Annotated in this window: 52 protein-coding genes and 1 pseudogene (1 of these 53 cut by a window edge); 27 read left to right on the forward strand and 26 right to left on the reverse strand. The window is 72.1% G+C overall.

Annotated features, from left to right (window positions below; all coding sequences use genetic code 11):
- The coding region (locus E6G06_08935; protein TML91707.1) for a proteasome ATPase at window positions 1-562 on the reverse strand (562 nt) is incomplete at its 3' end.
- Between the two features lie 222 nt (window positions 563-784).
- Here E6G06_08935 and E6G06_08940 point away from each other — a divergent pair.
- The gene (locus E6G06_08940) at window positions 785-1,021 is read left to right on the forward strand and encodes a ferredoxin (GenBank protein ID TML91575.1); all 237 of its coding nucleotides are present in this window, start codon (window positions 785-787) and stop codon (window positions 1,019-1,021) included.
- Between the two features lie 28 nt (window positions 1,022-1,049).
- Here the strand turns inward: E6G06_08940 and E6G06_08945 are convergent, their stop codons facing one another.
- From E6G06_08945 to E6G06_09000, 12 genes are read right to left on the reverse strand one after another with little or no spacing between them, the layout of a single operon-like run.
- On the reverse strand, window positions 1,050-2,312 hold the full coding sequence (locus E6G06_08945) for a MarP family serine protease (GenBank protein TML91576.1): 1,263 nt from the start codon (window positions 2,310-2,312) through the stop codon (window positions 1,050-1,052).
- Window positions 2,213-2,989 (reverse strand): tRNA (adenine-N1)-methyltransferase, encoded by a 777-nt coding sequence (locus E6G06_08950; protein ID TML91577.1) that lies wholly within the window; start codon window positions 2,987-2,989, stop codon window positions 2,213-2,215. The genes E6G06_08945 and E6G06_08950 overlap by 100 nt, the downstream gene beginning before the upstream one ends.
- Before the next feature lie 33 nt (window positions 2,990-3,022).
- Window positions 3,023-3,934: an adenine nucleotide alpha hydrolase family protein gene (locus tag E6G06_08955; GenBank protein ID TML91578.1), complete on the reverse strand. Its 912-nt coding sequence runs from the start codon at window positions 3,932-3,934 to the stop codon at window positions 3,023-3,025.
- On the reverse strand, window positions 3,931-4,131 hold the full coding sequence (locus E6G06_08960; protein TML91579.1) for a MoaD/ThiS family protein: 201 nt from the start codon (window positions 4,129-4,131) through the stop codon (window positions 3,931-3,933). Before E6G06_08960 ends, E6G06_08955 begins: the two co-directional genes overlap by 4 nt.
- Before the next feature lie 20 nt (window positions 4,132-4,151).
- Entirely contained in the window at window positions 4,152-4,385 is a 234-nt protein-coding gene (locus E6G06_08965) for a hypothetical protein (GenBank protein ID TML91580.1), read from the reverse strand.
- Window positions 4,382-4,600, reverse strand: a complete 219-nt coding sequence (locus tag E6G06_08970; GenBank protein TML91581.1) for a hypothetical protein — start codon at window positions 4,598-4,600, stop codon at window positions 4,382-4,384. Before E6G06_08970 ends, E6G06_08965 begins: the two co-directional genes overlap by 4 nt.
- Window positions 4,597-4,935 carry a hypothetical protein gene (locus E6G06_08975; protein TML91582.1) on the reverse strand — a complete coding sequence of 113 codons (339 nt, stop codon included), beginning with the start codon at window positions 4,933-4,935 and terminating at the stop codon, window positions 4,597-4,599. The genes E6G06_08970 and E6G06_08975 overlap by 4 nt, the downstream gene beginning before the upstream one ends.
- Before the next feature lie 42 nt (window positions 4,936-4,977).
- A complete protein-coding gene (locus E6G06_08980; protein TML91708.1) occupies window positions 4,978-5,580 on the reverse strand; it encodes a peptidase S16 in 603 nt (200 codons plus the stop codon).
- Window positions 5,581-5,594: 14 nt separating this feature from the next.
- The gene (gene dacB / locus E6G06_08985) at window positions 5,595-7,058 is read right to left on the reverse strand and encodes a D-alanyl-D-alanine carboxypeptidase/D-alanyl-D-alanine-endopeptidase (GenBank protein TML91583.1); all 1,464 of its coding nucleotides are present in this window, start codon (window positions 7,056-7,058) and stop codon (window positions 5,595-5,597) included.
- Window positions 7,055-7,468, reverse strand: coding sequence for a PaaI family thioesterase (locus E6G06_08990; GenBank protein TML91584.1), 414 nt, complete (start codon window positions 7,466-7,468; stop codon window positions 7,055-7,057). Before E6G06_08990 ends, dacB begins: the two co-directional genes overlap by 4 nt.
- Window positions 7,469-7,473: 5 nt before the next feature.
- Window positions 7,474-9,045 (reverse strand): acyl-CoA synthetase, encoded by a 1,572-nt coding sequence (locus tag E6G06_08995; GenBank protein TML91585.1) that lies wholly within the window; start codon window positions 9,043-9,045, stop codon window positions 7,474-7,476.
- 11 nt (window positions 9,046-9,056) lie between these two features.
- Window positions 9,057-9,881, reverse strand: coding sequence for a TetR/AcrR family transcriptional regulator (locus tag E6G06_09000; protein ID TML91586.1), 825 nt, complete (start codon window positions 9,879-9,881; stop codon window positions 9,057-9,059).
- Between E6G06_09000 and E6G06_09005 the strand changes: the two genes are divergently transcribed.
- The 3 genes from E6G06_09005 to E6G06_09015 are packed head-to-tail and all read left to right on the forward strand — an operon-like array spanning window position 9,736 to window position 12,809.
- The gene (locus E6G06_09005; GenBank protein ID TML91587.1) at window positions 9,736-10,518 is read left to right on the forward strand and encodes a hypothetical protein; all 783 of its coding nucleotides are present in this window, start codon (window positions 9,736-9,738) and stop codon (window positions 10,516-10,518) included. The two genes, E6G06_09000 and E6G06_09005, sit on opposite strands and share 146 nt — an antisense overlap.
- A gap of 4 nt (window positions 10,519-10,522) precedes the next feature.
- Complete coding sequence (locus E6G06_09010; protein TML91588.1) at window positions 10,523-11,611, forward strand: N-acetylglucosamine-6-phosphate deacetylase; 1,089 nt, start codon at window positions 10,523-10,525, stop codon at window positions 11,609-11,611.
- A gap of 46 nt (window positions 11,612-11,657) precedes the next feature.
- The gene (locus E6G06_09015; protein TML91589.1) at window positions 11,658-12,809 is read left to right on the forward strand and encodes a hypothetical protein; all 1,152 of its coding nucleotides are present in this window, start codon (window positions 11,658-11,660) and stop codon (window positions 12,807-12,809) included.
- A gap of 3 nt (window positions 12,810-12,812) precedes the next feature.
- On the opposite strand, the gene E6G06_09020 is transcribed toward E6G06_09015, so the two are convergent.
- Complete coding sequence (locus E6G06_09020) at window positions 12,813-14,504, reverse strand: hypothetical protein (protein ID TML91590.1); 1,692 nt, start codon at window positions 14,502-14,504, stop codon at window positions 12,813-12,815.
- Between the two features lie 196 nt (window positions 14,505-14,700).
- Here E6G06_09020 and E6G06_09025 point away from each other — a divergent pair, with 196 nt between their 5' ends.
- The 7 genes from E6G06_09025 to pgl all read left to right on the forward strand — a co-directional run bounded on the left by E6G06_09025 (window position 14,701) and on the right by pgl (window position 22,864).
- Window positions 14,701-15,027: a hypothetical protein gene (locus E6G06_09025; protein TML91591.1), complete on the forward strand. Its 327-nt coding sequence runs from the start codon at window positions 14,701-14,703 to the stop codon at window positions 15,025-15,027.
- A complete protein-coding gene (locus E6G06_09030) occupies window positions 15,024-16,448 on the forward strand; it encodes a GMC family oxidoreductase (protein ID TML91592.1) in 1,425 nt (474 codons plus the stop codon). The genes E6G06_09025 and E6G06_09030 overlap by 4 nt, the downstream gene beginning before the upstream one ends.
- Window positions 16,449-16,524: 76 nt before the next feature.
- Complete coding sequence (gene tkt / locus E6G06_09035; GenBank protein ID TML91593.1) at window positions 16,525-18,516, forward strand: transketolase; 1,992 nt, start codon at window positions 16,525-16,527, stop codon at window positions 18,514-18,516.
- Window positions 18,516-19,634 (forward strand): transaldolase, encoded by a 1,119-nt coding sequence (gene tal / locus E6G06_09040; protein TML91594.1) that lies wholly within the window; start codon window positions 18,516-18,518, stop codon window positions 19,632-19,634. Before tkt ends, tal begins: the two co-directional genes overlap by 1 nt.
- The gene (gene zwf, locus E6G06_09045) at window positions 19,631-21,160 is read left to right on the forward strand and encodes a glucose-6-phosphate dehydrogenase (GenBank protein TML91595.1); all 1,530 of its coding nucleotides are present in this window, start codon (window positions 19,631-19,633) and stop codon (window positions 21,158-21,160) included. Before tal ends, zwf begins: the two co-directional genes overlap by 4 nt.
- Window positions 21,052-22,182 (forward strand): hypothetical protein, encoded by a 1,131-nt coding sequence (locus E6G06_09050; protein ID TML91596.1) that lies wholly within the window; start codon window positions 21,052-21,054, stop codon window positions 22,180-22,182. The genes zwf and E6G06_09050 overlap by 109 nt, the downstream gene beginning before the upstream one ends.
- 13 nt (window positions 22,183-22,195) lie before the next feature.
- A complete protein-coding gene (gene pgl, locus E6G06_09055; protein ID TML91597.1) occupies window positions 22,196-22,864 on the forward strand; it encodes a 6-phosphogluconolactonase in 669 nt (222 codons plus the stop codon).
- 44 nt (window positions 22,865-22,908) lie between these two features.
- Here the strand turns inward: pgl and E6G06_09060 are convergent, their stop codons facing one another.
- On the reverse strand, window positions 22,909-23,334 hold the full coding sequence (locus E6G06_09060; protein ID TML91598.1) for a hypothetical protein: 426 nt from the start codon (window positions 23,332-23,334) through the stop codon (window positions 22,909-22,911).
- A gap of 412 nt (window positions 23,335-23,746) precedes the next feature.
- Here E6G06_09060 and cofH point away from each other — a divergent pair, with 412 nt between their 5' ends.
- From cofH to E6G06_09075, 3 genes are all read left to right on the forward strand, one after another.
- On the forward strand, window positions 23,747-26,005 hold the full coding sequence (gene cofH, locus E6G06_09065; GenBank protein TML91599.1) for a 7,8-didemethyl-8-hydroxy-5-deazariboflavin synthase subunit CofH: 2,259 nt from the start codon (window positions 23,747-23,749) through the stop codon (window positions 26,003-26,005).
- A gap of 44 nt (window positions 26,006-26,049) precedes the next feature.
- Complete coding sequence (locus E6G06_09070; protein TML91600.1) at window positions 26,050-26,760, forward strand: DUF2236 domain-containing protein; 711 nt, start codon at window positions 26,050-26,052, stop codon at window positions 26,758-26,760.
- A 234-nt stretch (window positions 26,761-26,994) separates the two neighbouring features.
- The gene (locus E6G06_09075; GenBank protein ID TML91601.1) at window positions 26,995-28,038 is read left to right on the forward strand and encodes a TIGR00730 family Rossman fold protein; all 1,044 of its coding nucleotides are present in this window, start codon (window positions 26,995-26,997) and stop codon (window positions 28,036-28,038) included.
- A gap of 93 nt (window positions 28,039-28,131) precedes the next feature.
- Here E6G06_09075 and E6G06_09080 read toward each other — a convergent pair whose 3' ends face one another.
- Genes E6G06_09080 through E6G06_09095 form a run of 4 tightly spaced genes read right to left on the reverse strand, consistent with a single transcriptional unit; the run spans window position 28,132 to window position 31,793 of the window.
- A complete protein-coding gene (locus E6G06_09080; protein ID TML91602.1) occupies window positions 28,132-28,335 on the reverse strand; it encodes a hypothetical protein in 204 nt (67 codons plus the stop codon).
- Entirely contained in the window at window positions 28,325-29,497 is a 1,173-nt protein-coding gene (locus tag E6G06_09085) for a (Fe-S)-binding protein (GenBank protein TML91603.1), read from the reverse strand. Before E6G06_09085 ends, E6G06_09080 begins: the two co-directional genes overlap by 11 nt.
- Window positions 29,498-29,505: 8 nt before the next feature.
- On the reverse strand, window positions 29,506-30,372 hold the full coding sequence (locus tag E6G06_09090; protein ID TML91604.1) for an FAD-binding protein: 867 nt from the start codon (window positions 30,370-30,372) through the stop codon (window positions 29,506-29,508).
- Window positions 30,363-31,793 carry an FAD-binding protein gene (locus tag E6G06_09095; protein TML91605.1) on the reverse strand — a complete coding sequence of 477 codons (1,431 nt, stop codon included), beginning with the start codon at window positions 31,791-31,793 and terminating at the stop codon, window positions 30,363-30,365. The genes E6G06_09090 and E6G06_09095 overlap by 10 nt, the downstream gene beginning before the upstream one ends.
- Here E6G06_09095 and E6G06_09100 point away from each other — a divergent pair.
- Genes E6G06_09100 through E6G06_09120 form a run of 5 tightly spaced genes read left to right on the forward strand, consistent with a single transcriptional unit; the run spans window position 31,742 to window position 36,443 of the window.
- Entirely contained in the window at window positions 31,742-32,908 is a 1,167-nt protein-coding gene (locus E6G06_09100; protein ID TML91606.1) for a M20 family dipeptidase, read from the forward strand. The two genes, E6G06_09095 and E6G06_09100, sit on opposite strands and share 52 nt — an antisense overlap.
- A gap of 10 nt (window positions 32,909-32,918) precedes the next feature.
- On the forward strand, window positions 32,919-33,674 hold the full coding sequence (locus tag E6G06_09105) for a hypothetical protein (protein ID TML91607.1): 756 nt from the start codon (window positions 32,919-32,921) through the stop codon (window positions 33,672-33,674).
- A complete protein-coding gene (locus tag E6G06_09110; protein TML91608.1) occupies window positions 33,616-34,536 on the forward strand; it encodes a maleylpyruvate isomerase family mycothiol-dependent enzyme in 921 nt (306 codons plus the stop codon). The genes E6G06_09105 and E6G06_09110 overlap by 59 nt, the downstream gene beginning before the upstream one ends.
- 11 nt (window positions 34,537-34,547) lie before the next feature.
- Window positions 34,548-35,483 carry a hypothetical protein gene (locus E6G06_09115; GenBank protein TML91609.1) on the forward strand — a complete coding sequence of 312 codons (936 nt, stop codon included), beginning with the start codon at window positions 34,548-34,550 and terminating at the stop codon, window positions 35,481-35,483.
- 15 nt (window positions 35,484-35,498) lie between these two features.
- A complete protein-coding gene (locus tag E6G06_09120; protein ID TML91610.1) occupies window positions 35,499-36,443 on the forward strand; it encodes a hypothetical protein in 945 nt (314 codons plus the stop codon).
- Window positions 36,444-36,450: 7 nt separating this feature from the next.
- On the opposite strand, the gene E6G06_09125 is transcribed toward E6G06_09120, so the two are convergent.
- Window positions 36,451-37,275: a hypothetical protein gene (locus E6G06_09125; protein ID TML91611.1), complete on the reverse strand. Its 825-nt coding sequence runs from the start codon at window positions 37,273-37,275 to the stop codon at window positions 36,451-36,453.
- A gap of 121 nt (window positions 37,276-37,396) precedes the next feature.
- Window positions 37,397-37,585 carry a hypothetical protein gene (locus tag E6G06_09130; GenBank protein ID TML91612.1) on the reverse strand — a complete coding sequence of 63 codons (189 nt, stop codon included), beginning with the start codon at window positions 37,583-37,585 and terminating at the stop codon, window positions 37,397-37,399.
- A gap of 201 nt (window positions 37,586-37,786) precedes the next feature.
- Between E6G06_09130 and E6G06_09135 the strand changes: the two genes are divergently transcribed.
- The 3 genes from E6G06_09135 (at window position 37,787) to E6G06_09145 (ending at window position 40,784) form a co-directional block, all read left to right on the forward strand.
- Window positions 37,787-38,014 (forward strand): hypothetical protein, encoded by a 228-nt coding sequence (locus E6G06_09135; GenBank protein ID TML91613.1) that lies wholly within the window; start codon window positions 37,787-37,789, stop codon window positions 38,012-38,014.
- A 242-nt stretch (window positions 38,015-38,256) separates the two neighbouring features.
- Entirely contained in the window at window positions 38,257-39,804 is a 1,548-nt protein-coding gene (locus tag E6G06_09140) for a DUF3459 domain-containing protein (GenBank protein TML91709.1), read from the forward strand.
- Window positions 39,801-40,784 (forward strand): hypothetical protein, encoded by a 984-nt coding sequence (locus E6G06_09145; GenBank protein TML91614.1) that lies wholly within the window; start codon window positions 39,801-39,803, stop codon window positions 40,782-40,784. Before E6G06_09140 ends, E6G06_09145 begins: the two co-directional genes overlap by 4 nt.
- Before the next feature lie 40 nt (window positions 40,785-40,824).
- Here E6G06_09145 and E6G06_09150 read toward each other — a convergent pair whose 3' ends face one another.
- The 5 genes from E6G06_09150 to E6G06_09170 form a co-directional block, all read right to left on the reverse strand.
- Window positions 40,825-42,183: a hypothetical protein gene (locus E6G06_09150; GenBank protein ID TML91615.1), complete on the reverse strand. Its 1,359-nt coding sequence runs from the start codon at window positions 42,181-42,183 to the stop codon at window positions 40,825-40,827.
- Window positions 42,120-42,902 carry an endonuclease gene (locus E6G06_09155; protein ID TML91616.1) on the reverse strand — a complete coding sequence of 261 codons (783 nt, stop codon included), beginning with the start codon at window positions 42,900-42,902 and terminating at the stop codon, window positions 42,120-42,122. Before E6G06_09155 ends, E6G06_09150 begins: the two co-directional genes overlap by 64 nt.
- Before the next feature lie 19 nt (window positions 42,903-42,921).
- Window positions 42,922-43,464 carry a flavin reductase gene (locus tag E6G06_09160; protein ID TML91617.1) on the reverse strand — a complete coding sequence of 181 codons (543 nt, stop codon included), beginning with the start codon at window positions 43,462-43,464 and terminating at the stop codon, window positions 42,922-42,924.
- A gap of 49 nt (window positions 43,465-43,513) precedes the next feature.
- Window positions 43,514-43,699, reverse strand: coding sequence for a hypothetical protein (locus tag E6G06_09165; protein TML91618.1), 186 nt, complete (start codon window positions 43,697-43,699; stop codon window positions 43,514-43,516).
- A 201-nt stretch (window positions 43,700-43,900) separates the two neighbouring features.
- Window positions 43,901-44,182: a 4a-hydroxytetrahydrobiopterin dehydratase gene (locus tag E6G06_09170; GenBank protein TML91619.1), complete on the reverse strand. Its 282-nt coding sequence runs from the start codon at window positions 44,180-44,182 to the stop codon at window positions 43,901-43,903.
- A gap of 119 nt (window positions 44,183-44,301) precedes the next feature.
- On the opposite strand from E6G06_09170, the gene E6G06_09175 reads away from it, so the two are divergent.
- From E6G06_09175 to E6G06_09195, 5 genes and pseudogenes are all read left to right on the forward strand, one after another.
- Window positions 44,302-44,760, forward strand: a complete 459-nt coding sequence (locus E6G06_09175) for a MarR family transcriptional regulator (protein ID TML91620.1) — start codon at window positions 44,302-44,304, stop codon at window positions 44,758-44,760.
- The gene (locus tag E6G06_09180) at window positions 44,757-46,040 is read left to right on the forward strand and encodes an MFS transporter (GenBank protein TML91621.1); all 1,284 of its coding nucleotides are present in this window, start codon (window positions 44,757-44,759) and stop codon (window positions 46,038-46,040) included. The genes E6G06_09175 and E6G06_09180 overlap by 4 nt, the downstream gene beginning before the upstream one ends.
- Window positions 46,041-46,050: 10 nt before the next feature.
- The gene (locus E6G06_09185) at window positions 46,051-47,325 is read left to right on the forward strand and encodes a class I SAM-dependent methyltransferase (protein ID TML91622.1); all 1,275 of its coding nucleotides are present in this window, start codon (window positions 46,051-46,053) and stop codon (window positions 47,323-47,325) included.
- 61 nt (window positions 47,326-47,386) lie between these two features.
- Window positions 47,387-48,118, forward strand: coding sequence for a cytochrome c oxidase subunit II (gene coxB, locus E6G06_09190; GenBank protein ID TML91623.1), 732 nt, complete (start codon window positions 47,387-47,389; stop codon window positions 48,116-48,118).
- A gap of 113 nt (window positions 48,119-48,231) precedes the next feature.
- Window positions 48,232-48,239: pseudogene (locus tag E6G06_09195) on the forward strand (cytochrome ubiquinol oxidase subunit I) (it continues 1,512 nt past the right edge of the window).

The raw sequence follows: 48,239 nt of genomic DNA on the forward strand, positions 1-48,239 counted from the left end.
CGCCGGCCCGCAACTTCTGACCCAGCAGCTCGTCGGCCAGCTCGACCACGCGCTCCTCGTCGGCCCGGCCGACGATGAGAGCACGCGCGCCGTCGTCGAGCATCTCCTTGAGGGTGACGACCTCGCCCGACACCTCGGTACTCCGCGCCAGCACGACGTTGAGCGACTCGTTGAGCACGACCTCCTGCCCCCGGCGCAGGTCTTCGGTGTCGAGCTCCGGGTGCAGCGCGACGCGCATCTTCCGGCCGCCGGAGAAGACGTCGACCGTGCCGTCGTCGTTGCGGGCCAGGAACGTGCCGTAGGCGGACGGTGGCTGGGTGAGCTTCTCGACCTCCTCGCGCAGCTCCGAGATGTGCTCGCGCGCCTCGCGGAGGGTGTACGAGAGCTTCTCGTTCTGCGAGACGGCCTGGGCCAGCTGTCCCTTGGTCTCGAGCAGCCGCTCCTCGAGCGTGCGGACGCGCTTGGGTGCCTCCTGCAGCTTGCGGCGCAGCTGCACGACCTCTTCCTCGAGCGACTTCGCCTGCTCGAGGAGGGCGGCGACCTGCTGCTCATAGGCACCCAGGCGACGTTCGTACTCGGAGTCGGACGCGGGAACCACCTCCTCGACGGGGGCCTCGAGGCCAACATACACCGGCCCCTCTTCTTCCTCGGGCGTTTGACACCCGGGGTTGACTCGAGTTTTCCTCGCGTTGGCCTGGTAAATTGACAGGGCACCGGGGCATCGGTACGTTCGGCGCGACAGCGTGACGAGCCCCCATCACGGAAGGCAGTTCGGCGCATGGCCATGAAGGTCTGGATCGATCAGGATCTTTGTACGGGCGACGGTCTCTGCGAGGAGATCGCCCCCGACGTCTTCACCCTTCTCGACGACGGCCTCGCCTACGTGAAGGAAGGCAGCAAGGTCTTCAGCGACCCGGGTGGGGTCCAGGGCCTGGCCGCGGTGCCGGCGGGCATGGAGGAAGCGACCATCGAGTCGGCCGAGGAATGCCCCGGGGAGTGCATCTTCATCGAGGTCGAGTAGCGGGCGAGGTCGGTCGGCGCGGAGTCGGTCACGACGTCAGGCAGGGTCCCGTCGCGCGTTGCCCGTTGGGCGTGGCGATCGCGGCTCTGAGCTCCACGTCGGTCAGCGCGTAGGCCGTTCCCGGGCGGTCGGGCGCGATGGCGAAGGCCACGCCGACCACCCTCCCCGCGGTGTCGACCAACGGCCCACCGGAGTCACCCGGCTCGAGGTCGGCCGCGAGGATGAAGACCTGGCGCCGGGTCGTGTGCGAGTCGTAGAGGTCGCGGCCGACCGCCTCGACGTGCTGGCGGATGACCGATGGCGAGACCGCGACCTCGTCCTGTCCGCGCGGATGGCCGAACACCGCGCCTCTCGCGCCGACGTCGGCCGACGCGATCGGCAACGGCTGGAGCCCGAGGCGGGGCACCCGGAGCACGGCCAGGTCGCGATCAGTGTCGAACGACGAGACGGACGCCTGGACCCGGTTGCCACCGAAGATCACGTCGGTGGCGCCCTCGCCGGCGACGACGTGCGCGTTGGTGACGACGACGCCGGGCGCGACGGTGAAGCCGGTCCCGTCCTGCTGGCGCCCGCAGGCGATCCCCTCCACCTTCACGGTCGACGCGATCACACGGTCGACGGTGGCCGGGGTGAGCCCGGAATCGACCGGCGCGGGTCCGGTGTCGGGCGCGGCCTCGAAGCGGCCGAAGACGTGAGGGAAGTTGTCGTCACCGACGAGGCGCCGGAGTGCGCCCAGGGTGTCGGGCGGCCGGGGGAGGACGTCGCTCACCGCCTTCGCCACGCGTGACGAGCGGGCCTGGCGGGCGGGCCATCCCGGCACGTCGGCCATCGCCGGCGTGAGCAGCCAGATGGTGACCAGCACCCCGGCCATGCCCGCCGCCGCGCCCGCGCCGCGATCGATCTGGCGGAGCGGCCCCCGGAGCGGCAGGGCGCGGTGGAGGTTGGCGCCCAGCACGAGACCGATGGCCTGCCCGACGAAGGCCGCGCCGAGGAACACGCCCGACGCGATCAGGAAACGGCTCGACGGTTGGTAGCTCTGCAGCGACTTGACGATGTCGGGAAGGAAGTACGACGCCACGAGGAGACCGATGATGAGCCCGATCCACGAGGTGGCGCGCGCGAGGAACCCGAGACGGTAGCCACCGATGACCGCCGTGACGATGAGGATGACGAGGAGGATGTCGAGCTGGTTCACCGGGCCGCGTCGTTCAACAGCCGGGCGGCCGTGAGGAAGCCGGTGTGGGCGACCATGCGGTGGTCGGGTCGCACCGACTGACCCTCGATGTGCCACGAGCGCTGCAGCACCTCGATCGTCTCGGCCATCGCGAACGCGCTGTGGTCGAGCGCCTCGCGCAGATGGGCCACCTGGCCGATGGTCGGGAGATAGGCGGCGATGATCCCGCCGGGGTGCAGCGCCGCCTCGGCGTGCTTGACCACGCGCCAGGGCTCGGGGAGGTCGAGCACGACACGGTCGAGGTCGGTCTCGTCGATGCCCGCGTAGACGTCGCGCTCCTCGACTCGAAAGTCCACCTGGTCGCCCAGGAAGGACCGGACGTTCGCCGTGGCGCGCGCCGCGAAGTCGGCCCGCAGCTCGTACCCGACGACCGACGCGCCGGTCCGGAGCATCGTCATCGAGAGCGCACCGGAGCCGACGCCCGCCTCGAGCACGCGCACGCCGTCGTGGATGTCGGCGAGCATGAGCAGCGGGCCCAGGTCCTTGGGATAGATCACCTGCGCCCCCCGCGGCATCTTGAGCACGAAGTCTGCGAGCGTCGGGCGCATCGCCATGTAGCGCGCGCCCGAGCTCGAGCGCACGGAGACGCCCTCCTCCCGCCCGATGAGATCGTCGTGCGCGGTCACCCCGGTGTGCGTGTGGAACTCGCCGCCCTCGGCGAGGAGCACGAGGTAGCGCCGCTGCTTGGCGTCGACCAGCAGCACCCGCTCACCGGCCCGGAACGGCCCCCTCATCCGCGCCGCCCGACCATCAAACCCGCTCGGTCATCAGTCGCCGGAGCGCGCGGCCCGGTCGACCAGCTTGCAGAACGCACAGACCTCGCCCGGCGTCGGCGCCCCGCACTGCGCGCACCGGCGCAGCCCCTCCTGCTCGGCGCGCGCGACCGGTGTGAACATCGACGAAACCCGGTCGAGGAAGCCGAAGTAGAACGCGGACTTGGCGCCCGGCGACTGGTCCTCGATGGCGTTGAGCGCCTCCTTGTAGCCGAGGTGCTTGTTGCCCACGGCCATGGGGCACTCCTCGACGATGTAGTCGATGCCGCGCAGCACGCAGTAGGCCGCGGTCTCGCGTTCGCCAAGGCGCACGAGGGGCTTCACCTTGCGCACGAAGCCGGTGGACGCGGGGAGAACAGGGAGCTGCCGCCCCAGGTAGTCGGTCGCCCAACGCAGGACGTTGCCGAAGAGCACAGCCGCCTCGTCGTCGAGGTTGTGGCCGGTGGCCACGACGTCGTAGCCGCCGTCGACCGCAGCCTGGTTGAACAGATGTCGCTTCGAGAGCCCGCACGCGGAGCACGGCGCCCGGCGCGCAGCGCGGGCCCCGGTCGGGATGTCATAGCCGAAATCGGTGGGCAGGTCGACCTCGACGAGGTGCGCCTCCCGCCGGGCCGCGAACGCCCGCGCGTGGGCCGCGGAGGAGTCGCTGTAGCCCTCGATCCCCAAGCCGAGGTAGAGACCGTCCGCCGGCACGTCGAGGTCGAGGAGGATGTCCCACAGCGCGAGCGAGTCCTTGCCGCCCGACACCGCGACCAGCACCCGCTCGCCGGGGCCGATCATCGCGAAGTCGTCGAGGGTGCGCCTGACCTGCTCGCGGCAGTGCCGGATGAAGCAGTCCGCGCAGAACCCGGCGTTGTGGCGGCGAACCTCGATCACCGCGGGCTGCCGACAGCGCCGGCACTTCACCTTGCTCCTCCCGAGATCACCGGTCGGACCTCCACCGTGTCGGCGTCGTCGAGCGCGGCGTCGCCGGTGACCAGCGTGCCGTCTCGGATGACGAGCACCGACTCGCGGTTCAGCTGCAGCCGATCGAGCAGGCTCTGCACGCGCATGGGCCCCGCCACCTCGATCTCGCGCGTCGGATTGCGCAAGAGGACTCGCACGTCCCCATCTTGGTACGGAATCAGCGCGGTTCGCGCGACAGCACCTCGACCTCGGACCCCGGGTAGGAGATCACGAGCGTCTTCCCCCGGTCGAGCTTCTCCGAGTAGAGCACCTTGGCCTCGCCGCCGAAGAACCGATTGAACACACGGGCTCCGAAGAGCACCACGCCGACCGCCATCCACGGCCGTGAGCCGCCGAGGAACCCGCGCTTCGTGGCGTTACGCGTCAGGTAGCGGCGGACGACGGCCGTCATCCGACGCGCCGGATCTCCACCACGGTGGACAGCTTGCGGCCCCGGCGCCGGCCGCTGAGGAACGCGATGCCGACGACGGCCACGACGACGGCGACGGCGACGATGAGACCGACGCTCTTGGCCGACTCGGTGGCGGTGTCGACGTCACCCCGGATCTCGCGCAGCTTGTTCTCGATGTCGTTCCGCGAGATCTGGCCGTTGTCGACGAGCGTCATTTGCTCGGTCCTCCTCGGTTGGGCTTGCGAGCGCGAATGGTCATGGCCAGGGCGATGATGACTGCGCACCCGAAGGCGGTGATGCCGTACGGCGCCCACGACCAGTTGCCCTGCAGACGGGTCCCGGTCTGGGTCTGGAGGGCGCGCAACCCGCCGAGCAGCATGATGACGGCGCCGAGACCGCACGCGAGCGACCCCGCCACGCCGAAGCCGATGAAGCGACCCAGGCTCTTGACCGGGTCGAGTGTCTCCTGCTTCGCATACGCGAGGACGAGCTCGTACAGCTCGGTGACGTGGGTCGCCAGGCTCTTCTCCTGGCCGGTCGTGTCCGCCATATGGCGCCCGACCTTACTTCCGCGGCCCGCGCACGAGCAGCTTCAACCCCCCGCCGCCCGCGCCTCGAGCACCTCGGCCTCCTCCTCGAGCAGCCTCGCCAGGAGCCGGAGACGCCCGTCGGTGCCCGACGTCTCCAGCACGCGCTGCGCGTCGGCGGGACCGATCGGCGCGAGCGCGGCGATCTGGAACGCCGCGGTCGTCACGTCGAGAGCGAGCTCGACCGTGGCCGGTGCCGCGGGATCGCCGAGCTCGGCCCGCAGGCCCAGGGTGCGTCGCAGCAACCCGTCCGCCGTGGCCAGGAGGGCGCCCGCCTCGGGCCCCGGCGCGGGCTCGGGCAGGTCGTCCACGTCGGCCTGCGGGAAGGGCGCGTCCGGCAGCCAACGGGTCACTGCGATCCGCCGCAGGCCGACCGCCACCAGCGCCCATCGCCCATCGGGCAGCTCGGCCGCCTGCACGATGCGCGCCCGGGTGCCGATCGCGAAGCGCGCGTCGCCGCCGCCGACCTCGCTCCCCCGCTCGATGAGGGTGACGCCGAACTCGCCGTCGCCGTCGAGCACGCGCCGGGTGAGCTCGCGATAGCGCGGCTCGAAGACGTGCAGCGGCAGCACCGCCGACGGGAAGAGCACCGACTCGAGCGGGAACATGGGGAGCCACGCGCTCACGGCTGCCCCGGTCCGAGCTCCCCGGGTGCGGGCCCTTGCGGATAGCCCACGAGCAACACGCCGACGCGGTCGACGAGAACGTGGGCCACGTCGTCACGCGGGTCGTTCACGAGCACCGTGAACGCGAGGCGCTCGTCTCGCGCATCGGTCGCGTAGCCGCTGAGCGCGACGACGCCCTCGAGCGAGCCCGTCTTGGCCGCGACCCGGCCCGCGGCCGGCGTGCCGGCGAAGCGTGCGACCAAGGTGCCGCTGCGCGCGGCCACCGGCAGCAGCGCGCCCAGCCCGTCCGGTCCCGCCTGCGTGTCGAGCAGCGCGGTCAGCGCACCGCACGTGGCGCGGTTGGAGCGGTCGAGCCCCGACCCGTCGGCGAGCACGAGACCGCCGGCGACTCCCCTGCCGAGGGCGCGGGCCATGGCGTCGAGCACCGAGACGCCCGCCGCCGTGCTGCCGCCGCCGCCGAACCGGAAGCCCAGCTCCTTGGTCAAGAGCTCGGCGGTCGTGTTGTCACTGTCGCGCAGCATCTCGGTCACGATCTGACGCATCGGCAGCGACGCGAGCGACGTGACCGCGACCGCTCCCTGGGGCGCGACACCCTCGCCCACACCGGCGACCTGCACTCCCCGCTGAGCGAGGAGCAACGCCAGCCGGGCCACGGCGTCAGCCGCGGGCGCGCTCGCGGGCAACGGCGTCGGGCGGAGGCGCGTGAAGCCACCGTTCACCATCAGCGCGCTGAGGGGCCCCGACTGCCCCTGCTCGACGTAGGCGGGCTTCCACGTCGGCACGGAACGCAACGTGTCGTACCGGTGATCGTCGCCGAGCAGGCGGCCGTGCACCTGGCGTACGCCGGCCGCGACGATCGCGCCTGCGAGGTCTTCCAGCCGGGACGCAGGACGAGGAGCTCCGGAGAGGCCGGCGCTCGCCGCGAAGTCCGCCGTGGCGAGCAGCGGATCGCCGCCCCCGACGACCCACAGGTCGCCGTCGACCACACCGTCGACGGGCAACCGGTCCGCGCGCACGTCGGTGCTGAGCCGGGCGTCGGGACCGATGCGGCGGAGCGCGGTCACGGCCGTGAGGAGCTTGACGGTGGACGCCGGCGCCAGCGCCAGGTCCGGGTGCCGGGCGTAGACCGCCCGGCCGCCGGCGGCGTGGACGACCACGCACGCCCGTCCACCCGTCGTGGCGAGCCGCGCGTCGGCGAGGACCCGGTCGATGCCGTCCTGCAGCCGATGGCCGGCGGCCAGCCGGGCGAGGAAGGCCGGCGCCCGCCGCAGGCTCAGCACGGGCGTGGCCCGCCCCGCGGCGGGTGCATCCGCAGCTCGAGCCGTCCCGCTCAGCGGGCGGAACGGGCCCACCGGCCACGCCAACAGCGCGGCACACACCGCGGCGACGAGGAACAGCGACGTCGCTAGCGCCGAGCGTGCGCGCGGCCGGGCCCTGCGCGCGGCCCCGCGTGCGGTCACTGCTCCCGCGGCGCGAGCAGGTAGGTCGACGTGGCCTTCAACACCATGCGACCCTCGTCGTCGACCACCTCGGCCTCGAGGAACGCGGCCCGCTTCCCGCCGGAGATCACGTGCGCGGTGCAGGTGAGCACCGAGCCCACTCGCGCCGGCTTCAGGAACGACACCTTGAGCTCGGCGTTGGCCGAGAAGACCTTCCGCTCACGCGCGTAGGTGAGGGAGCTCGCGCCCATGGCCGAGTCGGCGAACGCGGCAAGGAACCCACCCTGCACGATGCCCGTGGGGTTGGCGAAGCGCTCGTCCGCGAGCATGCGCCACACCGTGCGCCCGGGCTCACGCTTGTCGACGCACACCATGCCGAGCGTGAGGTCGCAGTTGGGCGGAACCTGTACCCGCGCGTCAGAGGGCGCCAACGTGCCTAGACCTTCGACGCGCGACCCGACCAGTGCTCGTCGCGCAGCAGGCGTTTGAGCAGCTTGCCGCTCTCGGTGCGTGGCAGCTCGTCGCGGAGCTCCCACGAGCGCGGGCGCTTGTAGCCGGCGAGCCGTTCGGCGACGAACGCCTCGAGCGCGACGAGGTCGATCTCACGGCCGGCACGCGGCTGGACGACGGCGTGCACCTTCTCGCCCCACTCGTCGTCGGGCACGCCGAAGACGGCTGCGTCCATCACGTCGGGGTGGGAGTAGAGCACGGCCTCGATCTCGGCCGGGTAGATGTTCATCCCGCCGCTGATGATCATGTCCTTCTTGCGGTCGCAGATGTAGACGAAGCCCTCCTCGTCGATGCGCGCCACGTCGCCGACCGACTTCCACGCCTCGTCCCCGGAAGCGGCGGGCTCGCCTCCGCTCCCGGCGCCGAGCTCGCTGAGCTGCTCCGCGGTCTCGTGGTAGCCGTCCATGGCGAGCGTGGTGCGGATGTAGAGCTCGCCCGGGTCGCCGGGCGGGCACTCGTCACCGGCCTCGTCCACCACCTTGAGTCGGATGTTGCCGTAGGGGCGCCCGCACGAGCCCGGCTTGCGCAACTGGTCCTCCGGACGGAGCACGGTGTCGACGCCGAGCTCGGTGGAGCCGTAGACCTCGAACAGGAAGCCGTCACCCAGCTTCTCGATCACCTCTTGCTTCAACGCGTACGGCACCGGCGCGGCGTTGGCGATCAGCGTGCGCATGGAGGAGCAGTCGGCCCGGGCGAGCTCGTCCTCGGGAAGCGACACGATGCGCTTGAGCTGCGTCGGCGCGCTGAACGTCGACGTCACCCGATGCTTCCGCACCAGACGCACCCACTCGCGCGCGTCGAACTTCCGCATCACCACGACGGTGCCGCCCATGGCCATCGACAGCAGCGCGAACGCGTTCGGGCCCGAGTGGTAGAGCGGGCCGGTGGTGAGGTGGACCTCGTCGAAGCCCATCCGCAGCTCCTGCAACAGCGCGAAGACGAGATCACGGTCGGTGCGCGTGCGCCGTGCGCCCTTCGGCCTGCCCGTGGTGCCGGAGGTGTAGATCATCGTCGCGCCGAGGCCTTCGGCACCCGTCGGCGGAGGTTCGTCGTCGGTGCCGAGCGCGAGGACGTCGTCCCATGAGCGAAACTCGCCGTGGTCGCCGCGATGCACCACGACCTCTCGTACCTTCGGCACCCTTCCGTCGAGCTCGGCGACGATCGGCGCCTGCTCCGCGTCGACCACGACGAGGGCGGCACCGCTGTTGTCGATCACGTACGCCATCTCGTCTGGCGTGAACCGGTAGGCCAGGGGGACCGCCATGAGCCCGAGCTTGCGCGCCGCGTGCATGAAGGCGATGACCTGGCGGCTGTTGGGGCCGCACCACACCGCCACCTCGCCCTTCCGCACGCCGAGAGAGGCCAGGCCGCTCACCAGCCGGTTGACCTCGCGGTTGAGCTCGGCGTAGGTGGTGACGGCGTCGCCCTCGATCACCGCGGCCCGGTCGGGCGCGCTGTCGGCGAAGAGCTGAAGCGGGTCAGGGGCGGCCGTCGACACGCTCGGCGACTCTACTGATCGGGCTGGAGCGCGGCCCGGAAGAACGCACGCACGTGCTCGAGGCGCTGCTCGAGCGCGCTCCGCGTCAGCGGGTCGTGCCCGAGGAGCGCCTCGAGGAACGACACGTCGCTGAAGTACGACAGCAGGGCGCCGTAGCCGGTGTGGAGGAGCTGTTCGGGGTCCTGGGCCCGGAGGTGCCCGGCCGCCATCTCGCGCTCGAAGAACGCGACCGCGCGGGCGAAGAGCGGTTGGAGCACCGCGCCCAGCTCGACGCCGAGCCGGCCACTCCCCTCCAGCGCCTCGCGCCGCACGAGTCGCACGAACTCGGGGTGCTCCATGAAGAAGTGGAAGCCCGCGGTCAGCATGCGGTCGACCATGGGCCAGCCTTCGCGCGGCCCTTCGGCGGCCCCCTCGACCTGGGCGTACCAGTCGCCGAGCGCACCCTCGAACACCTCGCGGTAGAGCGCCTCCTTCGACGGGAAGTGGTGCAGGAGGCTGGGCCGGCGGATCCCCACGGCGGCGGCGATGTCGTTGAGCGACGTGCCCTCGTAACCGTGCTCGGCGAAGCAACGGAGGGCCTCAGCCAGGATGGCACTTCGGGTTGACTGCGCCGGGATCTCCGATTTGGGCGGCGCAGGGTGAGTTGCCGCCACAGGCGCAGGGTAGCCGCCCGCCGCCTGCTGACCACTGATGGTCCCTACCGACCGGTCGGTAGGATACCGTGGGCTGATGCTCAGGTCCCCCCTCGCCGCGGTGGTCGGCGCGGTCCTCGTCACCCAGCTCGCGCTCTTCGTCACGACGATCTGGCTCCACCGTGCGCTCTCGCACCGGGCCATGACCGTGACACCGGGCCTCACCCGCCTGTTCCGGGTCGTCACGTGGATCACCACCGGCATCCGTCCCCGCCAGTGGGTGGCCGTGCACCGCAAGCACCACGCCTACACCGACGTGGAGGGTGACCCTCATTCGCCGGTCCTGATGGGCTTCCCCAAGGTCCAGCTCCTCAACGCCGTGCTCTACCGGCGGGTGGCCCGCGACCGGGCCGAGGTGGCCCGCTACGCGCGGGACCTCCCGGCCGACCGCTGGGATCACCTGCTGTTCGACCACGCGCTGCTCGGCCTGGGGATCGGCATCGCGATCCTGTGCGTGCTGTTCGGCCCGTGGCTCGCGCTGCTCGCCGCGCTCGTGCACGTGGTGCTGTACCTGTCGTTGAACGCCGCCGTCAACGCCGTGGGCCACACCTTCGGCAAGCGGCCCCACCCCAACCGGGCCGCGAACTCCCAATGGCTCGCCTGGCTGGCCGCCGGCGAGGGACTGCACAACAACCACCACGCGGCGCCCACCTCCGCCCGGCTGTCGATGGGCCGGGGCGAGGTCGATCCCGCGTGGCCGGTCATCCGCTTCCTCGTGCGACGCGGGTGGGCAAACGTCCGTCACGCGCAGCCCAAGCTGAAGCAAGCGGTCGCCGCCTGAGCTCATGACCACGCTGGCCGCGGCGAGGGTCATCACACCCGACCGCGTGCTCGAGCCCGGTGTCGTCGAGATCGACCGGGGCCGCATCGTCACCGTCGCGCCGACCTCCGGACCCGTCCCGCCACGCACGCTCGCGCCCGGGTTCGTGGACCTGCAGGTCAACGGCGTCGACGATGTCGACGTGGCGCACGCCCGCGACAGCGACTGGACGAGGCTCGACGCGCTGCTGCTCGCCCAGGGCGTGACGACGTGGGTGCCGACACTCGTCACCGCGCCGCTCGACTCGTTCGCCGCTCCCCTGGCGCGCATCGCCGAAGCCGCGGCCCGGCGCGGCGCGCGCCCAGCGATCGCGGGCGCGCACCTGGAAGGCCCGTTCCTCGGCGAGATGCACGGTGCGCACCCGTCCGACCTCGTGCGCGCGCTCGACCTCGAGTGGCTGGCGGCGCTGCCCGAGACGGTCGCGCTCGTCACCCTCGGGCCGGAGCAAGTGCGCGCGGTCGACGCCATCCGACTGTTGCGCGAGCGAGACGTGTTGGTGGCGCTCGGCCACTCCGCGGCGACGTTCGAAGAGGCGGAGGCCGCCGTCGACGCCGGCGCGCGCCTGGTCACGCACTGCTTCAACGGCATGCCGTCCCTGCACCACCGCACGCCGGGGCTCCTCGGCGCGGCGCTGTCCGACGACCGCCTCGCGGTGTCGCTGATCGCCGACCTGGTGCACGTGCACCCCAGCGCGATCGCCGTCGCGTTCCGAGCCAAGGGTGCGACGCGTGTCGCGCTGATCACCGATGCCGTCGCATGGCGGGCCGCCACGGTCGGCGAGATCGTCGTGCACTTCGACGGCCGGGCGCCGCGCCTGGGTGACGGCACGCTGGCCGGGAGCGCGCTCACGATGGACCAGGCCGTGCGCAACGTCGTCAGCGAGGCCCACGTGCCACTGCCCGATGCCGTCCGCGCCGCGGCGACAACGCCGGCCGACCTCCTCGGTCTCTCTGATCGCGGCCGGCTCGAGCCGGGAGCCCATGCCGACGTCGTGGCGCTCGACGAGTCGCTGGGGGTCGCGGCCGTGTGGGTGGACGGCGAGCGGGCGCGTTAGAGACGTCCGCGTCGGAAGCACGATGGTGCGGCGTTAGCGTGCGGGCATGGCGTACGCCGCGGGACTGTCCGAGCACCCCATCACCGCCGCCGCCGTCGGCGAGGTCGCGGGCCAGGTGCTCGAGGGCCTCGGGGCCGGCCGACCGCCCGACCTCGCGGTCCTCTTCGTCACGGCGCCCCATGCCGGCGCGCTCGAGGACGCCGCCCGCGCCGTGCGCACGGTGCTCCGGCCCGGCGCGCTCGTCGGCTGCGCGGCGGAGACGGTCGTCGGTGGCGACCGCGAGGTCGAGGAGCAGGCGGCCGTCAGCCTCTGGGCGGGTCACACCGGGTCGGTCGCGCCGTTCCATCTCCGGCTGGAGACGACGCCCGACGGCGACACCCTGGTTGGCTGGCCCGACCCGGTGCCGGCGACGCCGTCCGCGCTGCTGCTGCTCGCCGATCCCTTCTCGTTCCCCGCGGACGCGTTCCTCGCGCGCGCCGGCGACGACTTCCCCCACCTGCCCGTCGTGGGGGGCATGGCCTCCGCGGCGCGCGGCCCCGGCGGCAACCGGCTCGTGCTCGACGACCGCGTGGTGGACCACGGCGCGGTGGGCGCGTTCCTCGGGCCCGACGTCGGCGTGGCCACGGTCGTCTCCCAGGGGTGCCGGCCCGTGGGCGATCCCTTCGCGGTTACCAAGGCCGAGCGCAACATCGTCTACGAGCTCGCGGGCCGGCCCGCGCTCGAGCGTCTGCAGGAGGTCGCGCGTCGCGCGTCCGACGACGACCGCCGTCTCCTCGGCCAGGGCGTGCACCTCGGCCGCGTGATCGACGAGCAGCGGGCCACCTACGACCGCGGCGACTTCCTCATCCGCAACCTCATCGGCGCCGACCCCGACAACGGGGCGATCGCGGTCGGCGACCTGGTCGAGGTCGGGCAGACCGCGCAGTTCCAGGTTCGCGACGCGGCGTCAGCCGACGAGGACCTGCGTGAGCTCATGAGCGGGCGGATGGCCGAGGCCGCGCTGCTCTTCACGTGCAACGGGCGGGGCTCGCGCCTGTTCGGCGCGCCCGACCACGACGCGGAGGTCGTCGCCGACACGCTGGGGCACCGCACCGTCGCCGGCATGTCGTGCGCCGGCGAGCTCGGCCCGGTCGGGGGCCGGAACTTCCTGCACGGGTTCACCGCATCGGTCGTGCTCCTCGGCCCGCGTGCCGCGTAGCGGTCAACTGCGCGACGCGCCGCGCGTCGCGAACACGCCCACGACGGGCCGGTCGAGCCGTTTCGAGATCTCGCTGCGTTGGACGTAGTAACCGAGGTCGTCGAGCTCACCGGCGCGGTGCGCCTGCTCCAGCACCGACACGCGTCTCATGAGGCGCGCCCGCTCGCCGAGGGAGACGACGCCCGTATAGCCGACGAGCCGGAGATCCGATCGCGAGGCGAGCTCATCGATCCCGAGGTTCGTCGCGATGGTCAGGATCTCCCGCACCTGGCCCCGCCGATGGACGCGATGCTCGTGGAATTGCACCTCGAGGGTCGGGTCGACCCGGGCCGCAAGGTGGCGGCGCTCGAGCGCCAGCACCATCCCTGCCGCGTAGAAGGTGCTGACGAACGAGGAGCTACGCACGATGACGTCGCCATCGCGTTTGGGAAGCGCAGCGACGACCGAGGGCATGAGCGCGCGCAATCGCACCGACTCCTCCCCGCGAGGGACGCCGCCGCGGGCCGCACTGACACCGTTGGTCACTGCGAGAACGGCAAGCGCGCCGACGGAGACGGGGACGAGCCACCGCTTTTCGACTCGAGGCGCGACCCGGGCCATCCAGGTCCATGCCGTCCAGGCAACGACGACGGCCGCAACCATGGCAAGCACCCACGTCCAGCGCAGCCGGTACGCGAAGACGTCGCCGAGCGTGCGCGCCACGGCCAGGACACCGAGGGCCAGCGCCACGCCCAGGGTGGCCAGCAGCCGGCGCGCATCGGAGCCTCGCCGTCGCCAGAGCACGATCGCGCTCGCCGCCAGCGGGAGGAGCAGCACCGGGATGGGGTTCGAGTAGAGCGACGGGGGCTCTCCGGTGAATGGGCTGGGTGGATCGGCTCCGGTGAGCCACTCCGGCGTAAGCCCGAACTGCGCGCCCATGACGCGATAACCGTCGGCGAGGGTGTGCGCCGACTTCCCCGAGTGGCGGAAGTAGTCGACGACCTCGGTGAGATTGCCGGGCGAGTGGAGGACCTCGTCGAGCAGTGGTGGCAGCCAGAGCACGGAGAGCACCGCCGCGGTGACGAGGCCGGCCCGCGCCAGAGCCGCGAGGCGGTGCGCCCTGGCCAGCGACCAGATCAGCCAGGCGACGCCCCAGAGGACCAGCGGGGCGACGAGGGGCAGGTAGCCGACATGCGTCTGGATGCAGAACGAGCCCACCCCGGCCGTGACCGGAAGGGCCCACGTCTCCCCGCACGTCATCGCCCAGACGAGTAAGACGAGGAGCCCGAACGCGAGGACGGGGATGTACGGGTTCCACGGATCGAGCATGAACTCGGAGCCGAGGGCCCGCACGAGGAGTCCGATGCCGAGGAGCGTCAGCAGCATCAACGACAGGCCACCTCGGCGCCGGGCCACCACGGCCATCCCGGCGATGGCCGCGGCGTTGATCGCGATCGCGCCGACCGAGAGTGCGATCGACGAGCTCCCCATGAGCCGGTAGGGCGCAGCCAGCAGGTAGAAGAGCACGGGGCCCGGGTGGCTCCATCCGTCGCGCGAGACCAGACCCACGAGCACCGGGTGATGACCGACATCTCGGGTGTTCAGCTCGATGAGCGCGTTGTCGGCTGTCGGCGTGTACGTGGCGCCCTTCGTCGCGACGACGAAGACGGCCGACACCGCGAGCGGCAGAAGCGCGAGCAGGAGGGCGAGGCGCATCGTTCCACGACCCCTGGGTGTCGCCGGGAGCGGCTCGGGCTCTGCCGCAGGGCGCGGCAATGAGGAAGTCGGCGCGACGATCTCCCGATCGTAACGGGCACCTCGCGGCCGGTCACCATCGCCACGGCCGGCTCGGGCCGGTCGTCGCACCCACGATGCGACGGGCCAACCGGTCGCCCTCTAAGCTGACGAGCCCATGCTGTGGTTCGAGCGCCAGGTGGTCACGACGCTCACCGCCAACCTCGACGAGGGCCTGCGGGCCGAGGTCGAGGCGTACGTCGACGAGACACTCCGCGCCATGCCCGAGCACCTCCGCGCGGGCATGGCTGCCGAGTCGGTGGCCCTCGGTGCGTGGACGAGAGTTCGCGGCGGCGCCGGCCGGTCGGCGCCCGGCGCGTCGCTCGACCGGTTGGAGTCCAGCCGGCTCGACCCGGTGCGTCAGTACGTGCGTCTGCTCCGCTCCCTCGTGCTCTTCGCGGAGCACGAGCTGGGCCACCGACCCGCCCAGGTCGTGGCGACATGACGACCCTCGACGCCGAGGTCCTCGTGATCGGCTCGGGTGCCGGTGGCGCGGTGACCGCGGCCACCCTGGCCCGGGCCGGGCGCCGCGTCGTCGTGGTGGAGGAAGGCCCCTGGGTCGACCCCGACGCGCTCGAGCCCTTCTCGCTCGAGGAGATGGTGGCCAAGTACCGCCACCGGGGGCTGTCCGCCGCGCTCGGCTCTCCCACCATCGCCTACGCCGAAGGCCGGTGCGTCGGCGGCAGCACCGAGATCAACAGCGGCCTCTGGCACCGCCTCCCGCCGTACCTGGCCGACGAATGGCGGCACACGTACCGCATCGACGAGTTCAGCCCCGAGACGCTCGATCGCTACGCCGAGGGCGTCGAGCGGGAGCTGTCCGTCTCACGGGTGCCCGGCGCGCCGCCGCCGTCGTCGGCCGTCCTGGAACGGGGAGCCACCAAGCTCGGTTGGCGCAACGTCGAGTTCTCCCGGGTGTTCCGCTACGACACGAACGGTCGGGGCGTGAAGCAGACGATGACGCGCACGCTCCTGCCCAGCGCGCTCGACGCCGGGGCATCGCTGATCGCCGATTGCAGCGTGACCCGGCTCCTGCGCAAGGGCGACCGGATCATCGGCGCCCGGTGCCGTCGTCGCCACGCCGGCGGTGCCGTCGAGCACATCACCATCCACGCCGATCACGTCTTCGTCTGCGGCGGCGCCATCCAGACGCCCGCTCTCCTGCAGCGCAGCGGTGTGCGGCACGGCGTCGGCGCCGGCCTCAAGCTGCACCCCACGATCAAGATCGCGGCCCGCTTCCCGCAACCGCTGGACCACGACGGCGTGCCGATGCACCGGATCACGGAGTTCGCGCCGAACCTCACCATCGGCGGCTCGGCCAGCCGGCGGGGACACGTCGCCATGGCCCTCGCGGAATCAGCAGGCGACTACCGCGACGCGCTCGACAACTGGGAGCACGTGCTCGTCTACTACGCGGCCATCCGCAGCGACGCCGGCGGACGGGTCATGGCGGTGCCGGGCGCACGGGCGCCCCTCGTCACGTACCGCCTCACCGAGGCCGACATGAGCCGGCTGGCGCGCGGGCTCGTGCACCTGGGCGAGGTGCTCCTGGCGGCAGGGGCGACCGAGCTGTACCCGTCGGTGGCCGACGGCCTCGTCGCCCGGCGCACCGAGGATCTGGTGGCGTGGTGGGACGCGGTCACGCGCCGCCGCACGAACCTCATGACCGTCCACATGACCTCGACCGTGCGCATGGGCGAGGAGCAGTCGCGGACGGGCGCGGACAGCTTCGGCCGCGTCTGGGGCTTCCGGAACCTGCGCGTCAACGACGCCTCGCTCCTGCCCGACGCCCCCGGCGTGAACCCGCAGTCGGCGACGATGACCATCGCGGCCCGCAACGTCGCCCACTTCCTCGCCGAAGCGTGACCCGGCACGCGTGACCCGGGACGCGGGCGGAACCGAACTTCGTTCCTCCCCCGCCTGAGTAGGGTGGCCGCGGGCGATCTCGGGAGGAGCCGTGGCCGACACCGATCTCGAGCAGCTGGGCATCAACGTCATCCGCGGTCTCGCCATGGATGCCCCACAACGCGCCAACTCGGGCCATCCCGGCACCGCCATGGCGCTGGCTCCGCTCGCCCACGTCCTGTGGACGCGCGTGATGCGGTACGACCCCACCGACCCGGCGTGGCCCGACCGCGACCGGTTCGTGCTCTCCGCGGGCCACGCATGCATCCTCCTGTACTCGATGCTCTACCTCACCGGCTACGGGCTCACCCTCGACGACCTCAAGTCCTTCCGGCAATGGGGCAGCCGCACGCCCGGGCACCCCGAGGTGCACCACACGCCGGGGGTCGACATCACCACCGGCCCGCTCGGCCAGGGCTTCGCGAGCGCGGTCGGGATGGGCATCGCCGAGCGCTGGCTCCGCGCCCGCTTCGATCGCGAGATCTGCGACCACCACACGTTCGTCATCTGCAGCGACGGTGACCTGGAAGAGGGCATCAGCAACGAGGCCGCCTCCCTCGCCGGCCACCTGGGCCTCGGCCGCCTCGTCTACGTCTACGACGACAACCACATCTCGATCGACGGTCCCACCGAGCTCGCCTACAGCGACGATGTCGCCGGACGCTTCCGCGCCTACGGCTGGCACGTGCAGCAGCTCGGCGAGGCGGCCAACGACACCAAGAAGCTCGAGTCCGCGCTGCGCCGGGCCAAGAACGTCGAGGACAAGCCGTCGCTCGTCATCGTGCGCAGCCACATCGGCTGGCCGTCACCGAGATGGACCGACACCGAGCAGGCGCACGGCAACCCGCTCGGCGAGGACGACGTGCGCGCCACCAAGGAGATCCTCGGACTGCCACCCGACCAGACCTTCTGGGTGCCCGACGAGGTGGTCGAGATGTACCGCGAGGCGATCCCCCGCGGCCAGCGCCTCCGCAACGCGTGGCACACCCGCCTCGACGGGTGGACGGGCGATCGCGCCGAGCTCGACGCCTGCCTCGCGGGTCGCGGGCTCGCGGGCTGGGAGGCGAAGCTGCCGACGTGGGCGCCCGGCGAGTCGGTCGCCACCCGCCAAGCCGGTGGGCAGGTAGTCAACGCGCTGGCCGACGTGGTGCCCGGGCTGCTAGGCGGGGGCGCCGACCTCACCGGGAACACGGGCACCAACCTCAAGGACCACGGCGTCCAGTCGAACGACGACCCCGGCGGCCGTCTGCTCTACTTCGGCATCCGCGAGCACGGCATGGGCGCCATCCTCAACGGAATGGCGCTGCACGGCGGCGTCCTCCCCTTCGGCGGCACCTTCTTCTGCTTCAGCGACTACATGCGTCCGGCCGTGCGCCTGGCCGCCCTGAGCGAGGCGCACGTCGTCTACCACTGGACCCACGACTCCGTCGGGCTCGGTGAGGACGGACCGACCCACCAGCCCGTCGAGCAGCTGGCCGCCATGCGGGCGATGCCGCAGCTGCGCGTGATCCGCCCGGCCGACGCCAACGAAACCGCACAGGCCTGGCGCGTCGCCGTCGACTCTGACGGCCCGACCGGGCTCGTGCTCTCTCGCCAGAGCGTGCCGGTGCTCGAGGGCACCGCGGGCAACGAGGGCGTGCAACGGGGCGGCTACGTGCTGGTCGAGGCGGACGGCGCGCCCGAGCTCGTCATCATCGGCACCGGCAGCGAGGTCCACGTCTGCGTCGAGGCGGCGCGGCTGCTCGCGGCGGACGGCGTCGCGGCGCGTGTCGTCTCGCTCCCGTCGTGGGAGCTCTTCGCCGAGCAGGACGAGGCGTACCGCGAGTCGGTGCTGCCGCCGGGACTGCCGCGCCTCGCAGTGGAGGCCGCGAGCCCCTTTGGCTGGGAGCGCTACGCGGACGACTCGGTGACCATCGACCGCTTCGGCGCGTCCGCGCCGGGGAAGGTCGTCCTCGAGAACCTGGGCTTCACCCCCGCCAACGTGGCGGTGCGGGCCCGAGCCCTCCTCACCAAGACAAAGGGTCGATGATGAGCTCACGCGCTAGCGACACCAAGCTGCGACAACTGTTCCGGGAGCAGGGCCAGAGCCCGTGGCTCGACAATCTCAAGCGCGGCTACCTCGTGAGCGGGGAGCTGGCACGAATGGTCGAGTGCGGGATCCGGGGGATTACGTCGAACCCCACGATCTTCCAGAAGGCGATCTCCGCGAGCGGCGACTACGACAAGCAGTTCGACGCGCTGACCCGCCGCCACGAGTCGGTCGAGGACGCGTATTGGGACCTCGTGATCGACGACATCGAGCACGCGCTCCAGGTCCTGCGCGCCGTCTACGACGAGAGCGGGGGTGGTGACGGCTTCGTGTCGATCGAGCTCGCGCCCGGCCTCGCGCTGGACACCGAGGGGAGCATCGCATCGGCGCGCGACCTCCACCGGCGGATCGCCCAACCCAACCTGTTCGTGAAGATCCCCGCGACTGCAGAGGGCGTGCCCGCCATCCGCCAGATGATCAGCGAGGGCCGCAGCATCAACATCACGCTGATCTTCTCGCTCGAGCGCTACGCGGACGTGATCGAGGCCTACCTCTCGGGCCTCGAGGCCTACGACGGCGACCTGGCGCCGGTGCACAGCGTGGCCTCGTTCTTCGTCAGCCGGGTCGACACCGAGGTCGATCGCCGTCTCAACGCGATCGGCACGCCCGACGCGCTGGCGTTGCGCGGCAAGGCAGCCGTCGCCCAGGCGAAGCTCGCGTACCAACTCTTCCTCGAGCAGTTCTCGGGCGCGCGCTGGGAGCGTCTCACCAAACGGGGCGCCCGGGTGCAGCGGCCGCTGTGGGCCTCGACGTCGACCAAGAACCCCAACTATCCCGACACCCTCTACGTCGACGATCTCATCGGGCCCGACACCATCAACACGATGCCCGAGAGCACGATCGAGGCGTTCGAGGATCACGGTCGCATCGCCCGCACGATCGACGAGGGCGTCGACGACTCGCGCGCCGTCATGGCGTCTCTCGCGGCGGTCGGCGTCGACATGGTCGACGTCGGTCGGGTACTCGAGGACGAGGGCGTGGCTTCCTTCGCCAAGTCGTTCGACGAGCTCATCGAGACGTTGCGCGAGAAGGGCGACCGCCTGGCCGGAACGGCGTGAGCGACACCAACCCACTGACGGAGGCGGTGGGCGACAAGGTGGCGCCTCCGGCCGTCCTCGTCGTGTTCGGCGCGTCCGGCGACCTCACCAGTCGCAAGCTCATGCCCGCGGTGGAGCGGCTCGCCCTGCGCCGGCTGCTGCCCGCCGGCTTCTCAGTCGTAGGCGTGGCGCGCACCGAGATGGCCGACGACGACTTCCGCGAGCGCATGCGCGTCGCGGTCGAGAAGCTGGGGGGAGGTGGCGACGAGGCGGGGCCGGTGTGGGCCGCGTTCACCGGCGGCTTCCGCTACGTGGCCGGCGACTACGGCTCCCCCGAGACGTTCGACCAGCTCAAATCGGTGCTGGACCAGCTGGACCGCGAGCGTGGCACCAGCGGCAACCGGCTGTACTACTTGGCCACGCCGCCGGCCACCTTCCCGGTGATCGTGAGCGGGCTCGCAGAGCACGGGCTCAACCGGCCGACGACCGATGGTGCGTTCGTGCGCATCGTCATCGAGAAGCCGTACGGACACGACGAGCAGAGTGCCCGCGACCTCGACGCGGAGGTGCACGCCGGGTTCGCCGAGGACCAGGTGTACCGCATCGACCACTACCTCGGGAAGGAGACGGTCCAGAACGTCCTCGCCCTCCGCTTCGCGAACACGATCTTCGAGCCCATCTGGAACCGGCGCTACGTCGACCACGTGCAGATCACCGTCGCCGAAGAGCTCGGGGTGGGTCACCGCGGGAGCTTCTACGAGAAGGCGGGCGCGCTGCGCGACATCGTGCAGAACCACGTCATGCAGGTGCTCGCGCTCACGCTCATGGAGCCGCCTGCGACCTTCGACGCCGATGGCATCCGCGACGAGAAGGTGAAGGCGCTCAAGGCGGTGGACGTGATGTCCGTCGATGAGGTCGCTGAGCACGTGGTGCGGGCGCAGTACACGGCCGGGTGGGTCGGGGGCGAAGAGGTGCCCGGCTACCGCGACGCGGTGGGCGTCGACCCGCACAGCCAGACCGAGACCTACATGGCGATGCGACTCAAGGTCGACAACTGGCGGTGGGCGGGCGTGCCGTTCTACGTGCGCACGGGCAAGCGCCTGCCCAAGCGCGTCACCGAGGTCGCGATGGAGTTCCACCGTCCACCGCACCTGGCGTTCAACGAGAGGCAGGCCATCGGGCTGGCCCCCGACGCCCTCGTCCTTCGCATTCAACCCGACGAGGGCATCACGCTGCGCTTCGGCGCCAAGGTCCCGGGCCAGGAGTTCCAGGTGCGGTCGGTCTCGATGGACTTCTTCTATGGCGCCGCCTTCCTTGAAGAGACGCCCGAGGCATATGAACGGCTGCTCCTCGACGCGCTCGTCGGCGACCAGACCCTCTTCATCCGCAGCGACGAGGTCGAGCAGGCGTGGCAGATCGTCGACCCCATCCTGCGCGCGTGGGCGGACGAGACCGCGCCGCTGGCGCGCTACGAAGCCGGCGGCTGGGGGCCGGCGGAGGCCGACCAGCTCCTCGCGCGCGACGGGCGGCAGTGGCGGAAGCCGTGACCGCCGACGGGCCGCGGTCCGACGACGCTGAGCCCAAGAGCGCGCCGATCACGACGCTCGGATCGTGGGAGGGCGACGGCGTCACCGTCGCCCAGATCGCGGCGGCGCTGTCCGAGCTGCGCCGGCACGAGCAGCGGGCGGCCGTGCGCACGAGCGTGCTGACGCTCGTGGCCGTGGTTCGCGACCCCGAGATCGTCGACGTGACCATCGACACGGTGCGCGAGCTCGGCGCCCGTCATCCGTCGCGCACGCTCGTCCTCGTGGTCGCCGACACCGACGACGACCCCGGCATCGACGCCATCGTCTCCGTGCACAGCCTGCGCGACCAGGGGCCGACGGTGTGCTTCGAGGACGTCGTGCTCCGGGTGCGGGGACCCGCCCGCTGGCACCTCGACTCGCTCATCGAGCCGTTCACCCTCCCCGACCTCCCCGTCGCCGTCTGGCTGCCCAACCGGCTGCCCTCGCCGGGCGATCCCCTGCTCCGGACCGCCGATCGCCTCGTCGTCGACACCCGGGCGATCGGTGACCAGCCCGACTCCCTGGCCCAGGTGGCCCGCCTGCTGCGGCGCCTGCCGGTCACCGACCTGTCGTGGGTGCGCATCGCCCCGTGGCGTAGCCTGTTGGCGGGCCTGTTCGAGGGCCACGCCTCGCGCCCGTTCCTCGATCACGTCACCCGCGTCGAGGTGGCCGGGCACTACGGTCCCCGTCACCTCCTGGCCGGTTGGCTCATGGCCACCCTGGAGCTCACCCGAGCGCACGTCCACATCGAGGAAGCCGAGCACGTGTCGATCCACATCTCCGCCGAGCACGAAGGGCGCGTCGGACGGTTCGCGGTGGCGCGACCCGCGGCCGAGCGCGTCATCCACTCGTCGGTCGAGATCGACGACGGCCCCACGATCGACCAGACGTGGCGCCTGCGCGCCCGCTGGCCCTCGCGCTCGCTCGCGGACGCGCTCACGCGCATGGGCGACGACCCGGTGTACCGGCGGGCGCTGCGGGGCGCGCTGGAGCTCGTGTCGTGAGCGGGGTGCGCGCGTGAACGGCGAGCTCATCGTGGTGGACGACGTGGCGGGTGAGTTCGCGGAACGCGTGATCGAGGCGTTCCACAACCGGCCCGGTGAAGGGTTCTCGATGGCGCTGTCGGGCGGCGACACCGCCCGCCGCTGCTACGAGCGCCTGGCCGCCGACGGTGGCGACCAGATCGACTGGTGGCAGGTCGACGTCTACTGGGGCGACGAACGGTGTGTGCCCCCTGACGACCACGACTCCAACCAGTGGCTGGGGCGCAAGGCGCTGCTCGAGCGGGTCGGCGCGGCCAACGCCGTCTACCCCATGCGCTGCGACGAGGGGCCCGACCCCTATCAGCAGCGGGTGGCGCAGCTGGGGCACTTCGACCTCGTGCACCTCGGCCTCGGCCCCGACGGGCACACCGCGTCGCTGTTCCCCGGATCCGCCGCGCTCGATGCCGACGAAGGGCGGCTCGTCGTCATGAACGAGGACCCGCGGGGCAACAACCCGCACCCGCGCATGACGCTCACCTTCTCCGCCATCGCCCGCAGCCGCCTCGTGCTCGTCACCGCGTCTGGCGAGGGCCGGCGCTGGGCGCTGGCCGCGGTGTGCAACGGCGAGGACGTGCCCGCCGCGCGCATCCGCGCCGATCGCGTCGTCTGGCTCGCAGACCGCGAAGCCGCGGCCGGGCTCTGAAGGGCAGGCGGCCCCCCGTTCCGGTCACGGCGCGCGGGCACCCGTCAGGCGCGGCTCGCGATCTTCGTCATCAACGCCTGCTCGAGGTCTGAGGGGAACGGCGTCGGCGAGGCCACGAACGAGGCGGACACCAGCGCCCGTCCCTTCACGAACACCACCAGGTCCGACGCCACCGGGATGTCCTCACCTCGGATGGTGCGGAGGACGGCGATGGCGCGCATCGCAACCGCGTCGTCGCCGTACCGAGTGGTCAACGGGAGAGCATCGACGCGCACGTCGCCGAGGAAGAGCGTGGTCGTGGTCTGGTCCACCGACGTGGGCACCGGCTCCAGCTCGCGCGTCGTGCTCTGGATGGCCTGCTTGAAGCAGAACTGCGCGCGCGCCGTCTTCAACCCCGCCAGGTCCGACCGGGCGGCGGCCACCGAGGGGGCGAACGTCACGTTTGAGCTGACGTGCAGCGCTCCGAGCACGAACCCCTCCGAGCTGGCGCCGGCGGTTGCGGCCGAGGCGTCCTGCTCCTGCGCGAGGCAGTCCTCGATGGTGCGGTCGACCTCGTCGCTGCCGCCCTCCCCGGCGGTGCCCACCGCCGCCGCCTTCGACCAGCCCGCGGGGAAGTCCGCGCCGGTGAAGTTGATGCGCACGGCGCGGGCCTGATCGGCCTGAGACAGCTCCTGCTTCCGCGTGCCACCGCCACCGCAGCCGGCGACGAGCGCGCACGCCACGACGACGGCGCTCAGCCGACGGACCCGGCGAGCCGTCATCGTGCGCGTGCTCGGCATCACGGGCTCCCTCCCCTGAAGTCGTCTCCCCGAAGTCGTCTCCCCGAAGTCGTCTCCCCGAACTCGTCACCATTGCTCGCCGGGCCGCAATAGGGTGACATCCATGACCCCGGACCTGGCGGGAGCGACCCTCCCGGACCTCCTCGCGCTCGCGGCGGAGGTGCGCGACGACGCCCACGGCACGAGGATCACGTACTCCCCGAAGGTCTTCATCCCGCTGACCCAGCTGTGCCGCGACCGGTGCGGCTACTGCACGTTCGCGAAGGCCCCGGCGCGCATCGAGTCGCCGTACCTCGCTCCCGACGACGTTCTCGCGATCGCGCGCGCGGGTGCCGCGGCTGGATGTCACGAGGCCCTGTTCACCCTGGGCGAGCGCCCGGAGGCGCGCTATCCGGTGGCCGCCGCGTGGTTGGCCGAGCGCGGCTACACCTCGACCCTCGACTACCTCGCCGCCATGTGCCGGCTCGTGGTGAAGGAGACGGGTCTGCTGCCACACGCCAACGCGGGTGCGCTCTTCCGCGACGAGCTGGCGGCGCTGCGGCCGGTGAGCGCGTCGCAGGGCATGATGCTGGAGTCGCTCGACCCCGCGCTCGACTGTCACCGCGGCTCGCCCGACAAGACGCCCCAACGCCGTTTGGCCACGCTCGACGCCGCGGGCGAGCTCGCCATCCCGTTCACCACCGGCATCCTCGTCGGCATCGGCGAGACGCGAGCGGCGCGCGTCGACGCGCTCGAGGCGATCGCGGCCTCGCATCACCGTCACGGCCACGTGCAAGAGGTGATCGTCCAGAACTTCCTGCCCAAGCCCGGCACCACGATGCACGCCGCGCCGCCGTGCCCCGACGATGTGTACCTGGAGGCGATCGCGCTGGCCCGGCTCGTCCTGCCGCCCGACGTGCACGTGCAGGCCCCGCCGAACCTCTCGGAGGACTTCGGCCGCCTGCTGGGCGCGGGCATCGACGACTGGGGCGGCGTGTCGCCGGTGACCCCCGACCACGTCAACCCGGAGCGCCCGTGGCCCGCGCTCGACCGTCTGCGCGAAGTAACCGAGGCGGCCGGCTTCACCCTCGCGCCCCGCCTCACGATCTACCCCGAGATGGCGCACGCTCCCGAGCGCTGGCTCGATCCGGCGATGCAGTTCCCGGTCCTCGACCGCGCCGATGCCGAGGGGTTGGGACGCGACGATCCCGTGTGGTACTCGGGGGGCGAGGGCCCGCCTCCGCGTCTGCTCCCCGCATCTCCGCGCGCCGGCGGCGCGGTCGGCGAGACGCTCGCCGGCGTGCTGTTGGGCCAGGAGCCCGACGTCGACGAGCTCGTCGCGCTGTTCTCGGCGCGGGGGGCCGAGGTGGCGGCGGTCGCCGAGGTGGCAGACGACCTCCGGCGCCGCGCCGTCGGCGATGTCGTCACCTGGGTCGCCAACCGCAACATCAACTACACCAACATCTGCACGTTCAAGTGCCGGTTCTGCGCGTTCTCGAAGGGGCCGCTCTCGCTCAACCTGCGCGGCGATCCCTACCTGCTCGGTATCGACGAGATCCAGCGTCGAGTGCTCGAGGCGGTCGATTTCGGCGCCACCGAGGTCTGCCTCCAGGGCGGCATCCACCCGAGCTTCGACGGCGACTACTACATCGACGTGTGCCGGGCGGTGAAGGCCGTCGCCCCCGCGATCCACGTGCACGGGTTCACCGCGCTGGAGGTCACGGAAGGCGCTCGGCGCCTGGGCGAGCCGTTGGCGGTCTACCTGCAGCGGCTCATCGACGTCGGCCTCAAGAGCCTCCCCGGCACCGCGGCCGAGATCCTCGACGACGAGGTGCGCGCCGCCCTGTGCCCCGACAAGATCGACACCGAGGAGTGGCTCGACGCGCACCGCACCGCCCACGGTGTCGGCCTGCGCTCGAACATCACGATCATGTTCGGCTCGATCGAGCGACCGGTGCACTGGGCCCGTCATCTGGTGCGCACCCGCGCCCTGCAGAAGGAGACCGGGGGCTTCACCGAGTTCGTGCCCCTGCCGTTCGTGCACATGGCGGCTCCGATCTACCTGCAGCGCAAGGCGCGTCGCGGCCCGACCTTTCGCGAGACGCTCCTCATGCACGCGGTCGCACGGATCGCCTATCACGGGTGGGTGCCGAACATCCAGGTGTCGTGGGTGAAGGTGGGCCCCGACGGCGCCCGTCAAGTGCTGGCGGCAGGCGCGAACGACCTCGGCGGCACCCTGATGGACGAGAACATCTCGCGCGCCGCCGGCGCGTCGCACGGCCAGCGCATGGACGAGCGCTCGTTCGGGGAGATCGTCGAGCCCCTCGGCCGTCCGCTCGAGCAGCGGACGACGCTGTACGGCCGGGTGGAGGCGGCGGCCTGACCCGCAGCTCCGTCGGCGCACCCGGTCTCTTCCCCGCCGACGCGGTGATTCGCCGAGTCGACGGCGAGAGCGTCCTCCTCCTCGGCGGCGGGCGGGCGCTGCTTATGCAGCTCGCGCACCCGATGGTTGCGGCCGCCGTCGCCGAGCACAGCGGCTTCCACGCCGACCCGTTCGCCCGGTTGCAGCGCACGCTCGAGGCATCGTTCGCGATCGTGTTCGGCACGACCGAGCAGGCTCGTGCCGCCGCCGCGTCGGTGCGCTCGGTGCACGAGCACGTCGTCGGCGACGGCTACCGCGCCGACGACCCCGCGCTGTTGATGTGGGTGCACGCGACCCTCGTCGACACCGCGCTGCGGGTCCACGAGCGGTTCCTCCGGCCCCTCCCGGCCGCGGACGCCGAGCGCTACTACGACGAGTCGACCGTGGTCGCCGAGCTGCTCGGCGTGCCCCGCGCCGCACAACCACCTGACCTCGAGGCGTTCCGTGCCTACGTGCGCGGGTGCATCGCGACCCTGGAAGTCAGCGACACCGCTCGGCGCCTGGCCCGCGACGTCCTGCATCCCCGCCTGCCGTGGCCGGTCGCGCCCGTGGCCGAGCTCGGGCGGCAGATCACCGTCGGGCTCCTCCCGGCGCCGCTGCGCGACCAGTACGGCCTGGGGTGGGACGGGCACCGCCGCCGGGCCCTGCTGCTGGCCGGGTTGGGCTCTCGCCTCGTGCTGCCCCGCGTGCCCGGGCTCATCCGGCGCGTCCACTGACGCGGTGGCAACCCGTTACTGCCAGTACTCCTCGGACAGCTTGCCCTCGATTGCCCGGATGTTGACGCGCGCGCAGTCGGTGCAGAGCCACGTGACGCGCCCAGCTTCGACCGCGAACGACCAGCCTGCGGGCATGCCCTCGTCGGGCGCCTCGGCGACGGCGCCGCAGAACGAGCAGGTCCGCGTCATCAGGTCAGCGTAACGACGGCCGATGCGTGAAAGAGTGACCGCGGCATGAAGTCCGAGCGCCTGCCCCGCCACCGCACCGGCGATCCCGATCTCGACCGTCGTCTCGTCGAGCTGCTCGACGCGGCGGGCGTCGAGCCGAACCGCGATCAGCTGTTCGAGATCCTGAGCTCGGTGGTGCGCCTCGCCCAGGACGGCGCCGAGCGGCTCAACCTGAAGATCACCAACGCCGCGCTGAAGGAGATGCGCAGCGCCTTCAAGGTGTTCGCGCCGTACCAGAACACGCCGAAGGTGACGATCTTCGGGTCCGCGCGCACGCTTCCCGACGACCCGCTGTACGCGCAGACCCGCGACCTCGCCGCCGCGCTCGCCTCGCGTGGGTGGATGGTCGTCACGGGCGCGGGGCCGGGCATCATGGCCGCGGGTGCAGAGGGCGCGGGTCTCGAGCACTCGCTGGGAGTCAACATCCGCCTGCCCTTCGAGCAGGGTGCAAACCCGTTCATCGAGGCCGACACCCATCTCGTCGAGATGAAGTACTTCTTCACGCGCAAGCTCATGCTCCTGAAGGAGTCGGCCGGGTTCGCCGTCCTCCCCGGCGGCTTCGGGACGCTCGACGAGGCCTTCGAGCTGTTGACGCTCCTCCAGACCGGCAAGGCCGTGCCCGCGCCGATCGTGCTCCTCGAGGTGCCCGGAGGCACCTATTGGCACGCGTGGGAGCGCTTCATCACCGAGGTCGCGGCGCGCGGGCTGGTCGACGCGGACGACGTCGCCTTCTACCGCATCACCGACGATGTCACGACCGCGGTCGACGAGCTCACCGGCTTCTACCGCAACTACCACTCCATCCGGTACGTCGGCGACCGCCTCGTCGTGCGCATGCGCGTCGCTCCGACCACCGAGGAGCTGGCGCAGCTCGACGCGGACTTCGCCGACATCCGCACGACCGGCCACCTCGAGGCCACGACCGCGCTGCCGCCCGAGGTCGCGGACGACGACGTCGTCGACCTCCCGCGCGTCGTGCTGCACTTCGACCGTCTCGCCCACGGACGTCTCCGGGCGTTCATCGACGCCCTCAACCGCCTGCAGGGTTAGCTGGTCGCTTCGCTCCCCCGGCCGGGGCCCCAACCCCGGCCTCCTCCCGAGCGTGGGGCCCCTACCCCACGCCGGGCCGTGCTCGCTGGTCGCTTAACCCGGCCCGTCGTCGGGCTCGCGGAGGATGAACACCGCCTTCTCCACCGCCCGGCGGGCGCGGGTGAGGCGGCGCTCGTCGATGGGCAGCTCCGTGCCCCCCGCGTCGATCGACTCGCGCAGGCGGACCATGGCCAGGTCGGCGAGCTCCTCGGCGATGCCCTCGAGGCGCCGGCGCACATCGTCGAACTCACCCGGCACCGGGTCCTCCCAACGCGTCGTCGATCAGCTCGAAGGGGTGCCGCACGACGAGCCCCGCAGCGGCGAGGTGCATCACGCACCCGGGGTTGGCGCTCGCCACCACGGTCGCGCCACTCCGGCGGATGGCGCCGACCTTGCGGTCGCGGATCGCGCCTGCGAGCTCGGGATGCTGTGCAGCGTAGGCACCACCCGCGCCGCAGCAGAGGCCCTCGTCGTCCAGCTCGACCACGTCGACGAACGGTCGCAGCACGGTTCGCACGTGCTGGTGCGCCTTCTGCACGTGCTGCAGGTGACAGGGATCCTGCACGGCCACCGTCGGGCGTCGATGACGCGGGGCCGCCGGCAGTTGGTCGATGCGAGGCGCGAGCCACTCGCTCACGTCCTGCACGCGCGCCGCGAAGCGCTCGGCCTCGCGGGTGCCGACCAGGTGCCTGTAGTCCTCGAGCGCGGCGCCGCAACCGGCGGAGTCGACGAGCACGGGCGCATCCCCCGGCATCGACGACATCACCCGACGGGCGAGGGCACGCGCGTCGTCGAGCAGCCCGGCGTGGGCGTGCAGCGCGCCGCAGCAGTCCGCTCCCGCGCCGGGCAGGGCCACCCCCGCGCCCGCCGCGGTGAGCACGCGCACCACCGAGGCGTGCACCGGCCGCATCCACGCGTCCATCACACATCCGGTGAACAGCCAGACATCGGTGCCGGTGGGCGCGAGCGTGGTGCGGCGCAAGGGCAGGCGCGGCAGACCGAGCCGGCGGGGGACGACGCGGGCTCGCTGGGCGACCGCGAGCGCGGTCGACGCCGCGAGGAGGAGGCGGTGGTGCCCGAGGATGCGGTAGCCCGCCCGCCGCCACCACGGCTGGTAGCGCGTCTCCCGGGCGAGGGTGTCGCGCGCGCCCTCCATCAGGTGGCCGAACGGCACCGACGACGGGCACACGGCTTCACACGCACGGCACTGCACGCACAGGTCCATGAAACGGGTGAAGTCGTCGTCGAGCGGGCGGCCGTCGAAGTGGACGGCGCGCATCGCCGCGATGCGCCCACGCGGCGACGCGGACTCCTCGCCGGTGACCCGATAGGTGGGACAGTGCGGCAGGCACAGCCCGCACGCCACGCACGCCACCAGCTCGTCGTCGTCGACGCGCAAGCGTGCGCCAGTGAGAGTCATCGGCCCGCTCACGCTTGACGGCCCGGGTTGAGCCGGCCCGTCGGGTCGAACGCGGCCTTGATCCGGCGGTGCAGGTCGAGCGCAGCCGGAGCAGGCGGGTCGACCGGGTGCGGGAGGTGCACGATGCCGACGCCGATCTCCGCGACGAAGGCCCCCGTGAGCGCCCGCAGCTCCGACGGGCGCAGCGACCGCCGGCCCTCGGCGGGCACCGCCGGCGGTCCGTCGACCGGCGCCAGCCGGGCGAGGCGGGCCTGGTCGTCGACGTCGACCGGATGACCCTCGAGCAACACCCATGTCATGGAGCCGTCCCACAGGATCGACGTCGGACGGTACAGCTCCCGGTGGAGCGCGAACGGGTCGACCTCACCGGCGAACCACTGCGAGCGGGCGGGTCGGGGCCGGCACCGCAGGCGCACCTCGCCGAGCAGGCCGATGGTGCCGAGCGAGCCGACGAGCAGGCGGCAGAGGTCGAAGCCGCTCACGTTCTTCACCGTCGGGCCACCCGCCTTGACGAGCGTGCCCTCGGCCGACACGTAGCGCGCCTCGAGCAGAACGTCGCGCGCCGGGCCGTAGCCCAGACGCCGCACTCCGCTCCGGCCGACGGCCAAGACGCCGCCGACCGTCGCGCCCGCCTCATCGGGCAACGCCACGAGCTGCCCGTGCGCCCCCACGACCTCGTCGACCTCGCGCACGGTCGTGGCCGCACCGCACCGGACGGTCATCTCGCCCGGCTCGTACTCGAGGATGCCTTCGGGGGCGCGCACCTCGCGCGTGCCGGGGGCGACCGCACCACCGACGTCCCATTGCGTGCGTCCGCCCACGGCCGTCACCGGGCCCTCGGTGCCGACCGCCTCGGCGAACGCGGTCAGATCCATACGCCCTCGGGCACCCGCTGGAGGTCGCCGCAGCGCGAGCCCGCGGGCAACACCTTCGTCGGGTTCGACACACCGTCGGGATCGAACACGTCGCGCAGGCGCGCCTGCGCGTCGAGGTCGGCGGCCGAGAACAGGAGCGGCATGAGATCGCGCTTCTCGAGACCGATGCCGTGCTCGCCGGACAGCACCCCACCCGCTTCGACGCACGCGGTGATGATCGCGTCGCCCGCCGCCATCACCCGCTCCATCACGCCCGGCGTGCGCCGGTCGAAGACGATCAACGGGTGCAGGTTGCCGTCGCCGGCGTGGAAGACGTTCATCATCATCAGCTCGTGGCGCGCCGCGATCTCGTACACCGCGCGCATCACCTCCACCAGGCGGGTGCGCGGCACCACCGCGTCGTGCAGGTAGTAGTTGGGGGCGATGCGGGCGATGGCGCCGAAGGCCGACTTGCGCCCCTTCCAGAGCAGCGCCCGCTCGGCCTCGTCCGCGGCGACGCGCACGGTGCGTGCCCCGTGGGCCCGGCCGATCTCGCCCACCTCCTGCGCGGCCGCGTCCGTGCCGGCAGGTAGCCCGTCGACCTCCACGAGCAGCACGGCCGCGGCATCGCGGGGGAAGCCCGCGTGCACGAAGTCCTCGACCGCGCGCGTGATCTCGGCGTCCATCATCTCGAGCGCGGCCGGAACGTGACCCGCCGCGATGATCGCGGACACGGTCGCAGCGGCGTCCTCGACCGACGTGAAGTCGAGCAGGAGCGTGCGCACCGCGGGCGGGTCGGGCGTGAGGCGCACCGCGATCCGGGTGGCGATGCCCATCGTTCCCTCGCTGCCCACGAACGCGCCGCGCAGGTCATAGCCGAAAGGCTCGGCGTCGAGGCCGCCCAGGAGCGCGAGCGACCCGTCGGGCAGACACACCTCGATGGCCAGCACGTGGGCGCTCGTCACCCCGTAGAGAAGGCAGTGCGGGCCTCCGGAGTTGGTGGCCACGTTGCCGCCCACCGAGCAGGACTGCTGACTCGAGGGATCGGGCGCGTAGTGCAGCCCGAGATGGGCGACCGCTCGCGTGAGGTCGAGGTTCAGGACACCCGGCTCGACCCATGCCATCCGTTCGTCCTCGTCGATCGAGAGCACGCGCGTCATCTTGGTGGTGACGATCACGACCGGATCGCCGACGGGCACCGCCCCACCGGCGAGCCCGGTGCCCGACCCCCGCGGCACGAACGGGCGTCCGTGCGCCCGGGCGACGCGCACCGCCGCCTGCACCTCCTCGGCCGTGAGCGGGAAGCAGACCACCTCGGCGTGGCCCGAGATCGCTCCCGCGTCGCGCGCGTAGAGATCCAGCTCCAGCGCGCCCACCCGGACGCGATCGGGTGCGAGCGCGGCACGCAGGTCACCGACGAGAGCCGTGTCCACCGGGGCCAACCTACCTGCGGGGCGGGCATTCGCCTCGCTTCTCGGTGCGCTCATCCACCGTCACGGTGGATGAGCGCACCACGAATCCCGGTGGGCGCCACGAGTGCCGGGCGCGGGGCGCCATCGACGACAAGGGCCAGGTGCTGTACGAGCTGGAGGCCGTCCGCGGCCTCCTGCGCCGTGACGGTGCGCTCCCGGTCAACGTGAAGTTCGTCGTCGAAGGCGAGGAGGAGGTGGGCTCGCCGCACTTCGAGGTGCTGTTGCGGCGGGAGCGGGCCCGACTGGCCTGCGACGTCGTCGTCGTGTCCGACACCAGCATGTGGTCGCTCGACGTCCCCTCCACGTGCGTCGGCATGCGCGGCCTGGTCGCGTTCGATGTCGAGCTGCGCAGCGCGACGGCCGATCTCCATTCGGGTGTCTACGGCGGCTCGGTGCCCAACCCCTCTCACCACATCTCCCGACTGGTCGCGTCGCTGCACGACTCCGAGGGCCGGATTGCGATCCCCGGCTTCTACGAAGACGTACGTCCCCTCAGCGACGCCGAGCGATCGTCGTTCGCCCGGCTGCCGTTCCGGGACGCCGAGTGGATGGCCGAGGCCGGCGTGCGGCGGCTCGAGGGCGAGGCGGGTCGCTCCACGCTCGAGCGCGTGTGGTCGCGCCCGACCTGCGACGTCGTCGGCATCGGGGTCGGCTACACGGGCGACGGCACGCGCGGCGGCTTCAAGGTGACGTTCCGCCTCGTTCCCGATCAGCACCCCGAGAGGGTCGCGGCGTCCTTCCGCTCGTGGCTCGCGGAGATGGTGCCCGACGGCATCGACGCGCGCGTCACGCCCATCGGCGCGGTGGCACCGGCGCTCACACCCGTCGACCATCCCGCGGTCGGCGCGCTGACGCGCGCCATCGGGCGCGTGTGGGGCACACCACCGCTGTTCACCCGCGAGGGCGGAAGCGGCCCGGAGGAAGCGCTCGGTCGGGTGCTCGACGCACCGGTCCTCTTCCTCGGGGTGGGGCTGCCGGGCGATCGCATCCACGCGCCCAACGAGCGCATGGTGATGAGCCAGTTCTGGAAGGGGCTCCTCGCGGCGGGCGAGCTGTGGCGCGAGCTCGCGGCGACGGCGCACTAGCTTTCGTCGGGTGAGCAAGAAGCGACAACCGCTGAACTCCACTCGCGAGTGGGTCTCGTTCGAGGACCCCGACGAGGACCGCACGTGGGTCTTCGACGTCACCTTCCTCCGGAGCTCGTGGACATGCATCTTCGGATCGGGCTGCCAAGGTGTCCTCACAGGCCCGGTGCCCGAGCTCGTTCAAGGGTGCTGCTCCTACGGGGCCCATTTCAGCGACGACGCCGACGTGAAGCGGGTGAAGAAGATCGCCGCCACGCTGACCGACGAGCAGTGGCAGTTCCGCAAGCAGGGCAGGGAGCGGGGCGTCACGAAGCGCGGGGCCGAGGGCGCCACCGTCACCCGGCTCGTCCGCGACGCCTGCATCTTCCTGAACCGACCGGGGTTCGCCGCCGGCCCCGGCTGCGCGCTGCACCAGGCGGCGTTGCAGAGGGGCCACCGGCCACTCGACTACAAGCCCGAGGTGTGCTGGCAGCTGCCGCTGCGCCGCGAGGACCACGAGGAGGACGACGGCCACGTGACCTCGACGATCATCGAGTGGCAGCGGCGGCACTGGGGCGACGGCGGCCAGGAGTTCCACTGGTGGTGCACCGAGGCGCCGGAGGCGTTCGTGGCGCGCGACCCGGTCTACCGCACGATGCGCGACGAGCTCATCGAGCTCGTCGGCAAGCGCGTCTACGCGCGCGTCGCGGAGTACCTCGACGCGCGCGATGCGAAGCCGGTCGCCTTCCTCCCGCACCCCACCGTGCGGCGCTCAGTCAAGTCTTGAGCGAGGACCGAAGCGCAGCGGAGGACCGCAGCTCCATCGGAACAGGGCGGTGCAGCAGCCGAGGCACGAGGATGGTGCACCGGTGAGCGAGGATCGAAGCGCAGCGGCCGCCGCGACTCGCGCGGTGCTCGACGACTTCGAAGCCGAGCAGCGCGACCTCGAGGCCCTGCTCCGCGACCTCGCCGGCACCGAGTGGTCGCGCCCGACGCCGGCGGTGGGTTGGGACGTGCGCGACCAGGTGTCGCACCTCGCCGACACCGAGGAGCTGGCCCACGACACCGCGACGGGCGGCGTGCGGCAGATCAACGTCGAGGTCGAGCAGTACCCGTCGGGCGACGCCTTCACGCTGGCCGGCTGCCTCCGGGGCCGGGCGATGACGCCGGCCGAGGTGCTCGACTGGTGGACCGGCGCCGCGGCGCGCAACCGCGCCGCCCTCCGGGGGCTCGATCCCGCCGCGCGCGTGCCGTGGGGCCTCGGGATGGGCCTCCGGGCCTTCGGGGCGGCGCGGATCATGGAGCACTGGGCCCACGGCCTCGACATCCGGGCCGCGGTCGGTCGTCCGGGCGCCGACACCCGACGGCTGCACCACGTGGCGTGGATCGGCGCCCGGGCGCTCCCCTACGCGTTGTCGGTCGCCGGCGTCGATCCCCCACCCGGCCGCACGCTGCGGTTCGACCTCGTCGACCCCGAGGGCGCCGACTGGTCGTTCGGCCCCGACGACGCCACCGACCGCATCTCGGGCCCCATGGGTGAGTGGTGCCGGCTGGCGGTCCAGCGGATCGGCCGGGACGGGACAAAAGCGCTCAGGTCGCACGGCGCATTGGCCGACCTAGCTCTCGAGAACGCGCGTGCGTTCCTGTAGATCCATCCCTCATGGCCGAATTCAACGTCGAGACGCTGCAGAAGGAAGTCGCTGCCGCCGGCATGCGCCTGCACCCCAACGTGGTGGAGCAGGTCGTGGCGGCGATCGACGCGGGCAAGCACGTGGTGCTGACCGGCCCGCCGGGCACCGGCAAGACCACCCTCGCCTACCTCTCGGCCGAGGTCGCGCAGCGCGCGGTGATGTGCACCGGCTACCTGCCGACCACCGCCACCACCGAGTGGACGACGTTCGAGACCATCGGCGGCCTCCAGCCGACGCTCGAGGGCCTCATCTTCCGGCCGGGGATGTTCGTCGACGCGATCGAGAGCGGCAAGTGGCTCGTGGTCGACGAGCTCAACCGGGCCAACTTCGACCGTGCCTTCGGACAGCTCTTCACCGTGCTCTCCGGACAGGCCGTCGTGCTGCCGTTCAAGCGTCGGGGCAACAGCCACCCCATCTCGCTGGTGCCGCCGGGCGTCGACGTGCCACCCGGCACCGACCCCATCCGCGTGCCCGCCACGTGGCGCATCGTCGCCACCATGAACGTGTTCGACAAGAACCTGCTGTTCGAGATGTCGTTCGCACTGATGCGTCGGTTCGCCTTCATCGAGGTCGTGCCGCCCGACGAGCAGGCATATCGCGATCTCCTCGTCGGCCCGGGCGAGATCGTGAGCCGACTGCTCGGTCTGCGTGACCTGAAGGAGCTCGGCCCTGCGGTGTTCATCGACGCCGCTCGTTACGCCGCCCAGCGGGCGTCGACCGCGTCCTCGGAGTCGCGCCTGCTCTACGAGGTCTTCTACGCGTACCTCCTGCCTCAGTTCGAGGGCATCGACGACGAACGCGCCGCCGAGCTCTACGAGCGTGTGGCCGAGATCTTCGACAAGGACGAGCTCGTCGAGGCGCGCCGCACGATCGAACAGGTCCTCGGGGTCGAGCTCCCGGCGTAGGGGGCACGGAACCCGGTGGACGTCCCCGTCGTCGATCTGAGGCCCGCGAGCCCGGGCTCGCCGCTGAGCGGGTCGACGCCAGCGCCGGCCGAACGGATCTGGGCGCGCCTGGCGCGTCCCTTCGACCCCGCACGCTCCGCCGAGGCCCTGCTCGGCCGGAGTCACGGCTCGGTTGAGGCGCTCGCCGGGTACCTGCACGCGACCAGCCCAGAAGTGGCCGCCCTGCTGTTCCGTATGCCGGTGCTGCTGCGCTCGCTCGGTGCCGCCACGACCAACCGCGCCGAGCGGTGCCACGGTGAGATTCGCGGACCGGTGCAGTGGAGTGAGACGATGTCGACCCGCGGCGCCACGGCCGGCGCGTCCGACCTCTACGTCTGCACCACCACCGCCCGGGCGTACGACACGCCCGAGAACCGCATTCTGGTGGCGGCGTTGCGGTCGATCGTCGACGCCGAGCGCGCCATCGAACGGGCGTCGGGCACCGCGCGCCCGGGGCCGTCGGGCTCCGACCTCGCCCGCCATGCCCGGCGCAACTCGTCGCTCGCCGTGCGGTACCTCGACCACCGCGCGCTGAGCGAAGTGCAGCGGCGCAAGCCGACCCCGAAGGCGGTCGCGCGCGTGCGGGCCGGCAAGCGGGCACGCACCTTCTCGCCGGCGCTCGCGGTGCTCGAACGCGACGCCGAGTCGATCGGGCCGGTCGTCATCGACAGCCTGACCGATGCACACAATCGCGCCGAGCACGCCGCCCTCGCCGACCTACTCGACGGGCTCGAGCGACGCGGTCATCCGCTCGCACTCCACGCGCACCGGGGGATGCTGACGGGTGGGCCGGTCACCTACGCGCACCGCAACCACCCCTCGCGTCCGTCGCCCCCGGGGATCCGAATCGGCGACCTCGTCGTCGAGAGCGGCGCGACCCCTGCCGACATCGACCTCGTCTGCGCACGGGCCGGCTATTAGACCCCCATTAGGGCGCGCGCAGCGGGCTGAGGAACGGCCAGGCCACCGCGCCGGTCGAACGCCAGTCGTACAGGCTGGCGCCCACCGCACCCGTCTCGACCACCGCCCGCACGGTGCCCTCGAGGTCGGCCCGGGTGAGGCGGTCGGCGAGCCCGCTGATCGTGTGCACCGGCGCATGGGGCCGCCCCAGGTGCTCGCGGAGCCGGCGGACGTTCTCGACCGTGTAGCGGTAACCGTCGCGCCAGCCCGAGTCGCGACGGCGCTCGGTCGAGTACGACATCGGGAGCCACACGTCGTATGACCGGGCCAGCTCGCGCCACGGGAAGCCGGGCCAGTAGCCGGGATTGACGACGTCGAGCAGCACGGGCGGCATGACGACGGCGCCCAGCCGCTGGCCCGGCAGCGCCCGCCGCAGGCCCCGGCTGAGGGAGATCAGGCGCTGGTTGCGCAGGGTGACGTCGCCGACGTCACGCACCTCGATGTCGACCGCCACGCCGTCGACTCCGAGTGAGGCCGCGGCCAGGAGCCGGCGCAGGTCCGCCGCCTCGTCGACCAGGGTCGGCGCGTACCAGCCCACGACCCGCAAGCCGCGGGCCCGGGCCCGGTCGACGATGGTGATGAGGAGGTCGGGGTCGACAAGGTCGCCGGCGTCCTCGCCCTTCGCGGTCTGGATGAACAGCGTCTGCACACCGGCGGCCGCCATGGCGTCGACGTCGGCGGGGCCCACGACGGGACGACCACCGCTGAACTCCCGGCTCCAGTCGTAGACGTCGACCCAGGTGCCGAGCCCCGAGTAGGGCGAGGGGCGGCTCGTCTCCCGGGCCGCACCCACCGGCCCGGACCGCGGGCCCGCAGAGCCGCCGACCCGGCCGGAGGCGAAGGCGGCACCGCACGCAAGGGCCACGACGGCCGCGACGGCGCCGAGCGCACGCCGGGACCCGCCTGTGCTCCTGTCAGCCGTCGGCGCCGAGCTCGTCGACCGCGTGCTCGTCGGCGGCGTCGTCGTCCTCACCTGCGAGGCACCACGACGCGTGCTCGTCCTCGGGGTCGGCGCCGCACTCGGGGCAGGGTTCGACGATCGTCTCGGTCGTGCGCTTCAGCGCACGCGCCTCCTCGAAGCGGCGATGTCGTCCCTTCTTCACGTCGATGCTCCCGACTCGATGCTCCGACCTGGGTCCCGCCGGCTGGTCGTCGCTGTTCCTGCCTGGTTGCTCTGCCTGCCTGGTTGCAGTGCTGCCTGGTGTTGCTTCGCTGCCTGGTTCCTGTGCCACCTGGGCCCGCTCAGTCTATCGCCGGGCCGACCCAACCTTGGGTTCGCGGGCGAGCTGGATACGGTGGGGGCCATGGGAGAGGCCCTCGACGTCGATGCCATGATCACCCGCTTCAAGGAGCGGGCCCAAGCCGTCCGCAACCGGCCCATGCCGCCGCTCGAGGGCGCCGACCGGAAGCGCTTCGTCGAGCGCATGCAGCTCGACTACCAGGACTTCGCCATGCTCGGCGACGCCGAGGGCTCGCTGGAGGACGGCTTCCTGGTCCTGCGCGTCGACCTGCGACCCGACGACGCCCGGTGACCCGTCGCCATCCACCTCGGGCGAGGAGGCCGGGCGTACCGTTCAGGAAGTGGTCATGGTCGCCGCGGTCGTCGTGGTGTGGATCGTGCTCTCGGTTCTCGTGGGCCTGACCATGGCGCCCCTTCGCCGCCCGAGCCGCATGCACCCCAGCTCGTTCGACCCGAGCTCGCTGCGTCCGCCTCCGTCCGGCTCCGTGCACCGCTGACGACTCCTACGCTGTCGCCCGCATGGCAATGCCCCGCATGTCGACGCCGTGGTGGAAGTCGGCCGTCGTCTACCAGCTCTACCCGCGCTCGTTCGCCGGCAGCGGCGGGCGGGTCGGCACGCTCGAGGGCATCCGCGCCCACCTCGACCATCTCGAGTGGTTGGGCGTCGACGCGGTCTGGCTCTCGCCGTTCTTCCGCTCGCCCATGGCCGACTTCGGCTACGACGTGGCCGACTACTGCGACGTCGACCCGCTGTTCGGCACGCTCGCCGACTTCGACCGGCTGCTCGCCGACGCGCACCGGCGTGGTCTCCGCGTCCTCATCGACTGGGTGCCGAACCACACCTCGGACCAGCACCCGTGGTTCGTCGAGGCCCGCGCGTCGCGCGACAGCCTCAAGCGCGACTGGTACGTGTGGCGCGACGGCTCACCCGACCAGCCGCCGAACAACTGGGCGGCCACCTTCGTCGACGGCCCCGCGTGGACCTGGGACGACGCCACCGGCCAGTGGTACCTGCACTGCTTCCTGCCCCAGCAGCCCGACCTGAACTGGGGAAATCCGGAGGTGGTCGAGGCCATGCACGGTGTCGTGCGGTTCTGGCTCGACCGCGGTGTCGACGGCTTCCGCATCGACGTCGTGCAGTGCATGGGCAAGCGACCCGACCTGCCCGACGATCCGGCCGAGGTGGTGGGGATCCCCCATTCCGCGCTCAACGACTGCCCGGAGACCCATCCGCTCCTCCGCGACCTGCGCCGCCTGTTCGACTCGTACCCCGGTGATCGGATGATGGTGGGTGAGGTCTACCTGCTCTCCACGGCACTGGTGGCCAAGTACTACGGAGCCGGCGACGAGCTGCACCTCGCCTTCAACTTCCCTCCCCTGCACGCGCCGTGGGACGCGGGCGCGTGGCACAAGCGGATCGAGCGTGTGGTCGCGGAGCTCGACCCGATCGACGCGTGGCCCACGTGGGTCCTCTCCAACCACGACAACCGCCGTCATCGCACACGCTACGGCGGGTCGGAGGCACGGGCCCGCGCCGCCGCGGTGCTACTACTCACCTTGCGCGGCACGCCCTTCCTCTACCAGGGCGAGGAGCTCGGGCTGGAGGACGCCACGGTCCCGCCCGAGCGGCGCGTCGATCCCGGCGGCCGCGACGGCTGCCGGGCTCCCATCCCGTGGACCGGCGCCACCGACCACGGTTGGGGCGTGGACGACCCGTGGCTCCCGTGGCCCCCCGAGTCGTCGTCGCGCGACGTGCAGGACCTGCGCGCCGACGACGCTTCGATCCTGCACCTCTACCGTCGTTTGTTATGCGCCCGCCACGACAGCGCGGCGTTGCGGACCGGGTCGTTCCGTCTCCTGCCCGCGTCGGTCGGCGCGCTCGCATGGGAACGCGAGGCCGACGGCGACCGCCGGCTCGTGGCGGTGAACTTCACCGACGCCGCCGTCGACATCGCGCTGAGCGGAGAGTGGGTCGTCGAGGTGGCCAGCGACGGCCGCAGCGAGGGTGACCGCGCCACGGGCCGGCTCGCGCCAAACCAGGCCGTGCTCCTCCGCGAGGCGCCGGCGCGGGGGGCGGCTTGAACACCGGTGAGCAGCTGGAGGCCACGCTGGCCACGGCCGTCTCACGTCACCCGCTCCACGGTGACGGGAAGTCGGGGTCGACGCTCGAGCGCGTGACCCTCGCCGACGGCACCGGGCTCGTGCTGAAGCACGTCGACCCCCGCCTCGACTGGATCATGCAGGCCACGCACGACACGGGCCGCGTCGCCCGGCTCTGGGCTGCCGGCGTCTTCGATCGCATGCCGCCCGCCATCGACACCGCGATCGTCGGCGTGGCGCCGACGCCGGACGGATGCACGGTCGTCATGCGCGACGTCAGCGCCTCGCTGCTGCCCGACGGCGTCCTCGTCACCCGGTCCCAGAGCCGGCAGCTGCTCGGGGCCACCGCGGCCCTCCACCGCACGTTCACCCGTCCACCCGTCGACGACCTGTGCACGCTCGCCGACCTCCTCGGGTTCCTGTCGCCCACGGCGACCGCCCCGCACCGCGCCGACCACGAGGTGCCACGGCTCGTCCTGCAGGGCTGGGAGCGGTTCGCCGACGTGGTGGCGGACGACGTGGCCGACGCGGTGCTTCACATCCTCGAGTCCACCGGACCCCTGGCCGAAGCGCTCGCGCACTTCGACGCCGCCCTCCTGCACGGCGACCTGAAGGTAGGCAACCTCGGCGTCGCCGGCGACCGCGTCGTCGTCATCGACTGGGGTCCGCAGACCTCGTGGGGACCGCCGGCGGTCGACTACGCGTGGTACGTCGCCATCAACGGAGCCGCGGTCCAGGCCTCGCTCGACGAGCTGGTGGACGACGTTCGCGCCGCAGCCGGGCGCGCCCACGACCAGGACGCGCTCCGCCTCGCGCTCCTCGGCGCCCTCGTCCAGCTGGGCTGGGAGAAGGCGCTGGGCGCGACCGCCGAAGACCGCGACGCGCGAGCGCGGGAGCGCTCGGGCCTCGAGTGGTGGACGGCCCGCGCCCGTGAAGCCCTCGACCAGTGGCAGCCACCCTGACCGGGCCGCCACCGTGACCGGCCGTCACCCTGACCGGGCGTCACCCGTCGTCGGGAGGCAGCGGCCGGGCGTCGAGCGGATAGGGCCGGCCCGACCGCTCCTCGAGCGACAGCTTGCCGCGGCCCGCGAACGCGAGCGCGGCCTCGCCCTCGACCAACCTGCGCAGCGGCTCGCCCACGAGGTCGTGACGCCAACCCCGGCACAGCCGGGCATCGCCGTCGCCGCGCACGAACGCGGTGAGGTCGGCGCGGGTCGCGACCAGCGCGTTGTCGATGCGCAGGTCGGCCGACAGCTGTGACGCCCACGCCGAAGCGAGCGTCACCGCGGGCCGCAGGTGGCGGTCGACGTCGTCGGCCGGCGGCAGTCGCAGCGCCTCGGTGGGGAGCTCGAGGCCCTCCCGCACCACCTGGAGGATCTCCTGGCCCATGCCCCCGCGAAGATGACGGCCGTCGACCCCGCGCAGCTCCTGCAGCTCCTCGAGGGTGCTCGGCGGGTGGTGGGCGATGGTCGTGATCGCCAGGTCGGACAGCACGAACCGCAGCGGCTGATCGGTCGCCGCCGCATGACGCTCACGCCACGCCGCCACCGCCTGGGCCACGCCGCGCGACAAGCCTCGCAGGGTGCGGGAATCCTTCACCCGCCACCACGCGGTGTCGGGGTCGGGGTTGCCGCGCCGGCGCGCCCGCATCGCCTCGCACTCCTCCTCGGCCCATTTGAGGCGTCCGGACGCGGTCAGGCGCTCGACGATCACCGCGTGCATGTCGAGCAGATGGGCGACATCGGCCGCCGCGTAGACCCGTTGCGCATCCGAGAGCGGGCGCCGGGTCCAGTCGGTGAGGCGGTCGCCCTTGGGCAGGTTGGCGCCGAGCAGCTTGCCGCCGAGGGTGCCGAGGGAGGGCGACGAGTACCCGAGGAAGCCGGCCGCGAGCTGGGTGTCGAACAGCCGGCGGGGGATCGTGCCGCAGGAGCGCTCGAGCACCTCCAGGTCCTGGTCGGCGGCGTGGGCCACCGCGACCCCCGGGCCCTCGAACACGGCGGCGAGCGGCGCGATATCGACTGCGAGCGGGTCGATCAGCGACACACCGCCCGCCCACGCGACCTGCAGCAGTGCCAGGAGCGGGTAGTAGGTGCGCTCGCGGTGGAACTCGGTGTCGAACGCGTAGAGCGCCACCTCGCCGAGATGCTCCACGAGCGAGGTGAAGGCCGCCGCCTCGGCGATCCAGATCACGTCCGTCAGCTCGGTGCGCCCCTCAGCACGGCGAAGCCCCACTCGGAGTTGCGCAGCCGTCGGACCGCCACGGGCGAAGACGCTACCGGACCCCGGCCGTGGCGGCGTCAACCGCCGGCAAGGTCGACCACCAACGCCCGATGGTCGGAGACGGGCAGCGCCCGGGCCCACGCGGCGCGAGCCGCAGGAACACGCCCGTCCGCGAGCGCGTGGTCGATCTGCACCGAGGGGTTGGGTGCGGGGAAGGTCTTGACCCGGGCGAGCGAACGCCAACCCGTGGTCCACCGGGCAACGGGCCCGGGCAGGTTGAGGTCACCCAGGAGGATGCACGGCTGGTCCGCCGGCGTGCGGCGGCGGAGGATCCGCGTGAGACGACGAAGCTGCATCGCGTTCCAGCCGGGCGCGAACGAGAGGTGGGTGGTGGCGATCGTCATCATCCCCACCGGGGTCTGCACCTCGGCGACGAGGCCGACGCGCGGCTCGTCCCGCAACAGGAGGACGCGGCGGGACCCGGTCGCGTAGACCGGCGACCGCACGGGCGCCGCGGCCAGGCGCACGACGTACCACGTCCGCACCGGGAGCCGCGAGACCAGACCTACGCCGTAGCCCATGTCACCGGTCTCGGCGGCATCGCCGTTCCTGGCCGGCCGCCAGATGCCGCCCGGCTCGCCGACGATGGCAGGCTCGAAGCGCCACGCCACCGCGTCGAGCGCCTCGGCGACCATCGCCGTCTGGTCCCGCCCGCCGGAACGGGCCTGGTTGCGGTCGACCTCCTGCATCCCGAGCACGTCGGCTCCGATCGAGGCGCACGCCGCGGTCAACCGCCTCCCGTCGACGACGCCGTCGGCGAGCGAGCGCCCGTGGAGGATGTTGAAGCTCGCCAGCCGCACGCCGCCTCAGTTCTCCCGCTCAGCCTCCGTAACTCATGCGGGTGTCCTCCATGCGAAGGACCTCAACGGCCTCGTCCTGTTGGAACGCGGCGTCGACGACCTCACCGAGGAACAGCGTGTGGTCGCCGACGTCGACCGCCTGAGCCACGGCGCAGTCGACGTAGGCGACCGCCTGGTCGAGAATCGGCGCGCCGGTGCGGGCGGCGTGGAAGGGAAACCCGTTCAACGTGCTCGCGGTCAGGTCCACCTCGACCGGCTTGGTGAACTTGCGGACGATGGCGCGGTCCTCGCGACTCACGACGTTGACCGAGAACGCCCCGCCCTCGGTGATGAGGCCGTGGGTGACCGCTTCCTTCTCGACCGCGACGCCGACGCGCTTGGGATCGAAGCTCACCTGGGTGACCCAGTTCGCGGTCATCAGGTTCAGCCTGTCGCCGTGCCGCGAGCCGATCACGTAGAGGCCGCTCGGCATCGTCCAGAGCACGCGCCGCCGGAGCTTGTCGTACGCCTCGGCGTCTGCGCCTTCAGGGATGGGGCCGACGATTCCCTGCTGCACGGGCATGGCTCGACCCTAGACGGGCGGGTCGTGCCCGCCGCGCGGGCGCCGCCGGCTACGGCAGCGAACGAGGTGTGCGGCGGTCCCCTTCGCGGACCTCGGTCTCCCGGAACAGCTCGGGCAGCACCGCTCCGTCGGACCGGCGACGGAGACGGAACAACCGCTCGTCGTCCCCGTCCCCGTCCTCGACATCGGCCACCTCGAAGCCCTGCACCCAGTTCCCGTCGAAACGGTTCCTCACCTGGACACCCTCGCCCTGCCTCACGTGACCTCACCCCTAGTCTTCCTCGCGCCCGCGATACCGCCATATCGGCGCACGCTCCTCGGCGCTGTAGGGAAACTTCGACCGCGGACTTCGAACCACGCGCGGCGCGGCCGTTCAGGCTCGTGTCACGGCCGTTCAGGCTCGTGTCACGGCCGTTCAGGCCCGTGTCACGGCCGTTCAGGCCAGTGTCAGAGCCTCGATCGTCCTCGCCAGGTCGAGGTCCTTGGTCGTGATCGCGTGCTCGCTGTGGGTCGCCAGCGCGACGCGCACCTTGTTCCACCGCACGTCGAGGTCGGGGTGGTGACCGGCGGCCTCGGCTTCGAAGGCCACGCGGACGACGAAGGCGATCGCGGCGCGGAAGTCCGGCAGCTCGTAGCGCTTCTCGATCTCGCCGTCGCCCAGACCCCAGCCCGGGAGCCCGGTCAAGCCGTCGCGGATCTCCTGCTCGGAGAGCTTCATGTCCGCATCATGCCTCGCCGGTCGCCCGGGGACCGTCGCGCCCCGGCCCGACCACTGCAATCCCGGGACCGCTGCAATTCCGGGACTACTTCGGCGCGCTAATTAGTTATGCTAAGCACATGTCCACCATCGCCCCGTCCACCGACGTCTCCGCCGACGACGAGCGCGTGGTGGCCGCCCGGCTCCGCCTCGTCGTCATGCGGCTGGCCCGCCGGCTGCGCCAGCACGCGAGCGCGGGCGTCACGCCGTCGCAGCTCGCCGCGCTTTCGAGCATCGAGCGCATCGGGCCGCTGACGCTCGGCGAGCTGTCGTCGGTCGAGCAGGTGCGGCCGCCGACCATGACGCGCATCGTCGCCGGTCTCGAGGCGGTGGAGCTGGTGACCCGTGAGCGCGATTCCCACGACCGCCGCGTGACGCGTGTCGCCCTCACCCCGAAAGGCCAGCGCTTCGTCGCGCGGAGCCGCACGCGCCGCGACGCCTACCTCGCGTCGCACCTCCGGTCGCTGACGCCCTCCGAGCTGGCCACGTTGGACAACGCCGCACGCATCCTCGAGCGCGTGATCGAGGGCGCCGAATGACCCGCTTCCGCCTCGTCACAGGTCGCACCTTCAGCTCCCTTCGCATTCGCAACTACCGCCTCTTCTTCACCGGGCAGCTCGTGTCGCTCACCGGCACGTGGATGCAGATCGTCGCCCAGGGCTGGCTGGTGCTGAAGCTGACCGGCAGCGGTGTGGCGCTCGGCCTCACGACCGCGCTCCAGTTCCTCCCGCTGCTGCTCTTCGGCGTCTGGGGAGGCGTCATCGCCGACCGCTTCGACAAGCGCCGAACCCTGCTGTGGACCCAGACCGCCGCAGGCACGCTCGCGCTCGTGCTCTTCGCCGTCGTCGCCCTCGACCGGGTCGAGCTCTGGATGATCTACACGATCGCGTTCGCGCTCGGCTGCGTGACGGCGATCGACAACCCCACGCGCCAGTCGTTCGTGACCGAGATGGTGGGGGGAGACGCCGTCCCCAACGCGATCGCCCTCAACAGCGCCGCGTTCAACGCCGCCCGTCTCGTCGGGCCTGCGATCGCAGGGATCCTGATCGCCACCGTCGGCATCGCACCCGCGTTCCTCGTCAACGGCCTCTCCTACGTGGCGGTCCTGATCGGGTTGACGCGCATGACGCCGGCCGACCTGAACCGCCTGGAACCCGCCCCTCGCGGACGTGGACAGATCCGCGCCGGGCTGCACCACGCCTGGTCGACCCCCGAGCTCCGCTCGACGATCCTGCTCGTCGCGGTCGTCGGCACGTTCGGGTTCAACTTCGTCGTCGTGCTCCCCCTGCTCGCGAAGTACACGTTCGACGGCGGTCCCGCGCTCTACGGTGCGCTCTCGTCGGTGATGGCCGTCGGCTCGCTGACCGGGGCGCTCGCGACCGCGGGCCGCGGGCGACCGACGCGCAAGTGGCTGCTCGGCACCGCGGTCGGCTTCGGTGTCACCGCGCTGCTCGCGGCCGCCGCGCCGAACCCCGTGGTCCTGGGAGCGCTGCTGGTGCCGGTCGGGGCGTCGATGATCGCCTTCATCGCCACCGCCAACTCCACCGTGCAGCTGCACTCCGACCCCGCCCTGCGGGGTCGCGTCATGGCGCTGTTCGTGCTCGTGTTCCTGGGCAGCACACCTCTCGGCGGGCCGGTGGTGGGCTGGTTGTCGGATCCGCGTCAGTTCGGGCCACGCGCCGGCCTCGTCGTGGCCGGTGCCTCCACACTGGCGGCCGCGCTCACCGCGATCGCGTTCAGCCGGCCGTGGTCGCAGCTTCGCATCTCGGCGCGCCCGCGACCCGAGCTGCACGTGCACACGGAGCGCGTCGCGTCGTAGTGTCCGCGCCATGGTCGATCGTCGCGGCTTGGCCCACATCATCGAAGACCTCCTGGGGAACGACCTGCCGGTCGCGGTCCTGGCGTACGACGGCACCCGACTCGGGCCGCCCGACGCGGCCGCAACGCTCGTGGTGCGCTCCCCCGCCGCGCTCCAGCGTCTCCTGACGGCGCCGGGTGAGCTCGGCTTCGCCCGCGCCTACGTCGAGGGTCACCTCGACGTCGAGGGCGACATCTTCGCCGCGCTCGCGCTCCGCGACCACCTGCCCGACGTCCGGGTGACGCGCCGCCAGTGGGTCGACATCCTCCGGCTCGTCACGGCTGCCGGCGGCGTCCGCGCGCTGCGGCCGCTGCCACCCCCGCAGGAGGAGGTTCGCCTGCGGGGCCCACGTCACTCGAAGGCGCGCGACGCCGCCGCGATCGCGCACCACTACGACGTCTCCAACCAGTTCTACCGGCTCTTGCTGGGCCCGTCCCTCACGTACTCGTGCGCCGTGTGGCGCGACCCCTCGATCTCGCTCGAGGACGCGCAGGCGGCCAAACACGAGCTCGTCTGCCGGAAGCTCGGGCTCGAGCCGGGCATGCGCCTGCTCGACGTGGGCTGCGGGTGGGGCGGCATGGTGCTGCACGCCGCCGAGCACCACGGCGTCCGGGCCGTCGGCGTCACCGTGTCGGCCCGCCAGGCCGACCTCGCGGGCAAACGGGTCGCGGAGGCGGGGCTCGCCGACCGGGTCGAGATCCGGCTGCAGGACTATCGCGACGTGACCGACGGCCCCTACGACGCCATCAGCTCCATCGGGATGTTCGAGCACGTGGGGCTGGCGAGCCTGCGCGTCTACCTCCAACGCCTGTACGGCCTCCTGCGGCCGCAGGGACGCCTCCTCAACCACGCCATCGCCCGCCCGCCCGGCGATCGGCCCCGCTTCGCCCGAGCCAGCTTCATCGATCGCTACGTCTTCCCCGACGGCGAGCTCCACGAGGTCGGCGAGGTCGTGTCCGCGATGCAGCGCGAGCGCTTCGAGGTCCGCCACGTCGAGAGCCTGCGCGAGCACTATGCCCTGACCCTGCGCCGCTGGGTCGCCAATCTCGAGGGGGGTTGGGACGAAGCGGTGGCCGAGGCGGGGATCGCGCGCGCTCGCATCTGGCGGCTCTACATGGCCGCCTCGGCGCTGAACTTCGAGGCGGGACGCACCCAGGTCCACCAGGTGCTGGCGGTGCGCGCCGACGGCGGGCGGAGCGACATGCCGCTGCGACCGTCGTTCGACCGCGACATCGCCCGGCCCTGAGCCGGGCGGGCTCGATTCCGCGGGTTGAAGGTTGACGCGACCCTCTCGATAGGCTCGGCGCATCGCCCCCCGACCCCGAGTCGCGCGGTTGCTCGCCATCCTCGGACCGCTGCTGGTCGCGGGATGCGGCTCGCGTTACGGCGCGACCCGATCCGCTTCTGAGCAGGGTGACGACATCCTCGGGCTCTGGCGCGGGCTGTTCTGGGTTGCGGCGATCATCGGTGCGCTCGTCATGGGCCTCATCCTCTGGGCCGTCTTCCGCTACCGCCACCGCGGACCGGTCGAGGAGCTGCCGGCGCAGACCCACTCCAACATCCCGCTCGAGATCTTCTACACCGCGGTGCCCCTGCTCATCGTCGTCGTCCTCTTCAGCGTCAACGTCGTCACCCAGAACCGGGTGACGAAGCTGAGCGACCACCCCGACGTGCGCGTCGAGGTCACCGCCTTCCAGTGGCAGTGGCGCTTCCGGTACGTGCAGGAGGACATCACGATCGTCGGCGACCTCGAACACCCGCCGACGCTCGTGCTGCCCGTCAACCGGACGGTGCGGTTGAAGCTGCGCACCACCGACGTCATCCATTCCTTCTACGTGCCCGCCTTCCTCGAGAAGCGAGACCTCATCCCCGGAGTCGACAACCAGATCGACGTGCGCCCGAACCGGGTCGGTCGCTTCGTCGGTCACTGCGCCGAGTTCTGCGGCCTGGCGCACGACCGCATGGGGTTCGACGTCGAGACGCTGACCCCCGCCGCCTTCGACCGGTGGGCGCGCGCGAAGCGGGGCCGGGCCGCGTGACGCTCGTCGACGAGCGACCGTCCGCGTCGGAGCCCGCTGGCGTCCGGCCGCGGTCGACGGGTCTCGTCGACTGGCTGACGACTACGGACCACAAGAAGATCGGCCTGCTCTACATGGGCAC

This window comes from Actinomycetota bacterium (assembly GCA_005888325.1).
Taxonomy (GTDB): domain Bacteria; phylum Actinomycetota; class Acidimicrobiia; order Acidimicrobiales; family AC-14; genus AC-14.

Excerpts from the sequence above, each read along its gene's own strand:
- E6G06_08940 (TML91575.1), top strand. The coding sequence starts at position 785 with ATGAAGGTCTGGATCGATCAGGATCTTTGTACGGGCGACGGTCTCTGC.
- E6G06_08950 (TML91577.1), bottom strand. The coding sequence starts at position 2,989 with ATGAGGGGGCCGTTCCGGGCCGGTGAGCGGGTGCTGCTGGTCGACGCC.
- E6G06_08965 (TML91580.1), bottom strand. The coding sequence starts at position 4,385 with ATGACGGCCGTCGTCCGCCGCTACCTGACGCGTAACGCCACGAAGCGC.
- E6G06_08970 (TML91581.1), bottom strand. The coding sequence starts at position 4,600 with ATGACGCTCGTCGACAACGGCCAGATCTCGCGGAACGACATCGAGAAC.
- E6G06_08975 (TML91582.1), bottom strand. The coding sequence starts at position 4,935 with ATGGCGGACACGACCGGCCAGGAGAAGAGCCTGGCGACCCACGTCACC.
- E6G06_08980 (TML91708.1), bottom strand. The coding sequence starts at position 5,580 with ATGTTCCCGCTCGAGTCGGTGCTCTTCCCGTCGGCGGTGCTGCCGCTG.
- E6G06_09005 (TML91587.1), top strand. The coding sequence starts at position 9,736 with ATGGTCCCTACCGACCGGTCGGTAGGATACCGTGGGCTGATGCTCAGG.
- E6G06_09000 (TML91586.1), bottom strand. The coding sequence starts at position 9,881 with ATGGCCCGGTGCGAGAGCGCACGGTGGAGCCAGATCGTCGTGACGAAG.
- E6G06_09010 (TML91588.1), top strand. The coding sequence starts at position 10,523 with ATGACCACGCTGGCCGCGGCGAGGGTCATCACACCCGACCGCGTGCTC.
- E6G06_09015 (TML91589.1), top strand. The coding sequence starts at position 11,658 with ATGGCGTACGCCGCGGGACTGTCCGAGCACCCCATCACCGCCGCCGCC.
- E6G06_09020 (TML91590.1), bottom strand. The coding sequence starts at position 14,504 with ATGCGCCTCGCCCTCCTGCTCGCGCTTCTGCCGCTCGCGGTGTCGGCC.
- E6G06_09025 (TML91591.1), top strand. The coding sequence starts at position 14,701 with ATGCTGTGGTTCGAGCGCCAGGTGGTCACGACGCTCACCGCCAACCTC.
- E6G06_09030 (TML91592.1), top strand. The coding sequence starts at position 15,024 with ATGACGACCCTCGACGCCGAGGTCCTCGTGATCGGCTCGGGTGCCGGT.
- tal (TML91594.1), top strand. The coding sequence starts at position 18,516 with ATGAGCTCACGCGCTAGCGACACCAAGCTGCGACAACTGTTCCGGGAG.
- cofH (TML91599.1), top strand. The coding sequence starts at position 23,747 with ATGACCCCGGACCTGGCGGGAGCGACCCTCCCGGACCTCCTCGCGCTC.
- E6G06_09075 (TML91601.1), top strand. The coding sequence starts at position 26,995 with ATGAAGTCCGAGCGCCTGCCCCGCCACCGCACCGGCGATCCCGATCTC.
- E6G06_09085 (TML91603.1), bottom strand. The coding sequence starts at position 29,497 with ATGACTCTCACTGGCGCACGCTTGCGCGTCGACGACGACGAGCTGGTG.
- E6G06_09090 (TML91604.1), bottom strand. The coding sequence starts at position 30,372 with ATGGATCTGACCGCGTTCGCCGAGGCGGTCGGCACCGAGGGCCCGGTG.
- E6G06_09110 (TML91608.1), top strand. The coding sequence starts at position 33,616 with ATGCGAAGCCGGTCGCCTTCCTCCCGCACCCCACCGTGCGGCGCTCAG.
- E6G06_09115 (TML91609.1), top strand. The coding sequence starts at position 34,548 with ATGGCCGAATTCAACGTCGAGACGCTGCAGAAGGAAGTCGCTGCCGCC.
- E6G06_09135 (TML91613.1), top strand. The coding sequence starts at position 37,787 with ATGGGAGAGGCCCTCGACGTCGATGCCATGATCACCCGCTTCAAGGAG.
- E6G06_09140 (TML91709.1), top strand. The coding sequence starts at position 38,257 with ATGTCGACGCCGTGGTGGAAGTCGGCCGTCGTCTACCAGCTCTACCCG.
- E6G06_09160 (TML91617.1), bottom strand. The coding sequence starts at position 43,464 with ATGCCCGTGCAGCAGGGAATCGTCGGCCCCATCCCTGAAGGCGCAGAC.
- E6G06_09170 (TML91619.1), bottom strand. The coding sequence starts at position 44,182 with ATGAAGCTCTCCGAGCAGGAGATCCGCGACGGCTTGACCGGGCTCCCG.
- E6G06_09175 (TML91620.1), top strand. The coding sequence starts at position 44,302 with ATGTCCACCATCGCCCCGTCCACCGACGTCTCCGCCGACGACGAGCGC.
- E6G06_09180 (TML91621.1), top strand. The coding sequence starts at position 44,757 with ATGACCCGCTTCCGCCTCGTCACAGGTCGCACCTTCAGCTCCCTTCGC.
- E6G06_09185 (TML91622.1), top strand. The coding sequence starts at position 46,051 with ATGGTCGATCGTCGCGGCTTGGCCCACATCATCGAAGACCTCCTGGGG.